At 59.2% G+C, this 56,706-nt stretch carries 57 protein-coding genes and 1 pseudogene (2 of these 58 only partly in view); 19 read left to right on the forward strand and 39 right to left on the reverse strand.

Going from position 1 to position 56,706, the window contains the following annotated elements:
• The 9 genes from NITMOv2_RS13335 to NITMOv2_RS13375 all read left to right on the forward strand — a co-directional run.
• Positions 1-898: the 3' portion of a ShlB/FhaC/HecB family hemolysin secretion/activation protein gene (locus NITMOv2_RS13335; RefSeq protein WP_053380335.1), read on the forward strand. The gene continues 809 nt to the left of window position 1, outside the view; the window shows 898 of its 1,707 coding nt (coding positions 810-1,707); its start codon lies off the left edge, out of view; its stop codon occupies positions 896-898.
• Between the two features lie 188 nt (positions 899-1,086).
• Positions 1,087-3,285, forward strand: a complete 2,199-nt coding sequence (locus tag NITMOv2_RS13340; protein WP_053380336.1) for a CHAT domain-containing protein — start codon at positions 1,087-1,089, stop codon at positions 3,283-3,285.
• A 58-nt stretch (positions 3,286-3,343) separates the two neighbouring features.
• Positions 3,344-4,108: a DUF928 domain-containing protein gene (locus NITMOv2_RS13345; protein ID WP_053380337.1), complete on the forward strand. Its 765-nt coding sequence runs from the start codon at positions 3,344-3,346 to the stop codon at positions 4,106-4,108.
• Positions 4,109-4,449: 341 nt separating this feature from the next.
• Positions 4,450-4,629 (forward strand): hypothetical protein, encoded by a 180-nt coding sequence (locus NITMOv2_RS13350; protein WP_053380338.1) that lies wholly within the window; start codon positions 4,450-4,452, stop codon positions 4,627-4,629.
• A complete protein-coding gene (locus NITMOv2_RS13355) occupies positions 4,626-4,973 on the forward strand; it encodes a hypothetical protein (RefSeq protein WP_053380339.1) in 348 nt (115 codons plus the stop codon). Before NITMOv2_RS13350 ends, NITMOv2_RS13355 begins: the two co-directional genes overlap by 4 nt.
• Positions 4,974-4,988: 15 nt before the next feature.
• Positions 4,989-7,082 (forward strand): PAS domain-containing response regulator, encoded by a 2,094-nt coding sequence (locus NITMOv2_RS13360; RefSeq protein ID WP_083448007.1) that lies wholly within the window; start codon positions 4,989-4,991, stop codon positions 7,080-7,082.
• A gap of 64 nt (positions 7,083-7,146) precedes the next feature.
• Entirely contained in the window at positions 7,147-8,109 is a 963-nt protein-coding gene (locus tag NITMOv2_RS13365; RefSeq protein WP_053380341.1) for an ABC transporter substrate-binding protein, read from the forward strand.
• A gap of 9 nt (positions 8,110-8,118) precedes the next feature.
• The gene (locus NITMOv2_RS13370; RefSeq protein ID WP_053380342.1) at positions 8,119-10,461 is read left to right on the forward strand and encodes an ATP-binding protein; all 2,343 of its coding nucleotides are present in this window, start codon (positions 8,119-8,121) and stop codon (positions 10,459-10,461) included.
• A gap of 51 nt (positions 10,462-10,512) precedes the next feature.
• Positions 10,513-11,949, forward strand: a complete 1,437-nt coding sequence (locus NITMOv2_RS13375; RefSeq protein WP_053380343.1) for a sigma-54-dependent transcriptional regulator — start codon at positions 10,513-10,515, stop codon at positions 11,947-11,949.
• 669 nt (positions 11,950-12,618) lie between these two features.
• Here the strand turns inward: NITMOv2_RS13375 and NITMOv2_RS13380 are convergent.
• The 8 genes from NITMOv2_RS13380 to NITMOv2_RS25050 all read right to left on the reverse strand — a co-directional run bounded on the left by NITMOv2_RS13380 (position 12,619) and on the right by NITMOv2_RS25050 (position 18,094).
• A complete protein-coding gene (locus tag NITMOv2_RS13380) occupies positions 12,619-12,927 on the reverse strand; it encodes a hypothetical protein (RefSeq protein WP_053380344.1) in 309 nt (102 codons plus the stop codon).
• A gap of 26 nt (positions 12,928-12,953) precedes the next feature.
• Positions 12,954-14,369 carry a vitamin K epoxide reductase family protein gene (locus NITMOv2_RS23970; protein WP_202967224.1) on the reverse strand — a complete coding sequence of 472 codons (1,416 nt, stop codon included), beginning with the start codon at positions 14,367-14,369 and terminating at the stop codon, positions 12,954-12,956.
• Entirely contained in the window at positions 14,363-15,442 is a 1,080-nt protein-coding gene (locus tag NITMOv2_RS23975) for an NAD-dependent epimerase/dehydratase family protein (RefSeq protein WP_053380345.1), read from the reverse strand. The genes NITMOv2_RS23970 and NITMOv2_RS23975 overlap by 7 nt, the downstream gene beginning before the upstream one ends.
• A gap of 70 nt (positions 15,443-15,512) precedes the next feature.
• A complete protein-coding gene (locus NITMOv2_RS13395) occupies positions 15,513-16,175 on the reverse strand; it encodes a DUF4396 domain-containing protein (RefSeq protein ID WP_202967225.1) in 663 nt (220 codons plus the stop codon).
• Between the two features lie 355 nt (positions 16,176-16,530).
• Entirely contained in the window at positions 16,531-16,821 is a 291-nt protein-coding gene (locus NITMOv2_RS13400; RefSeq protein WP_145976330.1) for a hypothetical protein, read from the reverse strand.
• A 179-nt stretch (positions 16,822-17,000) separates the two neighbouring features.
• Positions 17,001-17,330, reverse strand: coding sequence for a hypothetical protein (locus tag NITMOv2_RS13405; protein WP_053380347.1), 330 nt, complete (start codon positions 17,328-17,330; stop codon positions 17,001-17,003).
• Between the two features lie 9 nt (positions 17,331-17,339).
• On the reverse strand, positions 17,340-17,501 hold the full coding sequence (locus NITMOv2_RS23980; RefSeq protein WP_187299207.1) for a hypothetical protein: 162 nt from the start codon (positions 17,499-17,501) through the stop codon (positions 17,340-17,342).
• 242 nt (positions 17,502-17,743) lie between these two features.
• Complete coding sequence (locus tag NITMOv2_RS25050) at positions 17,744-18,094, reverse strand: four-helix bundle copper-binding protein (RefSeq protein ID WP_083448009.1); 351 nt, start codon at positions 18,092-18,094, stop codon at positions 17,744-17,746.
• A 97-nt stretch (positions 18,095-18,191) separates the two neighbouring features.
• Here NITMOv2_RS25050 and NITMOv2_RS22830 point away from each other — a divergent pair, with 97 nt between their 5' ends.
• Positions 18,192-18,956 carry an IS5 family transposase gene (locus NITMOv2_RS22830; protein WP_083448010.1) on the forward strand — a complete coding sequence of 255 codons (765 nt, stop codon included), beginning with the start codon at positions 18,192-18,194 and terminating at the stop codon, positions 18,954-18,956.
• 157 nt (positions 18,957-19,113) lie between these two features.
• On the opposite strand, the gene NITMOv2_RS23530 is transcribed toward NITMOv2_RS22830, so the two are convergent.
• The 16 genes from NITMOv2_RS23530 to NITMOv2_RS13480 all read right to left on the reverse strand — a co-directional run bounded on the left by NITMOv2_RS23530 (position 19,114) and on the right by NITMOv2_RS13480 (position 38,287).
• Positions 19,114-19,473 carry a hypothetical protein gene (locus NITMOv2_RS23530; protein WP_145976331.1) on the reverse strand — a complete coding sequence of 120 codons (360 nt, stop codon included), beginning with the start codon at positions 19,471-19,473 and terminating at the stop codon, positions 19,114-19,116.
• Positions 19,474-19,860: 387 nt separating this feature from the next.
• The gene (locus NITMOv2_RS13415) at positions 19,861-20,340 is read right to left on the reverse strand and encodes a DUF418 domain-containing protein (protein ID WP_053380348.1); all 480 of its coding nucleotides are present in this window, start codon (positions 20,338-20,340) and stop codon (positions 19,861-19,863) included.
• 35 nt (positions 20,341-20,375) lie between these two features.
• The gene (locus NITMOv2_RS13420) at positions 20,376-21,011 is read right to left on the reverse strand and encodes a class I SAM-dependent methyltransferase (RefSeq protein ID WP_053380349.1); all 636 of its coding nucleotides are present in this window, start codon (positions 21,009-21,011) and stop codon (positions 20,376-20,378) included.
• 100 nt (positions 21,012-21,111) lie between these two features.
• Entirely contained in the window at positions 21,112-21,600 is a 489-nt protein-coding gene (locus NITMOv2_RS13425; RefSeq protein WP_053380350.1) for a FixH family protein, read from the reverse strand.
• A gap of 249 nt (positions 21,601-21,849) precedes the next feature.
• Complete coding sequence (locus tag NITMOv2_RS13430; protein WP_053380351.1) at positions 21,850-23,124, reverse strand: TolC family protein; 1,275 nt, start codon at positions 23,122-23,124, stop codon at positions 21,850-21,852.
• Positions 23,125-23,294: 170 nt separating this feature from the next.
• Positions 23,295-26,426, reverse strand: a complete 3,132-nt coding sequence (locus NITMOv2_RS13435; RefSeq protein ID WP_053380352.1) for an efflux RND transporter permease subunit — start codon at positions 26,424-26,426, stop codon at positions 23,295-23,297.
• Between the two features lie 92 nt (positions 26,427-26,518).
• Positions 26,519-27,964: a FixH family protein gene (locus NITMOv2_RS13440; RefSeq protein WP_053380353.1), complete on the reverse strand. Its 1,446-nt coding sequence runs from the start codon at positions 27,962-27,964 to the stop codon at positions 26,519-26,521.
• A gap of 404 nt (positions 27,965-28,368) precedes the next feature.
• Positions 28,369-28,728, reverse strand: coding sequence for a hypothetical protein (locus NITMOv2_RS13445; RefSeq protein ID WP_053380354.1), 360 nt, complete (start codon positions 28,726-28,728; stop codon positions 28,369-28,371).
• 214 nt (positions 28,729-28,942) lie between these two features.
• A complete protein-coding gene (locus NITMOv2_RS24255; RefSeq protein WP_202967226.1) occupies positions 28,943-29,128 on the reverse strand; it encodes a hypothetical protein in 186 nt (61 codons plus the stop codon).
• A complete protein-coding gene (locus tag NITMOv2_RS24260) occupies positions 29,125-29,652 on the reverse strand; it encodes a cation diffusion facilitator family transporter (RefSeq protein WP_202967227.1) in 528 nt (175 codons plus the stop codon). Before NITMOv2_RS24260 ends, NITMOv2_RS24255 begins: the two co-directional genes overlap by 4 nt.
• 55 nt (positions 29,653-29,707) lie before the next feature.
• On the reverse strand, positions 29,708-30,634 hold the full coding sequence (locus tag NITMOv2_RS13455; protein WP_053380355.1) for a cation diffusion facilitator family transporter: 927 nt from the start codon (positions 30,632-30,634) through the stop codon (positions 29,708-29,710).
• Between the two features lie 173 nt (positions 30,635-30,807).
• Positions 30,808-31,146 carry a response regulator transcription factor gene (locus NITMOv2_RS13460; protein WP_053380356.1) on the reverse strand — a complete coding sequence of 113 codons (339 nt, stop codon included), beginning with the start codon at positions 31,144-31,146 and terminating at the stop codon, positions 30,808-30,810.
• A 291-nt stretch (positions 31,147-31,437) separates the two neighbouring features.
• Positions 31,438-34,584 carry an efflux RND transporter permease subunit gene (locus NITMOv2_RS13465; protein WP_053380357.1) on the reverse strand — a complete coding sequence of 1,049 codons (3,147 nt, stop codon included), beginning with the start codon at positions 34,582-34,584 and terminating at the stop codon, positions 31,438-31,440.
• A 26-nt stretch (positions 34,585-34,610) separates the two neighbouring features.
• Positions 34,611-35,750 (reverse strand): efflux RND transporter periplasmic adaptor subunit, encoded by a 1,140-nt coding sequence (locus NITMOv2_RS13470; RefSeq protein WP_053380358.1) that lies wholly within the window; start codon positions 35,748-35,750, stop codon positions 34,611-34,613.
• A gap of 164 nt (positions 35,751-35,914) precedes the next feature.
• On the reverse strand, positions 35,915-37,174 hold the full coding sequence (locus NITMOv2_RS13475; protein WP_053380359.1) for a TolC family protein: 1,260 nt from the start codon (positions 37,172-37,174) through the stop codon (positions 35,915-35,917).
• 465 nt (positions 37,175-37,639) lie between these two features.
• Positions 37,640-38,287: a hypothetical protein gene (locus NITMOv2_RS13480; RefSeq protein ID WP_053380360.1), complete on the reverse strand. Its 648-nt coding sequence runs from the start codon at positions 38,285-38,287 to the stop codon at positions 37,640-37,642.
• A 1,157-nt stretch (positions 38,288-39,444) separates the two neighbouring features.
• Between NITMOv2_RS13480 and NITMOv2_RS13490 the strand changes: the two genes are divergently transcribed.
• The gene (locus NITMOv2_RS13490) at positions 39,445-40,533 is read left to right on the forward strand and encodes a hypothetical protein (protein ID WP_145976333.1); all 1,089 of its coding nucleotides are present in this window, start codon (positions 39,445-39,447) and stop codon (positions 40,531-40,533) included.
• Between the two features lie 20 nt (positions 40,534-40,553).
• Positions 40,554-41,303 (forward strand): ZIP family metal transporter, encoded by a 750-nt coding sequence (locus NITMOv2_RS13495; protein ID WP_083448013.1) that lies wholly within the window; start codon positions 40,554-40,556, stop codon positions 41,301-41,303.
• Positions 41,304-41,321: 18 nt separating this feature from the next.
• Here the strand turns inward: NITMOv2_RS13495 and NITMOv2_RS13500 are convergent, their stop codons facing one another.
• Together NITMOv2_RS13500 and NITMOv2_RS25060 are read right to left on the reverse strand one after the other, a co-directional pair.
• On the reverse strand, positions 41,322-41,549 hold the full coding sequence (locus NITMOv2_RS13500; RefSeq protein WP_053380363.1) for a hypothetical protein: 228 nt from the start codon (positions 41,547-41,549) through the stop codon (positions 41,322-41,324).
• Positions 41,536-41,961, reverse strand: coding sequence for a glutamine--tRNA ligase (locus tag NITMOv2_RS25060; protein WP_420799900.1), 426 nt, complete (start codon positions 41,959-41,961; stop codon positions 41,536-41,538). Before NITMOv2_RS25060 ends, NITMOv2_RS13500 begins: the two co-directional genes overlap by 14 nt.
• Positions 41,962-42,198: 237 nt before the next feature.
• Between NITMOv2_RS25060 and NITMOv2_RS13505 the strand changes: the two genes are divergently transcribed.
• On the forward strand, positions 42,199-42,603 hold the full coding sequence (locus NITMOv2_RS13505) for a JAB domain-containing protein (protein ID WP_053380364.1): 405 nt from the start codon (positions 42,199-42,201) through the stop codon (positions 42,601-42,603).
• A 55-nt stretch (positions 42,604-42,658) separates the two neighbouring features.
• Here NITMOv2_RS13505 and NITMOv2_RS13510 read toward each other — a convergent pair whose 3' ends face one another.
• From NITMOv2_RS13510 to NITMOv2_RS13535, 6 genes are all read right to left on the reverse strand, one after another.
• Positions 42,659-43,024, reverse strand: coding sequence for a hypothetical protein (locus NITMOv2_RS13510; RefSeq protein WP_053380365.1), 366 nt, complete (start codon positions 43,022-43,024; stop codon positions 42,659-42,661).
• 85 nt (positions 43,025-43,109) lie between these two features.
• Complete coding sequence (locus tag NITMOv2_RS25065; RefSeq protein ID WP_053380366.1) at positions 43,110-43,358, reverse strand: helix-turn-helix domain-containing protein; 249 nt, start codon at positions 43,356-43,358, stop codon at positions 43,110-43,112.
• Entirely contained in the window at positions 43,339-43,605 is a 267-nt protein-coding gene (locus NITMOv2_RS13520) for a hypothetical protein (RefSeq protein WP_145976334.1), read from the reverse strand. Before NITMOv2_RS13520 ends, NITMOv2_RS25065 begins: the two co-directional genes overlap by 20 nt.
• A 528-nt stretch (positions 43,606-44,133) precedes the next feature.
• A complete protein-coding gene (locus NITMOv2_RS13525) occupies positions 44,134-44,823 on the reverse strand; it encodes a hypothetical protein (RefSeq protein ID WP_053380368.1) in 690 nt (229 codons plus the stop codon).
• A 202-nt stretch (positions 44,824-45,025) separates the two neighbouring features.
• A complete protein-coding gene (locus NITMOv2_RS13530; protein WP_053380369.1) occupies positions 45,026-45,607 on the reverse strand; it encodes an ImmA/IrrE family metallo-endopeptidase in 582 nt (193 codons plus the stop codon).
• Positions 45,594-45,959, reverse strand: a complete 366-nt coding sequence (locus NITMOv2_RS13535) for a helix-turn-helix domain-containing protein (protein ID WP_053380370.1) — start codon at positions 45,957-45,959, stop codon at positions 45,594-45,596. Before NITMOv2_RS13535 ends, NITMOv2_RS13530 begins: the two co-directional genes overlap by 14 nt.
• Before the next feature lie 104 nt (positions 45,960-46,063).
• On the opposite strand from NITMOv2_RS13535, the gene NITMOv2_RS13540 reads away from it, so the two are divergent.
• Genes NITMOv2_RS13540 through NITMOv2_RS13550 form a run of 3 tightly spaced genes read left to right on the forward strand, consistent with a single transcriptional unit; the run spans position 46,064 to position 48,014 of the window.
• Positions 46,064-46,690 (forward strand): multiubiquitin domain-containing protein, encoded by a 627-nt coding sequence (locus NITMOv2_RS13540; protein WP_053380371.1) that lies wholly within the window; start codon positions 46,064-46,066, stop codon positions 46,688-46,690.
• A complete protein-coding gene (locus NITMOv2_RS13545; RefSeq protein WP_053380372.1) occupies positions 46,691-47,224 on the forward strand; it encodes a hypothetical protein in 534 nt (177 codons plus the stop codon).
• Complete coding sequence (locus tag NITMOv2_RS13550) at positions 47,199-48,014, forward strand: ThiF family adenylyltransferase (RefSeq protein ID WP_053380373.1); 816 nt, start codon at positions 47,199-47,201, stop codon at positions 48,012-48,014. Before NITMOv2_RS13545 ends, NITMOv2_RS13550 begins: the two co-directional genes overlap by 26 nt.
• A 256-nt stretch (positions 48,015-48,270) precedes the next feature.
• Here NITMOv2_RS13550 and NITMOv2_RS25070 read toward each other — a convergent pair whose 3' ends face one another.
• The 6 genes and pseudogenes from NITMOv2_RS25070 to NITMOv2_RS25075 form a co-directional block, all read right to left on the reverse strand.
• Entirely contained in the window at positions 48,271-48,726 is a 456-nt protein-coding gene (locus tag NITMOv2_RS25070) for a gamma-glutamylcyclotransferase family protein (protein ID WP_083448015.1), read from the reverse strand.
• 4 nt (positions 48,727-48,730) lie between these two features.
• A complete protein-coding gene (locus tag NITMOv2_RS13560) occupies positions 48,731-49,360 on the reverse strand; it encodes a hypothetical protein (RefSeq protein ID WP_145976335.1) in 630 nt (209 codons plus the stop codon).
• Between the two features lie 120 nt (positions 49,361-49,480).
• Positions 49,481-50,041: a 3'-5' exonuclease gene (locus NITMOv2_RS13565; protein WP_053380375.1), complete on the reverse strand. Its 561-nt coding sequence runs from the start codon at positions 50,039-50,041 to the stop codon at positions 49,481-49,483.
• 5 nt (positions 50,042-50,046) lie between these two features.
• On the reverse strand, positions 50,047-51,207 hold the full coding sequence (locus NITMOv2_RS13570) for a hypothetical protein (protein WP_053380376.1): 1,161 nt from the start codon (positions 51,205-51,207) through the stop codon (positions 50,047-50,049).
• Positions 51,208-51,519: 312 nt separating this feature from the next.
• Positions 51,520-52,152 (reverse strand): annotated as a pseudogene (locus NITMOv2_RS22840) (DEAD/DEAH box helicase); the annotation flags it as partial.
• On the reverse strand, positions 52,149-52,376 hold the full coding sequence (locus tag NITMOv2_RS25075) for a helix-turn-helix domain-containing protein (RefSeq protein WP_053380379.1): 228 nt from the start codon (positions 52,374-52,376) through the stop codon (positions 52,149-52,151). The gene NITMOv2_RS25075 and the pseudogene NITMOv2_RS22840, both read right to left, overlap by 4 nt.
• Before the next feature lie 175 nt (positions 52,377-52,551).
• On the opposite strand from NITMOv2_RS25075, the gene NITMOv2_RS22845 reads away from it, so the two are divergent.
• On the forward strand, positions 52,552-53,322 hold the full coding sequence (locus NITMOv2_RS22845; RefSeq protein WP_083448018.1) for an IS5 family transposase: 771 nt from the start codon (positions 52,552-52,554) through the stop codon (positions 53,320-53,322).
• A 310-nt stretch (positions 53,323-53,632) separates the two neighbouring features.
• Positions 53,633-54,691, forward strand: a complete 1,059-nt coding sequence (locus NITMOv2_RS13595) for an IS630 family transposase (RefSeq protein WP_053380380.1) — start codon at positions 53,633-53,635, stop codon at positions 54,689-54,691.
• A 21-nt stretch (positions 54,692-54,712) separates the two neighbouring features.
• Here NITMOv2_RS13595 and NITMOv2_RS13600 read toward each other — a convergent pair whose 3' ends face one another.
• Positions 54,713-55,669, reverse strand: coding sequence for an IS5 family transposase (locus tag NITMOv2_RS13600; RefSeq protein WP_053380381.1), 957 nt, complete (start codon positions 55,667-55,669; stop codon positions 54,713-54,715).
• Between the two features lie 207 nt (positions 55,670-55,876).
• On the opposite strand from NITMOv2_RS13600, the gene NITMOv2_RS13605 reads away from it, so the two are divergent.
• A protein-coding gene (locus NITMOv2_RS13605) for an IS110 family RNA-guided transposase (protein ID WP_053380382.1) crosses the window boundary here: on the forward strand, positions 55,877-56,706 show its 5' portion. Its footprint extends 400 nt past the window's final position; 830 of the gene's 1,230 nt are visible here — the first part of the coding sequence; the start codon lies at positions 55,877-55,879; the stop codon falls past the right edge of the window.

The following is a 56,706-nucleotide window of genomic DNA, read 5'->3' on the forward strand; positions in this document are numbered from 1 at the left end:
GCTGCCGATCACCCGCTACGACACGACCGTCACCGGCTACTATCGGCGCAACGATTTCCTCGTCATCGACGACGCCTTCCGTTTTCTCGATCTGAAGGCCGACGCCGAGATCATCGGCGTCACCCTCCGGCAGCCGCTGTACCGCACGCTGACGGACGAATTTGCCGTCGCGATTACCGGCGAGCGGCTCTACAACAAGATCACCACGGCCGAGCCCGGGCTGGCCCAATTGTTCATTCCCGGCTCGTCCGACACCGGCGTCAACACCGTGAGCGCCCTGCGGTTCATCCAGGAATATGTGCACCGCACGTCCAATTCGGTCATCGCGGCGCGGTCCCGCTTTACCGTCGGCCTTAACGTGCTGGGCGCGACGAACAATTCGGGGCCCGTGCCCGACACGCAGTTCTTTGCCTGGTTGGGCCAAATCCAAGGCATCCGCCGCGTCGATGAATGGGGCGGCGTGCAGTTCATGGGACACATGAGCTTGCAGCTCGCCAACGACCGGCTGTTTCCCCTGGAACAGGTCCCGGTGGGCGGCCGGTTCAGCGTCCGCGGCTATCGGGAAAATACGCTGATCCGGGACAACGCCTTCCTCGCCACGGTCGAATCCCGCATTCCCCTCGTCACGTACCCGACGGGAGAACCGCGGGTGCAGTTCGCGCAATTCGTCGATCTGGGCCGCTCGTGGAACGCGAAGGGCGGAACGCCGGACCCCGAGACACTGGCGAGCGTCGGATTGGGCTTACGCTGGACCGTCCTGCCGCAGCAACGGGCCTGGATGGAAGTCTACTGGGGCCTGCCGCTCAACTACAACAACGTCCACCGGCCGGAGGGCGATGCGCGCGACCCTTTGCAGGATAACGGGTTGCACGTGCAGATCGTGGTGCAGGTGTTATGAAGAACGGTTGGGCTCGTCTATCTTGTCTATCTCGTCTGTCTGGTCTGTCTCGTCGGTGTCTGACTACACCAGATAGACCGAATAGACCAGACAGACGTCCTTTTCTTCCGCTTCTTCTCCTTCTCTCCCTCTGCTTCGCCAGCGACCGGCTCTCCGCCGAACCGCGCGTTGATGATCCCGCCGCGCTCATGGCGCAGGGGGAATCGGCCTTCCGTCATGGACGCTTTGCGGACGCACTGGCTTCATGGAAGGAAGCGGCGCGTCTCTATGGGCTGGGCGGTGACGCGGCGCAGCAGGGCCAGGCCTTGGTGTCCGCCGCGCAGGCGGCCCAGAGCATCGGCCAGACGAAACAGGCGCTGCAGTCACTCGAACTGGCCCTGACGCTCACGCAACAGCAGCCGGATGACCGCCGGCGCGTGTCGGTGCTGGCTCAGTTGGGCCGGACCTATCTCGCCGGGCGACAGCTGGAAGCGGCGCAGCAGTACTTGCACCAGGCGCTCGACCTGGCGCGCGCCCAACGCCATGAGCCTGCGCTCGCGACGGTCTTGAACGACGTCGGCGTCCTCCGCGCGTTGGAGGCGAACCACGCGGAGGCGCTCGGCTTCTTCGCCGAAAGTCTGGCGGCGGCCGAAGCCTCGGGCCAGCCGGTGCTGGCCGTGCGCACCCGCCTCAATGCCGCCCGCTCCTCCCTCCTGCTGCAACAGCCTTCGCGGAGTCGGGACTGGCTCGATGCGGCGCTGGATCGCGTGCAGGCGCTCGCGCCCTCCCAGGACAAGGCCTCGGCGCTGATTTCCGTCGGGCTCGGCTACCATCGGCTCCGCGCCGCGCTCCCCGAATACGCCGATCCCCTGCTCCTGCGGGCCGCCGGCTCGATGCAGGAGGCGGCGGCGCTGGCGGAGCGGCTGGGCGACGCCCGCACGCTGTCCTACGCGCTGGGCCACCTGGGCCGGTTTTACGAGAGCGAGCGGCGCTACGAGGAGGCGCTGCCGTTCACCCGCCGGGCGCTCTTCGCCGCGCAATCCGTCGACGCGCCGGAGTCGCTCTACCGCTGGCAATGGCAGCTGGGCCGGCAGCTCGCGGCGAGGGACGAGCTGGACGAGGCGATCGTCTCCTACCGGCAGGCGGTCGCGACGTTGCAGCCGATCAGGCAGGAGATCGCCGCCGCCCAGGCCGAGGGCGCGCTCTCCGATCAGGAGCCGGTCCGGCCCCTGTTCTTCGAGCTCGCCGATCTGCTGCTCCAGCGATCGTCCCGCACCGCGGACCCCACCGCGGCCGAGCGCTATCTGCTCGCCGCCCGCGACGCGATCGAGGCCTACAAGGCGGCGGAGCTGCGGGACTACTTCAAGGACGAATGCGTGGACGCCCTGCAGGCGCGCATCACGAAATCCGACACCCTGTCGCCGACCACCGCCGTCATCTATCCGATTGTGTTTCCGGCCCGGCTCGAGCTGCTGGTGAGCCTGCCCTCGGGATGGCGCCGCATCGCCGCGCCGGTTCCGGCCGAGCAGGTCACCAAAGAAATCCGGGCCTTTCGCCGCCTGATTGAAAAACGCACGACCCGCGAATATCTGCCGCACGCGCAGCAATTGTATGACTGGCTGGTGCGCCCGCTGGAGAGCGAGTTGCGGCGCGCGGGCATCACCACGCTCGTCTTTGTGCCGGACGGCTCGCTCCGCACCATCCCCATGGCGGCGCTGCACGACGGGAAGCGATTCCTCATCGCCGCCTATGCCGTGGCCGTGACGCCGGGCATCACCTTGACCGATCCGCACCCGCTCGACCGCGAGAAGATCCGGTTTCTGGCGACCGGCATCACCAAGGGCGTGCAGGGCTTCCCCCCGCTCCCCTACGTGGCGGAGGAGATGGACTCGATCCGCGCGCTGTACGCCGGCCATCAGCTCCTGGATCAGGAGTTCGTCGCCCGCCGGATGGAGCGGGAGCTGCGCGACGGCCGCTACGGCATCGTGCACATCGCGACGCACGGGAAATTCTCGACCGACGTGAACGAGTCGTTTCTCCTGACCTTCGACGGCAAACTGACGATGAATCAGCTGGACCGCCTGATCGGGCTGTATCGGTTCCGCGACCAGCCGATCGAGCTGTTGACCTTGAGCGCCTGCCAAACCGGCGTCGGGGACGACCGCGCGGCGCTCGGGCTGGCGGGCGTGGCGATCAAAGCGGGCGCCCGCAGCGCGTTGGCGACCTTGTGGTTCATCAACGACGAGGCCTCGGCCGCCCTGATCGGCGAATTTTACCGGCAGATCCGAAGCGGCGCCGGCTCGAAAGCCGAGGCCTTGCAGCGGGCGCAGCTCAAGCTGCTCGGCGACCGGGTGTACGAGCATCCGGCGTACTGGTCGCCGTTTTTGTTGCTGAACAACTGGCTGTAACGCCGGGTCGTTCTATGCTACAGTACGCCCCCGTTATCCGATTTCGATGGAATGCCGGATGATTTCGATGGAGCAGAACCCGCTGACAGGCCGCCCTCTCCTCTCGGCGATGCTCATGATGATCGTGACGGTCGCACTCGCCGCGCCGTCGGCCGGCGCCGACTCCCCGCCGGCCGAGGCGCTGACATCGGAGCCGTCCTTCCTCCTCTATACCCCCCCAAAAAAATTTACGCCGCGCGCGCGCATCGGCGGCCAGCTCCGCGGCACGGACGGCGCCGATCCCGAAGTGCAGGCGATCGTGCCGGATCATGTCGGCTTCACCGTGAAACAGACGCCGACGCTCACATGGTTTCTCTCGAAGCCCACCACCGACAAGGTCACCTTCACGCTGACCAACACCGAATCCATCAAACCGGTGTATGAAGCGCCCCTGCCCGTGCCGACGAAGGCCGGCTTTCAGTCGATCGATCTCAAGGCGCTGGGCCTCACGCTCGAACCCGACATCCAGTATCGCTGGCACGTGTCCGTGGAGCGGGATCCGGACTCGCACTCGAAAGACATCGTCGCCGGCGGCATCATCGAGCGCTGCGAATTCAGCGCCTGTGTCGCCGAGGTGCAGCCGAATCTGTCGTGCAGCCAGCAAAGCGTGGTCGACAACATGCGCGGCGGCTTCTGGTACGACGCGATGGGATGCCTGTGCCAACTGATCGACGCCAACCCGACCGACGGCCCCCTGCGCCGCCTGCGCGCGCAGCTGCTGAAACAAGTCGGCCTGCACGGCGTCGCCGAATGGGATTTGCGCTCCATCGAAGCCTCCCGTTAAGACGGCGGTCTATCTGGTCTGTCTGGTCTATCTGGTCTATTTGGTCTGTCTCGTCTATCTCGTCTGCCTCGCACCAGACAGACCCGATAGATCTCCTCGACTAGAGAGACCACGAAGCCGATTCCAATCTGATTCAGTAGCGGATCTATTTCGATTCAGCAGACCAACCTGGATGCGCTTCCGAGGCCGGCCGCCGCTGCGGATTTCCCTGTAAAATGCGCGCTGCGGGCATCGAGTCTCCTCCTCCGGCCCATCACGCTCGAATGGCACATACCTTGCTGAACTCAGGAGCAGCGGCTTGTTTCGAGCCGAAACCTGACGCCTCCGCAAGGGAGCATGCCATGACACCTGAACTTGCCGTGTGGGTCTTGATCGCCGGATTGATCGGGCTGGTCTGGGTCTTCACCTGCGCCATTCTCACCGAGGATCAGCCGGCGGCGGAGGTCTCCGGCCCCTCCGACGGCGACCGGGATTCCGATCAAGCCACGCCACAGGACTCGCAGAGGAGGGCCGCCGCGTGATCGACCAGGCCCGTGCTCCACAGTATCCCGACTTCAACTCGTTGGGCGGCCAGCCCGTCCCGGGCCCGTTCAACGGCGGTGCGACTCCGCATCCGCCCGTCTCGTTGCGCCGCCGGCACCGGCTGACGATCTTTCTGCCCGCGTCCCTGATCGAGCGCCTGCGCAATGCGGTCTACTGGACGGAACAGCGGACGATGGCGCAGATCATCGTCGATGCGGTCGAGCAGGCGGTGACGGAGCTGGAACAGGCCAACGGCGGCGCCTTTCCGACGAGGTTGACGCCGTTGAAACCGGGGCGGCCGCGGCGCCGGCGCAGTTCGGTCCACCCCTTCCCGCATCCCTGACCTCCGCTGATTCCCATGACGGTCCGGTGGCCGCCCGGCCGGCGGGCTCCGCCCCGGCCCTCGCTGTACGGCGGCGGATGTTTTTCGCTATGGTACGGGAGGGCCCCGTTCGGCTCGTGCCAAGCGGACGGCGCCGGCTCGGGGCAATCGCGTGAGGTCGCCATGGGCGGGGGCACCGCGGAGTACAGCGTCCTGATCGTCGAAGACAATCCGGACATCGTCATCGGGCTGGAAGATTTGCTGCGCCATGACGGCTACGACGTTCGCGCGGTCGCCACCTGCGCGGACGCGAGCGACGTGATTCGGCGGCAGCGGTTCAACGCCGTCCTGCTGGACCTCGGGCTGCCCGACGGTGACGGGCTGGAGGTGTTGAAAGACATCCAGCAGTTGGACCCGTCGCTCCCCGTCGTCATCCTCACGGCCCACGTCTCCGCCGAGCGCACCGTCGGCTCACTCACGAAGGGGGCGTTCGCCTGCGTGACGAAACCCTTCAACGGCGAAGAGCTGCGGCATACGCTGCGCCGCGCCATCGGCGTCAAGGATCTGGCCGCCCAGGCGCAGCGGGCGGAACGCCGCCTGACGGAAAGCGAAGACCGGTTCCGCTCCCTGGTGGAATCCGCCACCGATGCGATCGTCATCGCGGACGGGCGCGGCGTGATCGCGTCGTGGAACCGGGCGGCGTCGGCCATGTTCGGGTACGCCGCCGACGAGGTGGTGGGCCGGCCGCTGACGCTGCTCATGCCGGCGCGCTATCGCGAGCGCCACACACAGGCGTTGGCGCGCCTGAATGCGACGGGCCGGCCCCACGTGATCGGGTCGGTCGTGGAATTGCACGGACTCCGCAAAGACGGCGCCGAATTTCCCATCGAGCTGTCCCTCGCCACCTGGAGCACCGCGGGCGAGCGGTTTTTCAGCGGGATCATCCGGGACATCTCCGAACGGAAACGGACCGAACGGGCGTTGGAAGAGTTGCGGAACCGCCACACCCTCATCTTGACGCAGGCCGGCGAAGGCATCTACGGCGTCGATCTCGCCGGGCGGACCACCTTCGTCAATCCCAGCGCGGCCGCCATGCTCGGCTATCGGCCGGAGGAGCTGCTGGGCCGCCACATGCACAGCACGCTGCACCATTCGCGGCCGGACGGCAGCCCGTACCCCGTCGAGGCCTGTCCGATCTATGCTGCCATTCGCGACGGCCTGGTCCACCGCGTCGGCGACGAAGTCTTCTGGCGGAAGGACGGCACGAGCTTCCCGGTCGAATATGTCAGCACCCCGATCCGCGAAGACGGCCGGGTCACCGGCGCCGTGCTGGTCTTCCGCGACATCACCGAGCGGCGCCGCGCGGAAGACGCGCTCCAACAGAGCCGGCGGCTGCTGCGCGAAGTGGTGGATAACACCACCGCCGTCATCTACGTGAAGCAGCCCGACGGCCGGTACCTGCTGACGAACCGGCGGTTTGAAGAGTTGTTCGGGTTCACGGCCGACCGGATCGTGGGCCACACCGATCAGGAGCTCTTTCCGCCGGACATCGCCGCGGCCTTCCGCGCCAACGACCTGGCGGTGCTGGCTCAGGAGCGCGCGATGGAGTATGAAGAGCATGCGCCGCACGCCGACGGCCTCCACACCTACATTTCCATCAAATTCGCGCTCCGCGACGAACGGGGCGCGCCCTACGCCGTGTGCGGCATCTCCACCGACATCACCGACCGCGCGCGCGTCGAAACCGCCCTGCGGATTCACCAGGAACAGCTCCGTCTGGCCTTGACGTCGACGGACGCGGGCGCCTGGAGCTGGGATCTCCGGACCGACCGCTTCCTCTGGTGTCCGCAAATCGCCGTGCTGCTCGACCTGCCGCCGCCGTCCGGATCGTCCACATCGGCCGACCTCCTGGCGCTGGTGTACGAAGACGACCGGGCGCAGCTGGCCCGCGCGATGAAGGCGGTGCCGAGCGGGTCCGGCGATCATGTGGCGTTCGAGCATCGGGCCCGGCGATCGGACGGCCGGCTCCAGTGGTTCATCTGGACCGGTCACGTGCTGCGGGACCGCCGGGGGCAAGCCGTCCATGTGTTGGGCACCGTCCGCGCCGCCCCGGTCGCCTGCGGCGCGTGATCGACGGACCGAAAGGACCCTGCATGTTTCAGATCTGGGGAATCGGGGGGCGTTCACCGGAGCCATGACCATCGTCGCGCACATCGGCGGCCTCGTCCGCTCGCGCTTCTCGGCGGGCGCGGCGGCGGGGCTGTTCGTGCTGCTGAGTTACTGCCTGTCGGCGGCCGCCCCGGCGGGCGCCCCGGACATCGCCATCCTGTTGTCCTCCGACATCGACGCCTATCGCGACGCCGTGGCCGGCTTCAAAGCCGCCGGTCCCGGCGGGGCCATTTACAGCGAGTACGACCTTCAAGGAGATGTGGAACTCGGGCGGACGCTGGCGCGCAAGATCCGCGCGTCGGACGCGGCGCTCGTCGTGGCCGTCGGCTTGAAGGCCGCGCTCGCCGCCAAGCTGGAAATCGGAGACACGCCCATCGTCTACATGATGATCCTCGACCCCTTGAAACATCATCTGAATGCGCCCAATATGGCAGGCACGATGCTGGAGGTTCCGATGGATCGCCAGCTCAAGCTCATCAAGACCTTCCTTCCCGGGGCGCGCCGCTTGGGAGTGCTGTACGACCCCAAGAAAAGCGCCGCCAAGATCAAAGAAGCCGAGCAGCAGGCGGCCACCGCCGGCCTGGAGCTCAAACGATTCGCCGTGGAAAGCGACCGCGACGTGCCGTCGCAGCTGCGGGCGCTGATCGTAGCGTCCGATGCGTTGTGGCTCCTGCCCGATTCCACCGTGCTCAACAACGATTCCGTCAATTTTCTGCTGCAATCGACGCTGGCGCAGCACCTGCCGGTCATCGGATTCTCTCCGGAATTCACGCGCTTGGGCGCGCTGCTCGGCATCTCGGTGAGCTACGGGGAAGTCGGGCGGGAAACGGGGCAGCTCGCGCGCCGCCTGTTGAACGGAGACCGGCCGCATCCGCAGAAGCCGGTCCCCGTCGAGCGCCTCAAGATTTCCGTGAACCTGAAAACGGCGCGCTTCCTCGGCCTCTCCGTGCCGCCGGAGCTGCAGCCGCTGATCGACGAGACCTACTGAGGTGGCACCATGACCGCCGAGCGCCCGACCGCCGCCCCTCCGACGCCGCTTCCCGGTCCCGTCGCGCGCTTCGCCGGCCTGCGCACGAAGTTCATGGTCTTCTTCGGCCTCATTCTGGTCCTCACCTGCTCGACCCTCACCTGGTACTTCGTCGAGAGCCGGAGCGTCCTGTTGACCGAGAATCTGCACCGTCTCGGCGCCATTCTCCTCACCAGCGTGGTGAACAACGGACAGTTCCGGTATGGGGCGCTGATCGCCGAAGACCGGGCCACCCTGCTGCACTTCACCGAAAGCCTGATCGCCCTCGACGACGTGGCGTACGTCGTCATCCGAGGAGCGGACGGCATGATCCTCGCGCAGCAGAACAAGCTGGTGCGCGAATCCTCGGGCAGCCTCACCTTCACGCAGGAGCGGCGCTACTATCCCGACGAGGCGATCGCCCAGGCGTTGTATCGGGATCCGGTCGTGACTCCCCGCATCACGCCGGTGGTGTTGTCGGCGGACAAGATCCTGATTCCCCAGGCCGGGATGTCGAACCGGCTCAGCGCCTTCAGTCCCTTCGCCGCGCACCTCTATGACGTGGCCATGCCGGTCCTGCGGCGGCCGGCCGCGGACCCGTCCCTCTCCGCCCTGCCGCCGGAGCTGACGGAAGGCCTGCAATCGGGCGGCGCGGAACGGGCCGGGGTGCAGGGCGTCGTGCAGATCGGCATGAGCGACGCGCGGGCCAGACGGGAACTGCTGTCCACGATCCGCGACGCCCTCCTCCTCACCGGCCTGATCATCGGCGTCGGTATCCTGGGCGCGCATCTGCTCACGCTGCGGGTGACCACGCCCTTGCGGAGCCTGGCCGCAGTCGCGCGGCAATTGGCGGAAGGCGATATTCCCGCGCCGCTCGCGCCCACCACACGCGACGAGGTCGGCCAGCTGACGCTCTTGTTCAACATGATGACGCGGTCGCTCCACGAACGGAACGTCGCCATTCACACGAACCTGAACGTCATCCAGCGCCAGATCGGTCAGCTCTCGGCGGTGCACCAGACCAGCGCCGCCATCACCAGCACGCTGGATCTCCACGAGTTGCTCGACACGGTGCTGCAGCTGCTGATGAAGAACCTCGGATTCGCCCGCATGCTGCTCATGCTGCGGCGGGACGACCGCGATGCGGCCTATGTCGCCCAAATCGCCGGGGTCGGACCGGAGATCGTCGCCGCCGCCCGGGATCTGGAGATCCCCATCCGCGAGGGCGACACCTTCATCGCCGATCTCATGATCGATGCCAAGCCGGCCTTCGTGCGGGACCTCGACGCCGCGGCGCCCCGCATGCATCCGCGCATGCTGGACCTGGCCCGCCACGCCAACGTGACGTCGTTCGTCGCGGTCCCGCTCCAAAGCCACAGCCGCGTGCTGGGCTTCCTGGTGGGCGATCGCGCCGCCGCGCCCTGCACGGGGGAGGACCTGTCCATCCTCTCCACGATCGCCAGCCATGTGGCCTCCGCCATCGACAATGCCAGAGCCTACGCGGACCTGACCGAGCTGACCCAAACGCTGGAACAGCGCATCGAGGAGCGCACACGCGAGCTCTCCGCGGCCAACGAACGGCTTCAGGATCATGACCGGCGGCGGTCCATGTTCATCTCGGTGGCGTCGCACGAGCTGCGCACGCCCATGACCGCCATCCGCAGCTTCACGGACAACATGCTCGACGGCGTCGCCGGCTCGCTGACGGACCGCCAGCGCACCTACCTGACCCGCATCGGCCACAATTTGAACCGGCTGACGCGGATCATCAATCAACTGCTGGATTGGTCCCGCCTGGATCTGCACCAGGAGGTGCTGCGCCTGGAGCCGCTCTGTCTCAAACAGCTGAGCACCCTGGTCGTGGACAGTCTGCGAACGGTCGCCGACGAAAAACGCATCAGCATCGACTTGCGCGCGCCCGACGACCTGCCGCCGGTGCGCGGCGACCACGACAAGGTGGAACAAATCTTATGGAATCTCATCGGGAACGCCGTGAAGTTCACACCGGCGCAGGGCACGGTCACGGTGACCGCCGAACGAGCCCACGACGGGCTCGTGCAAGTCTGCGTCGCCGACACCGGCTGCGGCATCGCGCCCGAACACCTGCCGCGGATCTTCAATGAGTTTTCCAAGGTGCCTTCGGCGATGGCGACGGCCCAGGGCGCGCAACTCGGCCTCTACATCACCAAGAGCCTGGTCACGATGCACCGGGGCCGCATCTGGATCGACAGCACGCCGGGAGCCGGCACGCAGGTCTGGTTCACGCTCCCGATCATCACCGACGGCGAGGCGCTCCGCGGCGCGGAGCCGGAAAGGCCGGGCTGTCCGGCGTAAGGGGAACGACCGTCGCGGCGCAGTCCCGGCCGCAATGAGAGGCACGAACGTATGCGCGCAAAAATCCTGATCATCGACGACGATCCCGACATCGTTCTGGCGCTCGAAAACCGGGTGACGTGGATGGGCCATGAGCCGGTCACCGCGGGGAACGGCAAAGACGGCTTGCGCCTGCTGCAGCAGGAGCAGCCGGATTTGGTGCTCCTGGACATCCAGCTTCCGGGACTGAGCGGTCTCGACGTGCTGCAACACCTGGCGGGCCTCGCGCGCCATGAGGACGCCCCGTCGCGCTGGCTGTCGGGCTCCATCATGCCGCCGGTCATCATGCTGACGGCCTTCGGGACGATCGAGTTGGCGGTGAAGGCGATGCAGCTGGGCGCGGCGGACTTCGTGACGAAACCGTTCACGGGCGACCACATTTCCGTCGTCATCAACAAAACCCTGGCCGCGCTGTCCCTGCGGCGGCAAGTCGACGCGCTCCAGCGGGAAGTCGCCGACCGCTACGGGCCGATCGTCGGCGACAACAAGAAGCTCCTGGAGCAGCTGGGCCTCGCGCGCCAGGCGGCGGCGTCCACCGTCACCGTCCTCGTGCTGGGCGAAACCGGCACCGGCAAGGAGGTCGTGGCCCGCGCCATCCATGGATGGAGCCCGCGGAAGGACAAACCGTTCGTGGCGGTGAATTGCGCGGCCATTCCGAAAGATCTGCTCGAGAACGAGCTCTTCGGCCATGAAAAGGGCGCCTTCACCGGCGCGGTCAAGCGCGAAGCGGGCAAGATCGAAATCGCCGAAGGCGGCACGGTGTTTCTCGACGAAATCGGCGACATGTCGCTGTCTCTGCAAAGCCACCTTCTGCGCGTGCTCCAAGACCAGACGTTCTATCGCGTCGGCGGCACCCAGCCGGTCCACACCGACGTGCGGTTTCTGGCGGCCACGAACAAAGACCTGAAGCAGGCCATCAAACAGGGGGCGTTCCGGGAGGATCTCTACTATCGGCTGGAAGTGATCTCGATCACCTTGCCGCCGCTCCGCGAGCGGATGGACGACGTACCCGCCCTGGCCCGGCATTTCCTCGGACAATCGGCCAAATTCGGCATCGCAGGAAAGCCGACGCTCAGCGAGGCGGCGCTCGGGGTGCTCACGCGGTACCACTGGCCCGGCAACATCCGCGAGCTGGAAAACGTGTTGACGCGGGCGGTGATCTTATCGGCCGGCGGGGTGATCGAGCCCCACCACCTCCATCTCTCCAGCTCCGCATCTCCGGCCCAAGAACCCGACCACACGGAGGAACCGCGGTTCTACCACGAGAAAATGGAAGCCTACAGCCGCAAGGTCCTCCTGGAGGCATTGCACCGGAACGACTGGAACCAGACCCGCGCGGCCGAAGACCTGGGCCTCCAGCGGACCTATTTCACCAAGATGCTGCGGCAGAAGAACATCTCCGGCCGCCCGCCGCGACCCGGCTCGTCCGATTCCTGGACGAATTCTTAGCAGCAGCCAGGACGGTCGCTCCTGTGATGCCGCTGTAGACAGGTCCCGCCGGCCTCGGGTATTATCGAACTTCTTCAGCGCACCAGTGGCGGTGTAGCTCAGTTGGCAGAGCAGCGGACTCATAAGCCGCTTCTCGTTTCCTCCCCTTCACACATAAAACTCCAAAACTCCAAGGGAATCGCGGCATCCACCGCGGTTCCCCGTTTTCCGACATCCGATCTCTTCCCGCCTAAACCGACCAGTTCCGGCCTCTTGGTGAACACCTGGTGAACATATCAGAGCACCGAAGTCCACTCAGACCTCTCCGTGGAACGAGGGCGTACGATCGCGCAGGAAGTCCGACAACAACTCCTCCATCACGTGCACTATCTGTCCAATGCGGTCATCCACGTCGATCCTGTGACTGAGTCAGGACAAGCCCATTATCGGATCAGCGAGCATGAGCACGACGATTTTAAGTCATAGCCCATCCGGCATTGCTGCTCCCCCACGAAAACCGCGACGCAAACCCTGGCTCGGGCGAGCCTGCGCTGTATTCGGCGATCCTGGTATAGCGATCTCGCCATTCACCGCTCAACGGATCGGCTTGGGAACCCAACTGACATTGGATATGCACCCGCTGCAAGATTATCGTATGCCCGATCGTCTAGCGTATGGGTTCACGGCACGTCACATGCATGAGCAAGACATGCTACTGAGTTCGATGCGTTCCAGGCCTTCTCGATACAGAGCACAGCTTTCTTTGGCCGTTGTCATATCTCCCTCGTGCTTTTGGATACACTGCCGATAGCCTTTCAGCAGTTCGGCTGCTTCGTGGCTGATCTCTGCGTTGGCTTTCCGCTGGCGATAATCTACACATCTCAATGCATCCTTGCCGGACAGCGTCGAGCAATCGGCCTTTTCATATTGAGTGTTCATCCCGCAACTCGTGAACAGAGGTAGGACGGCAGTCATGAGAACAATCCGTAATTGCTTCATCGTCACACTCCTTCAATTCTGATGTCCTAGATAATGTACCGACTCCAGCCTGCATACCGCTCACGTATGGTCCCTAGGGGGAGGCTTGTGAGCACAAGCAGGAGACCAACGACAAGATCATTCAAAGTTGCCATGGAGATTCCACCTGCCAAAAGCCACGGTGCGGCGATAAGCCAAAGACCGAGGACTGCGTTGAACCATCGCACGCTGCGAGTCACTTCTGCCCAGGCAATCACCGCAAAGGTCACGACGAGCGCCCCGACCAGATGATCGGAGTCCGCGATCGCCGCATCGGTTCCTAATACGGATGGCGCCACCATGAGCCACATTCCTAAAGCCGTGCCCACAGCCAACGTCCACGGAAGGGATACTCCCCAGATCATTGAAGGACCGACGGCCGAAGCCGGTGAGCCGAATTCCGGGGAGCGCGTATCCGGCCCGCCCCCTTCGATGCTCCCGCCTTTCCAGAACGTCTGCCAGAACGGTTTGCCGGCACGGGAACTCGCAACCATGAACTGGCCCATCGCCACTACTTCATCCACGGCCAATGGCACCATAATTAACATTGCCACGGCGGCAACCAGACAGAGCGTACACCACATGCCAATTGACACCGGCTGCAGAATAACGAGGATGATACTCGTCGCGCCCAGTGGCACCACAAGGAGCGCAAACATCAGGACCATCCAGGGCATCGTGCGCCAGCGGCGACTGTCACCCATGTATCCAGACAGGGCTTCCAAGAGATAGGACAGCGCTCCAAGCCCGGCGTCAGAGATTGGCCAGGCTTTCGAGACTTTGGAAGTCAGGACCTGTTGAGTGCTGTCGCCGAAGAACGGATCCCAGGCAGAAGGGATGTGACCCAACTGATAGGCTGCTAAGTACCGAGCAATAAAGAAGCCGACAAAGGCCAAGGCGATGATAGGGCCGCGCTGAAGCCATGTCGAAGGATTGTAGGTCCAGCCCGGGGGAATCTCCGGACCCGGCATGTCCATCCAGCCCATGCCCGGCATGCCGGGAATGAGGATGGACAACGCGATCAGCATGCCGCCGACGATCGTGTCGTTGAGATAGGCGGTAGCGGATGGAGCCCAGAACACGAGGGGTGCGAACAGCAGCCAGATACCTGTAAAGCAAACTGCCCATGCTGCCCAAACCCGACGAAACAGCGCCAGTGTGCCAAAAGCTAATACGAGTCCCCCGCTGGCGATATCGCTCCACGTCATGCCAGTGCTCTGATAACCGAAGGTCACGGGACTGGTCAGCAGCCAGATACCGAGCAATAAATTGGTGTGGTAGGTCCAGAGAAATTTCTTATGATTCTCCGCGAGCATGGATCCATGCTCGGCGACTGACATGCCTTCGTGTGTTGTTTCCATCGCCGCCGGATGCCTGGAATGCTGATGTTCCTGGTGAGTTGCTTGACGACTTGCCATCACCATTCTCCTATCCTGCTCTGTGGAGCCTGTGTGCTCCATGACGGAGGCTCCAGTTTGTGCTCGCGATACCACGCAAGCGGATCGGCTTTGAGCGCACGGATCATGAGAGGCAGTCTGTTCCGCAATGCACGCTTCGGTTCCCAATCCAGGAGGGTACGCGCCTGCGTGATATCCAAAGCGTAATGATCATCCGCATGGTCGATCATCCACGGTTTTATGAACGGCCTTCCCCCGAATGGCAGAGCGTCCTGAAGCCACGCCACGCCTCGCGCCAGCGTCTTAGGGATTTCCCACGTTTGCCACTCTTCGCTGTGGATTAAGCGACCGAACTGATGTTGTAGTTCATCATAGCTCAGGACCTCGGCTTCGCCGACGAGCAGTGGAAGTGTAGGAGGCAATTGCTGGCGATGGTGCACAAGTCGTACGAACATATCGACCAGATCATCGAGATGCAGGAACGCCTGACCGTGGGCAATGTGACCAGGAAAGACATGACTGACGAACTTTCGTTCATAGATCCGCTGGATCTGATGCGCCAAGGGAATCGAACGACACCGGTCGGTATACACGCCCGCGATTCTGACCAGCACGACCGGCGTGGATCCCCGCTCGGCGAGAATGAGGTTTTCGGTCTTGACCTTGGATTCCGGATAGGCCCATGTCGGTTCAAGCGGCCACTTTTCATTGATGCGCTGACCTGGCTGGCACGGCGCGTGAACCAGCATCGTGCTGGAAAAGGTGAACTGCTTGACTTGAAATGCCTTGAGGCCCTTCAACAACCGCGCAGTTCCCTTCACCGTAATGTCGTCATATTTTGGGCTCGGCTTCCCGGAAAAATCATAATAGGCAGCAAGATGCACAACCGAGGCGAGCGTCTCCCCATAGCGTTCCCGCACATAGGTGAGCGCCTGCCCTACACTTTCCTCGCACGTGAGATCCACCGACACGCCGTCTACATTCGGCGGCGGGTGTGGGACGGCGGCTTGACGATCGAACCCAATAACTGAGAACTGTTCCGTTAGGCGAAAGATCAGGGAGGTGCCGATGAGTCCGCTGCTGCCCGTGACGAGAATCACACCTCGCCTGGAATCCCTGTTTTCCCTTTCCATTGAAGCATCCACGTCAGAGAGTCATGATTACTGTGTGTCATGCCATGCCATGTTTCCAGCCAATTCTTACCATCCACCAATTCATGGGATACGTCAGTACCGCGCCCACCATAAGACCCAGGGCGCCGAAGCCCCAAAAGGCCGCACTGTTCGGAGGCGGCGGGGCCCCGACCACATTGGGCGTGACAAAGCGCATTACTAAGCCCATCCCAAGCATCACCGTGATCATGGAAAAGAATTCGGCTCGGCCTCCTTTCCACAATGCCAGGAGCGGGGGATTCCCCATCTGTCGCATAGCACCGTACTGGAACAAAAACCAGCCAAAGGCAAAGCCAACAACATATTCAATCCAAAATTCCGACCAGAAAGGCATCCGCAACCATCGCGTGATGACCATGGCACTCATGATGCCTAATCCGTCCCCACTGACACAGTGAATCACCGACCCGATAATTTTTTTCCACTCATCAGAGACAAACAACGAATGCATTTGCTTGGCAGCCCGGCCTTGCTTGCTTCCGATGCCCCGCGGGCGGCAGGTCCAGAGGTACAACAGCAGGCCAATTACCGAGAAGAAAATGACGACAATGGGCCAGCCGACCTTTAAGGCAGGCATGACATAGCGGTTTACCACCAGCGAGTCATAGAGGACCCAGCCGGCCGCAACAATCCCAAAGCCATACCACAGGATGACAAACATAGGGACGCTTAAAACATGAAGAGAGCTCAATGGTGGTACGCTACACATGGAACCGCTAGCCTGACTTCCGCCTTACAAGATTCTTGTCACAGAAGGAATCTCAACGACGAGATCCTTTGGATCGCCTTGGCACCCTCACCGCGAGGGCAGCCAAATTTCAAGGATCCTTCTTGGTCAAGTTCAGCGTCCGACGCTTCATGAGTCCAGCCTTCCCTTGAGTTTCACGTCACAGGTAGAGCAACCAGTTACCCCGGCAGCCGTTGTTCCAACTCAATTCCACATCGATCCCAAACGCGATATCCAGGGTACTCCCCGGCAACCCGGTCCCGCCGTATGGGATTCTGGCGGGATCGTGCTATCGGCTTTTCCGCTCCATCATGCCTTCCATGCCTTCTCGCATGCCGCCCATCTCGTCCATATGGCCGCCCATTCCGCTATCCATCTTGTCCATCATGCTCATCATGTTCATGCAGGTGGCCATATCTTGTTTCAGGTCGGCCAGGCCGTTCTGGCTCGCTTCGAGCGTCGCCCGCATCTTGGTTGCGTCATTCGACCGTTGCCCCTCTTCCATCCTTATCATCATCTGATCGATCGCCTTGGACGCCTTGTCATGGTGTTCCCGGCACTCCCCCATCATCTTCTTCATGGACCTCATGTCTCCGCTTCCCTGTTGCGACTCCGGCGCTTTCATCTCGGCCAGTGTTTGCCAGGGCATGAAGAACATTAAGACTAGCAGTCCCACTCCGATGGCAATGTGTAACCGAGTCCTTCTTCTGTGTGTCATGGCATTCTCCTTCTTTCTTGCCAAGACAACGTTGGCAACACTTATTCGGCCTTCTTCACGTTCGCTTCTTCCGTAACCACAGCACCATCCGGCTGCACAGCAGTCTGCCGATTGATAAAACGTCCGGCAGAGTGGCCATACTTTGTTGCAGCCTCTCGTTGTACCTCTTCAAAGGTGGCTGAGATATCGGCCGTGAGCAACTCGTATTGAGGAACATCCAGATCATGGTCAGGACTGACCTTGACCCAGGATCCTTCCGCCCAGCAGCCGGTTTGGTCAGGACCGACGTTGCGCAGAATGTCACCCGTCTCCAGGTTATAGTAATAGCCTTCACAATTCTGAATGTCCCGGAACGTTAGCATGTCAATCATCTCCCCTGATCATGGCTTCTTCAATTTTCTGACTTCTCCCAGAATCTTCGACAGTAGGACCGGCTGAATAATGACGGCGACAGCGACAATGAATGCGAACAGCGTCGAGGCGACCATGCAGAGCATCATGGTCCCGTCCATCATCGTGCCTTGCATCATTTGCCCTTCCATTGGAATACCCTTTCTTCTAAAGGGGCGAACGTCAATTGCCGGCGCACTCAACTCTTCAACAGTTTGGCGATGAGCAGGACGAGCAGTACGATCAGGAGAATCCCGACGATTCCCCAGATCAGCATCCCGGCGCCCATTCCCATCATTCCATCCATCATGATGCGGCCACTCTTATCTTCTGTACGTCTTACCTAGTGGGGCAAGGCTCGATGAACCTCGCCCCACTTGTGTTTCGAATGACTTTATCGGCGAGTTCCGGCCGGCTGTTGCCGTGCCCCAGCGGTGGCGGCGACTTTCCGACACTCTTCTGCACATCGCCGACAAGCTTCGGCACACCGTCGGCAATGTTCGTTCTGATGCTTCTCGCATTCGCCAGCACACGCGTCACATGCGGTGGCACAGACGCCGCACAGCTCTGCAATAAAAGGGGAGTCCCGGCTGATAAATGCCGCACAGGACCAGCATAGGTCCGCGCAATCGATGCAAAGCCGGGCGCATTCGGGCATTTCGCCTAGACACTGGTTCCCGCACGATTCGCACTCTTCGGCACATCTCACACAGGCTTCCATACACGTTTGATATTGATGAGCCATGTAGAATCCTCCTTTCGGTCCTGGTGACAATGCTGCGAGACTAGAACCTATCTCAAAATGGTTGCATCGATAAGCGCATCACTTATAATGCGCCGCCATGCTGCGGCTGCGCGATGACCAATGGGAACGGATTCGCGAACATTTGCCCGAGGAGCACATCGCTGATGGGCGCGTTGGTCGCAAGCCCGTGCCGGCGCGGGCAGTCTTGGAGGCCGTGCTGTGGATTTTGAACACGGGCGCACAGTGGCACATGCTGCCGCAGTGTTATCCCAACTACAAGACGGTGCATCGCCGCTTTCAGCAGTGGTGCGAACGCAAGGTGCTGCGCGACATTCTCATGGCCAACACACTGCGCGAAGAAGGCGACATCGATGAGCGCGAGAGTTTCATCGATGCCACGTTTGCGTCGGCCAAGGGCGGTGGCGACGGCATCGGCAAAACCCGCCGGGGCAAAGGCGTCACGATTCTGGCGATCGTGGACCGCCATGGCTTGCCACTCTCCGTCAGCACCCACGCGGCCCATCATCATGAAGTCACGTTGGTGCAACTCAGTTTCGACTTCTACATGCTGGAGGCGAAGCCCGAGCATCTCATTGGCGACCGCGCCTATGACAGTGATGGTCTCGATGACGACCTCAAGCAGGACGGGGTCAACATGATTGCGCCGCATCGGTCGACCCGGAAACTCAAGACGCAAGATGGCCGCCATCTGCGGCGGTACCAACGCCGCTGGCTCGTCGAACGCTTCTTTGCCTGGCTGCAATGGAAGCGGCGGCTGCTTGTTCGCTGGGAATATTACGCCTCCAATTTCCTCGGCTTTGTGCAGCTCGCGTCCATTACGATGCTGCTGAAGCAATTTTGAGATAGGTTCTAGTTCTCTCACAAGCGATAAAGGTCCATGGGAATGGATGACCGACACAATCTCGGCGTTACGGTAAGGAGATCAAGATTAGGACCGCACTCCAGAAGGCGTGCGTGTCAGCTCCGCATTCCAGAAGATGCGGGTGGAGGCAGGCAGATCACAATCGAAGAACAGTCAGTTTCGCGAGGACTTCGTCGACCGGTGGGGCTAAGAAATCGTAGAAACGAGGCGGCGCTATACCCGGCGGATCGATGAGGCTTACTACAATCGCTTGTTCTAAAGAGCTAGTCTGAATATCGAGCCAAGGATGAGACTGATCGGCATGCTCGACGCTGAAGGTTTTAAAGACGTCGCAATACTCACGCACCGGCTGATCAGTTGAGGATCCGCACCCCATTGGAGTTTGCCCGGCACTGAACAACGGAAGCAGACACGCGTAGGCGTTAAATGTCAGCCCGAAAAGAATCAGCACTAATGAAACGGAGATAATTCGAGGTATCAACGCAATACAACCCATCGTATGATTTCAGCATGCCTTCAGGCGAGACAGTCAGTATCAGCAGATTTTGACCCGCTGATCTTGGGCATCGCAGACGCGGGTACTGAGTCTGCAAAATGCAGACCTATAGGCATAATGGGGTTATCCCAGCACGCACAGCGAGAGAAGTGAGAGAGTTATGGCGTCAGAGTTGAAACTTGGGATAAAGCGTCGGAAGTTTTGACCAGCTCTAAAATCGAAGACGATTAGGAAAACCATCACCTTGATGCCCTACCTGTATGGACAGCATGTCTTCGATCGGACAACTCGTCCCTTCATTGGAGACGAAATGACGACCCGTGATCACGCCGTGCACCTCGGTTGGTGGTATGAAACCCTTTTGTTTGAATAGGGAGCGATGTTTCTTCAAGATGCCCGCTCTTTCGTCTTCCTCCGACGCCCCATCGCAACGACCCGGAAGATCAACGGCGGGAGCAGCAGCATCTGCGCCACCGAGGTGACGCCCACTGCAACTCCCGGAATGAGGGGCATCTGTGTGGTATAGCTCCACCACTCCACGCCATAAATCATGATCCCTTCAAGCGGAATGATCATGACAAGCCCGGTCACGGCCATGAGCGCATACTCGCGAAGCCCAGGATGCTCAAACCATCCTGGCTGACCAAACCACATCCACCCGATCCAGAAAATGAGCAGGACGAGCAGGCCGTCGCCGAGACTCATCGAGAAGCACTGCCACCAGGGAATAGGGGTTCCGTCCCTTCCAACGTACAGCGTGGACTGCGCGCGTTCCCAGGGATAATTGAAGACAACCGCCGCAATAAAGATGCGGGCGAGAGTCGTGGCCAATGGGGTCCTTGAAGCGGCATCATAGAAGCGGCTCATCGTCCTCCGGCGCCTATCACGGTCGCTCGCTTCGTTTACCTTCCTCGATAGGAGAAGAGCAGGAACACTTGGTTCGGAAGGAATGTGAGTTCTTGCTGAAGCGAGTAGTCAGCTTGCTGCAACTCTTGCAGGATGACTTCTCGGGGCGTCCAGTGGCCTATCAGTCTCGTGAACCATCCTTCACCGTTGAAATCGATGACCGTTATCCTCCCGCCGGGACGGAGGTACTTGCTGGCGTTCTTAAAGTACGATACCCGGTCTTCCAGGTGGTGATAGGTGATACAGGTAAAGATCAAATCGACGCCGGACTCCGGTAATAAGGGGTCATCAGGCTTGGCAAGAATCACATCGATGTTTGCATAGCGTTCTTCCCGGGCACGTGCTGCCACATAGTCATTCATTCCTGGATCGGCGTCCACCGCGTACACCTTTCCCGTCGGACGAACAGCTTCTGCAAGTCGGAATGTGAAATACCCGCTTCCCGAGCCAAGGTCCGCGACGAATTGCCCGTCCTTCAGGTTGAGCGCCTGGAGAACTTCTTCGGGGTGCTGCCATCCGTCGCGCCCGAATCCTTCATTGAGCCAGCGCTTGAAACTCGTGCAGCCCGTACAAGCAGCGGCGATCAGCAAGATCAGGATGATGTGAAGCGGCTTGCATTGTCTCAAAGTCATGATTTCCCCTCTCGATGGGGATTCCTAACAGTCGCGCCTCTGAATGCCGCCACGCCCGCCAGCGCCTCTGTCAAAGACTTGTTCTGAGAGCCTCTGCTTCTCAGCTCACGGTGACAGTGAAGTGTTCACGCCGTTCAGCTGCCCCTGCCCGCTGGATCTTGACGGTGATTTGCCATTCTCCTGCCATACCAAAGTTCGCGTTGGCCTGATACATGTCTCTAGTCATGGCCGCTGTCTCTTCCATCGCGGTCATCCCTGGCATCGTCATGGTCACATCGAATGTCACCACGGCGTCTCTGACGGTTCCTCCGGCAGCATCGGTCAGCTTCACGCGCAACACATTCTCGCCCACTGTCGGTTTCGCAGGAATGGTCGAGAAGGCCACGATCAGGTCCCCCACCCGTTTTTCGCTTTTCGTTGTTTCGATCCTCCTTCCAGCCATCTCATGGGTCTGGCCTTTATTGCCCATGTCCATCTGTCCCATCTTCTCCTTCTCCATATCCATCTTCTCCATCGGCATCATGCACATACAGCCCGACACCACAGCGGGCATCAGGGACACTGCAACAAACTGGCTTATGGATTTCATGCCATTCCCTCCTTGCTGTTTCCTTGTTCAAGCATCCTCTAATCCAATGGACCTCCGATGCTCTCGTCACGTTTCATCTTCTCCCATCCATGACTTACTGTTCGCCTGCTCCCACGGCAATCATCGCGCCATGATTGGCAGCCATTTACCCGATTCGTCTGGATCGGCGAGTTCCTGTATTTCAATGAAGTACAGGCCTTATCTTCCGGTCTTATATGCATTCATGCCTCAGGACGACGCTATGTGGGCTTAGAGTAATGTGCCCACGACTTGCTCCAGGACAGCAAACTGACTCTCCCGTTCAGTCAACGCCCGGTAGTACGCCAGTCGAAACTCCAACCACGCGCGCTCCGCCTCTAAGAAGTCGAGAAAACTATTTCGCCCGGTCCGGTACCCGGCGCGTGCCGCCTCCATGTTTTGTTCCGCTTGGGGCAGGATCGTCGTCCGATAGAGATCGACGACCTGTTGCTGTGCGTGGACCTTCGCGAGCAGTTCACTGATCTGAAACCGCGTCACATTCTGCCAAGTCTGCAATTCCGCACGGGCGGCCGCTTCCGTCGCCTTGGCTTCCCGTACCCCCGCGTCATATTTGCTCTTCGTCCAGAAGGAAAAGGGAATGCTCATGATGCCAATCGCGCCAAAACCATCTACTGCCTGGTAGTTTTGAAACCGCTGAACCGCAACTTCAAAGTCGGGATAGTATTGCCGCTTGGCATACGCGACCGCCTGTCGGCTCCGTTCGATGCTGAGCGAGGCTGCCTTTAGTTCGGGCCGTGTTGTCTCGGCCACCTGTTCCAGAGCCTCGATCGGCTTCTCAGGAACGGCCACGGCTGGCTCGCGCGGCCGGCCCAGCGGTGTGCGCGGATCCCGGTTCAAAATCGTATTGACCTTGGCGGCCGCCGTCTCCCGCCGTTGCTCGAGAACCGGCAATCGCTGATAGAGGTCCGACAACTCAACCTGGGCTTTCAGCACATCGACCTGCGTGCCCTGCCCGGCACGGAATTTCGCCGTCGCCGCGTCGAACAACTGCCGGACGATGTCAATCTGGTCGTGATGCACCTCAATCTCTTTGTGCGCTAGATACAATTCATAGTAGGCCTGCTTTAATCGCGCCAGAATTTCACGCTCCTTGGCGCGGATCGCCTGTTCACGGATGCCCGCCGCGCGGTTGGCCACTTCGGCATTCAACGGCAGTTTTCCGGGGAACGGGAACTTTTGGGCTAGGGTCAAGATGGTATTCTGGGTCCGTCCTGGACTGGTCAGGAGATTCCCGTTCTCTGGGAAGTTCCAGAGCTGCACCCCGAACGTTGGATCGGGCAGGGTACCGGCCTGAGGCACCCGCTCCTTTGACGCCTCCCATTGTTGATGGGCCGCCTGAATTTCAGGATTGCGCGCTAAGGCTTCTTGCATCAGGTCGGCTAACTCTAAGGGGATATCGAGCGGTGGGGCGGCTTGTGCCGTCCCGGCCAGTGCACCAATGAGAACGAGCGACAGGCACCCACGTAGGAGATGGTCGGCCTTCATCACAATCCTCCAGTGTTAGAGATCCAGTGTTAGCGCTTACCGCTCCGGATAGATCATCAGAGCTTCGCTCGCTGTTCCGCCTGGGCTGCCCTTTTTCATGCGACGGCTGGTCCTCGCGAAGAACCGATGCCGGTGATCAGCGGGCGAAGGGCAGCACTCACCGCTCCGGTTCATTGACGCAGTGCTCGGCTTCGCCATACGGCGTAGATGGCCGGAATGACAAGCAGCGTGAGCACTGTCGAGGACACCATCCCGCCGATCATCGGGGCGGCGATCCGTCTCATGACATCCCCTCCCGCGCCGTGGCCCCACATGATCGGCAAGAGCCCAATGAGAATCGCGGAAGCCGTCATCACTTTGGGGCGGACCCGCTGCGCGGCGCCTTCGATAATGGCGCTGCGGAGATCGGACATCGATCGCAGCCGGCCCTCTCGCTGCCAGCGGTCGTAGGCCTCATCGAGAAAGATGATCATGACCACGCCAGTCTCCGCCGCGACACCCGCGAGTGCAATAATCCCGACCCACACGGCCACGCTCAAGTTGTAGTTCAGGAGATGGAGGAAGACGATTGCGCCGACCACAGCAAAGGGGACCGAGAGCAGCACGATGAGGCTCCGGGCCACCGAACGAAAGTTGAGATAGAGCAGGATGAAGATCAGGAAGACCGTGAGGGGGACGGCGATCATGAGGCGGGCTTTGGCCCGTTCCATGTACTGGTACTGCCCGCCCCAGACCAACCGATAGCCGGGCTCGACCTTGACACGTTCGCCGACCAATCGTTTCGCCTCAGCCACATAGCCACCGAGGTCACGTCCGGCCACATCCACGAAGACGATCCCCGCCAGCGAGCCTTGCTCATCACGGACGGAGGGAGGTCCCGTCACCATCTTGATCTCGGCCAATTGCACGAGGGGCACCTGTGCCCCGCGCGGTGTCGACACCAAGACCCTTCGTAACGATTCAACATCGTCCCGTAGCTCGCGCGCATACCGCACATTGATCGGATAGCGCTCCCGACCTTCGACAGTCTGGGTGATATTCTTTCCGCCGATCGCGGTTTCGACGATATCCTCGACATCCTCCACCGTCAGCCCATAGCGCGCTACCTCCCCGCGGTTCACGCGGACGTCCAGATAGTAGCCGCCGGTGACCCGCTCCGCATAGGCGCTCCGGGTGCCAGGCAGTCCGGACAGGAGGCTCTCGATCTGCAAACCGATCCGCTCGATCTCGCCCAGGTCGGACCCGAGAATTTTGATCCCGAGATTACTCCGGATCCCTGTCGCCAGCATTTCGGTCCGCGTCTGGATCGGCATCCACCAGATATTCGGCATCCCCGGAAATTTCACCTTCTTATCCAACTCCGCGATCAGGGAATCCCAGGTGACACCGGGCCGCCACTCCTCTTCCGGCTTCAGCGTCACGACGGTCTCGACCATGCTCAGATGCGCCGGATCAGTCGGTGTTCGGGCTCGGCCTACCTTGCCGAAGACATGATCCACCTCGGGGAATTGCTTGATGAGCTGATCTTGCTGCTGGAGGATCTGCGTGGCTTCCGTGATGGAGATGCCCGGCAGGGCGGTGGGCATGTAGAGGATACTGCCTTCGTTGAGCGGCGGCATGAATTCCGACCCCAATTTCTGATAGAGGGGCACGATCCCCGCCACGGCGAGCACGGCCAGAAGGATGATCACCCACCGGGCCCGTATGGCACCGGCCACGAGCGGGCGATAGAGCCGGATCAGCCAGCGATTGAGGGGATTTGTCTCTTCAGGTCGGATCTTTCCACGGAGTAGCCAGACCATCAGCAGCGGAGCCAGCGTGATTGAGACCAATGACGCGAAGAACATGGAGGCGGTCTTCGTCCAGGCGAGTGGCTTGAACAGCCGTCCTTCTTGCGCCTCGAGGCTGAAGACGGGCAGGAAGGAGACGGTGATGATGAGGAGCGAGAAGAACAGCGGTTTTCCCACTTCCTGCGCCGCCCGTATGATGACCGCCGCCCGGGACTCCTGCGGTGCGTGTCCCTCCCGCTGCTGCGCCTCCCATTGCTCCACGCGCTTGTGCGCGTTTTCGATCATGACGATGACCGCATCGACCATCGCGCCGATGGCAATAGCGATGCCGGCCAGCGACATCACATTGGAACTGATTCCGAGGTAGTACATGCCGAGGAAGGCGAGCAGAATCGCGACCGGTAAGGTCAGGATGGCGACGAGCGCCGAGCGCACGTGGAACAGAAAGACCAAGCTGATCAGACTGACGACGAGGCTCACCTCGATCAGCTTCTCTTTGAGCGTGGCAATGGCGCGGAGAATGAAGTCGGAGCGATCGTACACCGGCAGGATCTCCATGCCCTCGGGGATCGAGGCCTTGATCTCCTCGAGCTTCCGTTTGACGCGATCGATGACGGCGAGCGCGTTTTCGCCATAGCGCATGACGATAATGCCCCCGACCGCCTCCCCTTGCCCATCCAGCTCCGCCGCACCGCGTCGGATGTCCGGGCCCAACGTGACATGGGCGACATCGCGGACCAGGATCGGGGTTCCTTCAGCGTCCGCCCCGATCGCCACTTGCCGGATGTCATCCAGCGTTCGGATGTAGCCTAGTCCGCGCACCATGTACTCTCGCTCACTCACCTCCACGACACGACCGCCGACGTCGTTGTTGCTGCGCCGGATCGCCTCAATGACCTTCTTGATCGGAATGCGGTAGCCGAGTAGCTTCGTGGGATCGATGTTCACTTGATACTGCTTGACGAAACCGCCGACAGACGCCACTTCCGCTACGCCGGGCACGCTCCACAGCCAGTACCGCAGATACCAGTCCTGAAAGCTCCGCAGGGCGGCGAGATCGTAGCGTCCTGACCGATCGACCAGGGCATACTGGTACACCCAGCCCACGCCGGTCGCGTCCGGGCCTATCGTTGGTGTGATGCCCTCCGGCAATTTCCCGAGCGCGGACTGTAAGTATTCGAGGACCCGGCTGCGGGCCCAATACATATCCGTGCCGTCTTCGAAAATGACGTACACGAACGAGAGCCCGAGAAAGGACTGCCCGCGAACAGATTTGATGTTGGGTGCGCCCAGCATCGAGGTGATGATGGGATAAGTAATCTGATCCTCGACGAGATCAGGGCTGCGGCCTTGCCATTCGGTGAAGACGATCACCTGAACATCCGAGAGGTCCGGGATGGCATCCAGCGGCGTGTGATAGACGGCCCAGACACCCCAGCCCACTACGAGCACGAGGGCCAGCATGACCAGAAAACCGTTTTGGGCGCTCCACGCGATGATGCGCTCGATCATGTCTCACCCACCTTGTGCTGGAAGCCCCACCTGGCGCTGAAGGCTAACGCTCTTCTGACCGCTGTCATCACGGACTCGGCGAACTATTCGTCTCACATTCCCTGCATGCCGGACATCCCGCCGCCGGCCGTCACCGAAAATGTTTCCTTCAGATTAGTCTGGCCAGGACGCTCCACTGTGATCGTGAGATCCCACTGGCCCGCCATGCCGAGATTCACAGTCGCCTCATACGTCCCGTCCTTCCCACGTTTCATCGGTACCGTCGCCGGCATCATGCCCGGCATCGGCATGGTGTAGGTGAGCTGGACGTTGGCGTTGGAGACTGGCTTGCCGTCCTTATTGATCACGGTCACTCGAATGACGTTCTGCCCAATCCTCGGCGAAGCGGGCTGTGTCGAAAGGCTGATCGACAGCCCATCCGCCTGCTTGTGCTGCTCGAATTCAGATCGTTTGCTCGTTGTCTTCTGACTGCCCTCCATGTTCATCTCGCCCATGTCCATCTTGCCCATCTGGGCCTGCTCCATCTTGACGCCGCCCATGCCGAGCGAACCCATCATGTTCGTGGCCGCCATGAGCTTGCTCTCCGAATCAATGAGGAAGTTGCCTGAAGTCACAACGCGCTCGCCGGCTTGCACGCCCTTTTGCACCTCGTAGTAGGCCCCGATCTTCGGCCCGACCGTGACCTCCCGTGGTTCAAACAGCCCTTCGCCTCGTGTGACAAACACCAATTTGCGGGTCCCGGAATCCAGCAGCGCGCCCTCGGGTAGCGCGAGCTGCACCCCGCGATGCACCGCGATCTGAACAGTACCGTACATCTCGGGCTTCAGCAGGAGCGTGGGATTCGGCATCTCCAAGCGAACTTTCACGGTCCGCGCCTCCTGGTTCAGATAGGGGTAGATGTAGGACACGCGTCCGTGAAACTGCTCGCCCGGATACGCGGTGAACGTCGCCGTTCCCAGCTGGCCTACTGTGACGAATGGCACCTCGAATTCATAGATCTCCGCGTTCATCCACACCTGACTGAGATCGGCGATCGAGTACACCCGCGTCTCCGGCTGGACAAACATCCCTTTGAACACCGGCTTCTCAATGACGTAGCCCGTGACCGGAGCATAAATCGTCAAGTAGGTGTTGGCCTTGCCTCGGCGGACGATCTCATCAATCTGTTGATTCGTCAGCGTCCACAAGCGCAGCCGGTCCCGGGCCGCGTCGACCAGTTGATCGGCCTGCTGGTGTACTTCACTCAGTGGACTATTTTTGACTTTCTCCCGGGCCCGTAAGGCGAGAAGGAGCTCATCTTGGCTCGCCACGAGATCCGGGCTGTACAAGGTGAAGAGCGGCTCCCCTTTGCGTACCACTTGTCCTGTGTAATCCACGAAGAGATCTTCCACCCATCCTGAGATGCGAAGATTGACATGGGTAATCCGCTGCTCGTCATACTCGATTCGCCCCACGGCCCGTACGGTTGTCTCCAGCGACCGCTTCTCAACGACGGCCGTGGTCACCCCAATCAGCTGCTGCTTACGAGGCGACACCATCGCGTACGCTTGCGTGGAAGTAATGGCAGCAGGGATTTCGGTGGGAGCTGGTGGTTTTCCTCCTTGCTCAGCCTCATTGGTTGACACCTCATGCTGTCCCTTCGGCTCCCGGTGTCCTTTGGGCTCCATTAGCAGGACCAACCCTCCAATAACAACGAGGATTCCGAAGCTAATAAGAACCCAGCGTGTCGGCTTTGCCTTCAGCATCACGCACCTCCAGTTACGAGTCACTTCATAGCAAAGAAGATCGGCGTTTCTTCCGTTCCTTGATTATCGACCACCCCAAGTCGAAAGCAGTCGAGCGTCAACAAGAGAATCGGCAAAAGAGCCAATGAAACAGGCGTCTAAAATCGAGACGTACGAAACTATCTACGTAGATCTAACGGAAGAAAGAGAGGAAAGAATCAGATGCGAAGGACCGTGGTTCTCACCACGGCGTCCTGTGGAGGTCGTTGTGCGGGATATCCCTCGGGGCTAGGGGTCCAGGGAGACAAGCTGATCAGCGAAGTCAGCGGGGCAGCCTCGGCCGGACTTACCGCATGCGCATCAACCGAGAGATGGAAGTCTGAAGCAGCGTGGAGGCCAAGTGTAGTGAAGGTGTCGCAGAACTGGCGGACCGGCTGGTCCTCCGGGTCCGCGCAGCTGCCACCCATCGCCGCCTGCGGAACACCAAACAGTGGCAACAGGCAAGCGTAGGCGTTGAAGCTGAAGATCAACAACAGCAGAACCAACGCCCCAGCGATAACAAAACGCACACGCGGCATATGCCACTCCTCATCCGTAATTACGATACGCTTTGATTTGACCGGTGTCAATCAGGAGCAGAGAGCCTGGTAAAGAGGCCGGCTGGTCTCCTGCAAGGGGTCAGGCTGATTATGTGAGCCCCGTCAAAGCGAACAGGGAATTGGTCCAGACATGTCCCTGAAAGAGGAAGAACGCTTTCTACCCGCCATAATGGAAATGGTCAGAGCCGCACACTTACTCAACGCAGCACGTTTCCCCTCTTAATGCTTCGAGCCCTTCTTTTCCAATAATGGGAACCATGATCAGTGCAGCAACCGGATCAGCCCACCACCATCCTAAGAGCGCGTTGAGGACCAAACCGCCGAGTAGGATCGCCGAGAGGTAGACGCAAAATTCGGTCTGCTTCGCATCGGCGGTCATCGCCGCGCTGCCAATTCCCGAGCGACCTGTCGTTTCGCGCGAGTGAGCAAGGGCATGACAATCAAGGAAGCGATAGCCAGCATGATGCCCAAGACGCTTGTTTCGGGCGCTTCTCGATTGAGAAGAGAAGCCACGGCTTCATAACCGACGTAGGCTGCCAAGACCAGAAAGCAGACACCCACGATTTGAAGAGTGATTCTTTCCTTGCGTTCACTCCGTGCGTCGTCTTTGTCTCCATGTAGCCGCCAGAGCAAGGCTGCGCCTGATGTGACCTCGATCCCGCTATCAATGCCGAACCCGACCAAGGCTATGCTACCCGCCATCACTCCCAGCATGACGGATATCAACCCTTCTAGGCTGTTATAGGCGATCGTAAAGTATTCCAGCCGTCGGCCGCGTCTGAGGATACTCGCGCGGCGCTCCTCCAAGTCAGTGATCAAAGTTGTTTGCCGGAAGACTCCTCGTTCTCTACCAGGTGTCGATTGTGAGAACATTTCTGCTCTTTCACTCCTCTTGCCGTGCATTTCTCTCCTTACCTTTTTCGAATCCTTCCTCTTACCCGAATTCCTGAGAAGACCTTCACGATCTACCTTCCAACGTGGGGAGGATCTTGAGCAGCGGCGACCGATCACTTTCCAATTGAACCGTCGTGTGCTCAATACCGAACCGCTGACGCAAGAGTTCCTGAAGATCCTTGAGGACATGCTGGCCATCGGACAGATCATCCACCAGGATATGAGCACTCATCGCCTCCTTCCCCGAGGTCAGCGTCCAAACATGGAGATCGTGGACATCTCGGACACCATGAGACGCGCGCATGGCTGTCTCGATCTCTCGGACGTCCAGATGCGGTGGAACGCCTTCCATTAAAATCTGTACCGTCTGTTTGATCAGATTCCAGGTCCGCGGCAGGATGAACAAGCCGATCGCTCCGCTGATGAGCGGATCGGCAAGTGTCCATCCTTTCCATAGAATGATCAGCGCGGCCACGATGACGCCCAGCGAGGCAATGGCATCGCCCAGCACTTCGAGGTAGGCGCCGCGAAGATTCAAGCTCTCATCGGCTCCCTTGTGAAGCAGCCACATGCTTACGAGATTGACTCCCAACCCGATGATCGCGATGGTCAACATGGGGCCGGCTAAGATTTCCGGAGGCGACCAGATACGTCGATACGCTTCATAAAGAATGAAGGCCGCCATGCTGAACAGCAGCACGCCGTTCGCGAGCGCGGCCAGAATTTCCAGGCGCACGTATCCGTAGGTATTCATCGGCGTGGGCGGCTTGGAAGCGAACCAGATGGCGAGCAGACTGAGACTGATGCCCGCCACGTCAGTCAGCATATGGCCGGCGTCAGCCAACAATGCGAGACTCGCCGTCCAGATTGCTCCGGTCACTTCTAGGATTAGAAAGGCGACGGTCAGTCCGAGCGCCCAGCTTAGCCTGGCGCTGTGACGCTTTCCCGATGTTGTCCCGGGAGTCCTCAGCTGTTCAGTGGACAAATCCATCTCTCTCATCCACGGTTCCCCTTGCCTTTCAATTATTCCGCACTGGATGTCGCGTGAAAAGCACAGTCGAACATATCTCAGTGACCAAAGCCAGCAGCACGGACCTGATGATCGAACAGGCTGAGAGTACTAGGCCAAGTACGCCCCTCCCTATGGTGATCCCAACCATTGGGTCACCCACCGATCGAACTCTCATTCGCGAACGGTTTGGCAAGAAAACCTTGCGCCCCTCGTACAGTCAGCAATTCGTCAACCTGTCCGGAGTGAGAAGCGCTGATCAACAGAATCGGTAACGTGAGACCTTGCGCTCTGATCAGTCGGAGCACCTCGGCTCCTTCCAGCCCTGGGAGGTGCAGATCCAGAAGCATGGCATGAATCTCCTGCGTAGAGAGCAAGGTTAAAGCCTGCTCCCCACTGGCCGCGCTGTGAACGACATAGCCCCAGCGCTCAAGCCGATCTCGACAGGCGAGTCGGACATCCGGATCATTATCGACCACCAGAATGGCTTTCACTCTTCCTCACCCCCTGCGCCGTGGTGCGAACAGACATGAGATAACGACCGGAAGCCCTTCACGTTCGCACGATGCCCTGACGATCACAGATCCCTCATCGTTTAGTGGCTGTGTCCATGCCCATCAGACGCAGCAGGGCCAGAGAAAGTCTTGCTGGGGCCACCATTCCGCTGAGCGCAAGGCAACTCCAAATCACGTCATTTCCAGGAGGTATTCTTTGCTTCCTTTCATGAACCGCCTTCCTTGATTTTGAATGTCTTTTCCTCACTCGGCCTTGAGCATGTTCGGGCCCTACACTTCCTGCCCGTACGGCGCTGATACTTCTTTGGCTTCCCCTCTTCGTTGGGCCCATGCTTCTCGTAGGCGCTCTTCCCAAACATACAGGGTTGGCAGCACGAGAAGGGTCAGGGCCGTGGAAGTCACGAGTCCACCGATGACCACGGTGGCTAGCGGCTGTTGCACTTCCGCGCCAGCGGACGTCGAAAGAGCCATCGGCACAAACCCGAGACTGGCCACCAAGGCCGTCATCAGCACCGGACGCAGACGAATCATAGCTCCTTGTGAAGCAGCTTCCACACGCGACAGACCCTGTTTCTGCAAATCGAGGATATAGGCCATCAGGACGACACCGTTGAGCACAGCAACTCCGAACAGCGCAATAAAGCCGACAGCGGCCGAAATCGAAAAGGGCATGCCGCGGAGCGCCAGCGCGATGACGCCGCCGGTGGCGGCCAGCGGCACATTCAGAAAAATCAGGATCGCCGGCCCGACCGCGTTAAAGGTTGTGTAGAGGAGCACGAAGATGAGAAACAAGGCGAGCGGGACGACAATCGCGAGCCGTGTGGACGCCTCCTGTAATTGTTGGAACTGTCCCCCCCACTCGATCCAATAGCCTTTTGGTAAGGTGATCTGAGCTTGCACGGCTCGCTGAGCGTCGGCCACGAAAGTTGCCAGGTCGCGGCCCCGCACATTCGTTTCCACCGCCAAGCGGCGGTGAATATTTTCCCGGCTGATCTGCGCCAAACCGGTCTCCGTCCGAATGTCCGCAAGCTGACTGAGAGGGATCTGCCGACCTGCGGGGTCAGCTACCCGAATGTCCTTGATCCGGTCAAAATTGCTACGATCTTCTGGCCTAAAGCGGACCTGAATGAAAAAGCGCTGATTGCCTTTGACGACCTGCCCCGCAACACGTCCACCGATCGCTTCGACGGTTCCGAGAATCTCCGAGGCATTGATCCCATATCGAGCGATCGCCTCGCGGTTGATGATGACTCGCAGGTACGGCATCCCCGCGACTTGCTCGGCTTTGGTGTCGGCGGCCCCCTGGACCCCCGAGACGACCTGCACCACCTGATCGCCCAGCCGTTTGAGGATGTCCATGTCTTCGCCGAAAATCGTGATGGCAATATCGGAACGCACCCCGGCGATGAGCTCCTGCACCCGCAACTCAATGGGCTGAGAGTAACTGAAAATGGTGCCGGGCACCGCCGCCTTTAATGCCCGATCGAAGGCCTCAATCAGGTCAGCTTTCGTGTGAGCCGTCCTCCATTCCGACTTGGGCTTCAAGATGATATACACGTCACTGACCTCGACCCCCATTGGATCGGTGGCAATCTCTGGACGACCGGTTCGCGGGACAACGGTGGCGACCTCCGGAAACTGCCCCAAAATTTGTCCGATCCGGTTCGTACTCTTGACGGATTCCTCTAAGGCCACACTGGGAAAGCGCCAGGCTTGCAACGCGATCGCTCCCTCATCCAACTTGGGAATAAATTCCGCCCCCAGCACCGAAGCGATCGCCAGGCTGCCGGCAAAGATGACGGCGGCAGCGGCGGCAGTGATCGCTGGATGCTGGAGGGTCTGGAACAGGAGCGGCTGGTAGATCCGTTTGGCCCAGCGCACCACCCACGTTTCTTCTTCACTGACTTCGCGGCGGAGGACCAGGCTGACGAAGACCGGGGCCACCGTAAACGCGAGGAGGAGCGCAGCCACGAGCGCAAAGATGACGGTCAGCGCCATCGGGCGGAACATCTTCCCCTCGACGCCTTGCAGGGTCAAAATCGGCAGGTAGACGATGATGATGATGCCGACCGCGAAGAAGATCGGGCGGAGAACTTCGTGGCCGGATCGCAGAATCAACTGCCGGATCTCCGTGGGGCTTGCCCGGCGTCGCACTTCTTTTTGCCGCTCAGCCAAATGTCGCATGATGTTTTCAATCATCACGACCGATCCGTCGACGATGAGCCCGAAATCGATCGCCCCGAGACTCATGAGGTTGCCGGAAATGCCGGCGGCCAGCATGCCGGTGAGCGCGACCAACATGGACAACGGGATCACCGAGGCCACGATGAGGCCGGCCCGAAGGTTGCCGAGCAGGAGAAACAGCACCGCGATCACGAGGAGGGCGCCTTCAGTCAGGTTCGTGGTGACCGTCTTGATGGTGTTGCGCACCAGATCCGTTCGATCGTAGTAGGGGTCAACCGTCACGCCGGGGGGCAGGGATTTCTTGATCTCATCGAGTTTGGCTTTGATACGGTTCACGACGACCCGGGAGTTTTCCCCGATGAGCATGAGGACCACACCCGTCACGACTTCACCGCCCTCGTCCCGGGTAACGGCTCCCTGCCGTATCATGGGTTCAAAGCGCGTGTGCGCGATGTTGCGTATCGTGATCGGCGTCCCATCGTGCCCCGTTGCCACCACGATATTGTTGAGATCCTCCAGCGTCTGCACGAGCCCCTCGCCGCGGACCAGGTACTGCTCTTGCGCGTGCACGATGTATCCGCCGCCGGCATTGGCATTATTGCGCTCGATCGCCTCGAAGACCCGGCCGATGGGGATGTTGTAAGCCACCAGCTTCGCGGCATCGAGCACCACCTCGTACGTTTGGAGTTCCCCTCCGTAGCTGTTCACCTCCACGACGCCCGGAACCGACCGCAGCTTAAAGGCAATGTCCCAGTCAAGAATCGTCCGCAACTGCATCAAGGAGTAGCCTTGGCCCTTGACCTCGAACTGGAAAACCTCCCCTAAGCCGGTCGAAATCGGTCCCATCTCGGGGCTGCCGAGTCCCTGAGGAATCGCCTGCCGCGCCCGCGGTAAACGTTCCATGACGAGCCGTCTGCAGAAATAAATGTCCATCCCTTCCTCGAAATAGACGGTGACGGCCGACAGCCCAAAGCGGGACACGGAACGGATCAGGGTGATGCCCGGCAGGCCTGACATCGCAGTTTCGACCGGAAAGGTAATGAATTTCTCGACCTCAACGGGACCCAGGCCGGGCGAGTCGGTGAGGATCTGCACCTGATTGGGCGTCACGTCCGGCACGGCGTCGATCGGCAACTTCCGCATGGCATAGATGCCGGCCGCGACAATAAGCCCGACAAAGACCAGGACGAGAAATCGGTTGCGCAGCGAAAATTCAAAGAGCGCGTTCAACATGATGGGCTCCTCTGACGTCTCTGGTGCTAGCCTCCCGCGATCCGTTCCTTTAACAGAATGGATTTGAGGTAGAAAGATCCTTGGGTGACGGTCCGCTCACCTTCAGTCAAGCCGGACAGCACCTCAGCGTCGTTTCCCGACCGGCGACCGATGAGAACCGGCCGGACCGTATAGGTGCCTGGGCGTTCCTGCACGAATGCCACCGACTTCTCATCAACCTGTTGAATGGCGTCCTGGGGGACGACCAACACTTGTTGGTCTCCTTGAGGACTGGGCAGAATGAGGGCCGCTCGGGCGAACATGCCGGGTCGGAGGCGGCGATCCGGGTTCGCAATCTCCACTCGAGCATCGACAGTTCGCGTATCAGGATTCAGCAGATAGCTCAGATAGACAATCTTCCCCCGAAACCTCTCCTTCGGATACGCGTCCACCGTGATCTCCACTTCGCTGCCGACTTTAACCGCGCCCAGATGCTGTTCGTAGATATCGAGAAGGATCCAGACGGTGGAAAGATCCGCGATCGTAAAGGCCTTATCCTTGGGCGTGATGAGCTCCCCAGGAGTAATCGTCCGCTCGATTACCGTCCCGGCTTGGGGCGAGACAAGCGGGAAGTGGGAGAGAGGTTCTCGCTTGTCACTCCAACTGATGTGCTTGATTTGCTCATCTGGCAGTCCAATGAGCCGAAGCGCCTCGTAGGTGGCTCGATAGGCGGCCAAGCTTTTCTCATATTTGCCTTTGGCGTCGAGGTATTCTTTCTCAGAGGTGATGCGCTGCTTGAACAGCCCTTCCTCACGGAGATAGTTCCGCTCGTCCACATCTCGATTGGTCTTGGCCTGCAGGTAGTCCGCCTTCTTTCTTCCCAGCTCAATGCTGTCGAGAAGGGCGAGCGGCTGATCGGCTTTGACACGATCACCCAGTTCGGCCATGACCTTGATGATGCGACCTTCAATGCGGGGGCTAAGATGGATCAGCCGGTACTCATTAGGCTTGATGTTTGCGGTGGCCTGAATTGCCTCCCGGAAGCCTCGCCGTTCAACGACGGCGGTCTGGAACGTTTGTCCTTCAAGCGCCTGAGGCGGGACTGTTAGTTGATGTGGCTCGCTCGTCTCATGACCAGCCTGTCCTTTCTCTTGCTCGGCCGTTGCCTTCGGCGCCGGCTGTTCCACGCGACCCTCGTTACAGCCCACGATAAGAGAGACGAGTAGGCTCCCAAGGAGAACCGGAATATTCCCGCTCCTACGAGACTTCTTGAAATCACCAGGGTCACGTGGCGGATCTCCCCGCGTGAGGACTGCTTCAATGCGTGTTCGCAACAGAACGGTACGCCAGCTCATCGAAGCTCCCCCGTCCAGCGTTCTAACCGCGCCAGCTCGACGGAGAGATTCGCCCGCGCCTGTGTGTACTCTAACAACATTTGCCGATGCACTCGTTGCGCGTCGATTAATTCGAGAAGGCTAGCCGCGCCCTGCTGAAAACTGATCCTCGCGATCCTCAGCGTCTCTTCCGCCTGTTTCAACAAGCCCTTCTCAAACACCTCAATCCGATCCTGTGCGGCGTGGGCTTCCTCTGCAGACTCGGTAATCGCTGCCACGAGTTCATTTTGGGTCCTCACGTGTTCTGCTTCAGCACGTTCCTTCGCTGACAAGGCCGCTGTGATTTCTCCTTGCCGCCGATACCACAGGGGTATAGGAACACTCAATCGAGCCAAGTAGGCCGTCTCGGCCGCTTCCTGATGAAAGAGGCCGGAGACCGTGACAAAGGGAATCAGTGATTGGCGTTCCTGCACAAGGCTGTGCCCTGCTCGTTCGATCTCTTTTCGGACCCGACGGACCGTCGGGTGATGTTCCATGGCGCTTCCGACCAAGTCCTCAAGGTTCAGTCCAAGTCGAGGTGATACGAAATCACCGAGAACACCGAAGTTTTTGCCGAGCGCCCCGCCGGTTAGCCTATTCAGTCGAGACCGGGCGACAACCAAAGAGTGTTGAGCGTGATTCAGATCATTGCTGACCTTTTGAACTTCCACATTTGCTTTCAGGGCTTCAAAAGGTCTCGCCTGCCCAGCATCCACCCGAGCCTTGACGCTGCGGTAGAAGTCCTGCACGATGGCAACGGCTTCCGTGATGAGTTCTACATTGCGCTGAGCGAGAAGTAGTTGGTAGAAGGCAATCTTGACATCAGCAAGGACGTTCAACCGAGTCCCATCAACAGCGGCCTGGGATCCGGCAAGCGCGGCCTCCGCCGCCCGCAGACGGGCTTGGCGCATACCGGGCCACTCCAGAGGTTGACTCACTATTACGCCGCGCTCGAAGAAGGCCACATCCCCAAGAGCCTCGCGAGTTCTACCCGGTCCGACGGTTCCGGTAATGGATGGATTGGGATATGCCGCCGCGGTCGTTTGAAGCCCTCTGCCTTGCTTGACCAGACTGGCGGCTTCCTGTAAAGCCGGATTGTGCTGTAGGGCCACCTCGATCATTTCATCCAATCGATAGGAACGACTCTCCTGAACTTCAGCCAGGACAACTGTACCGGTCAGGTGAACCGACAAGACGACTCCGACCAAAAGCCTAGTTCGCAGGGATAGATGTGCCATTACAACTCCTCCTTACGTGTGAGGCCCAGTGAGTGTATCTGAGGAAAACGTCTACCGAACGAGGACGAACAAGCCTAGAGGATCACAGGAGGATGGAACAGAGACTGAACAAACGTGGGAGTGTAGGTTGCGGGGCTTGGAGTGTCCGCACTCGTCAATAAGGACGTCGGCTGCCAAGTAGAGAACGGGACAGATTGAAACACAAGATGACAGGGGCATCCATCCCCGGGTTTATCTGGAATCGCGCTGGTTCCGTCCAGTGATCGATCGTCAGCAGAAATAAGACTGAGAGCAGAGGAAGAGGATCCGGATTTCCAATCATTGATGCAACTTAACCCTGTGAGTTGAATTCCCAGAAGCAGGATGAGCCCTGTTACAATCAGGCGCTCTGAGGGGATGCTGAATTGCAAGAGCCTCGTCATGATCGCCCTTTGAATCTCAATCTACCATCCGGCATTATTGTGATCACACGGACCCATCTTGCTTGCGCATCAACCAGCCGACAAGCGGCGGCAGCCAACAGAGATTCGCCGCAATCGTTTCAACCGCCGTTGAGATTTGTGTGGTGGGACTAAACCCCACGAGCCGAGCGGTCAGCAAGCCAATCGGAACCACGAGAACAATCGCAGCACTGGCCAGCATGACGGGATGACCGACGTATTCGTGCAGTGCTCTTCCCCATGCCCCCGCCTTTCGCCGAAGGAAGATGACTCCAGCGATATTGGCCCCAAGCTGGTCACTCAAGGCGTAAAAGAACGGGATGTAAAATCCTTCCACTCCGTAGACATCGATTCCGGCCATTCGGCTGCCCCAATCGATGATCCACGGCAGCAACATCCCAGAGAACTTTCCCCAGCCATACGCCTCGGCCATTGAGCCGAATGAACCGCGAACGCGTTGCCGGAGAGCATAGATGCCTTCAAACAGGCTTTCTCCTTCTCCGGAAAGGGTGCGAACGAGCCATTGACCGAGCGCGCTTTGGTGGAATCCAAAATGATCGAGCGCTGCGCCAGTAATGAGTCCCCCTGCGAATCCAGCCCCGGTATATTTGAGCAACTCACCGAATTCTTCCTGCTCATCCTCTTCTTGATGCTTCGGCTTCTCTTCGGTCATCGCTCCTCCAACTGTCGGGGATTAATCTCGGTTACAGGCAGATACAAAGGGCCAAAAAGACTTTAGCAAACCGGGTTGCTCGACTGTCGTTTCGCTCGATAACTGACACGCGGGTCGCCGGATCGAATGGTGCCCCGCCCACCCGATCCGTTGATCGAAGGATTCAGAAACGCGCCAGCCACTACTCTTTCCCGTTGACTCTGCTGGACCTCTCCCTTCGCTGCACCCATTCCCGGGTTCCGTTTCAACACCAGCTCAATGACTTCCTCGAGCTTGAATACACCCGAGCCAGTGTTGGCGGACTCTGACTTCCCACACCAGATACTTCCCAGAAGCGAGGTAATGCCAAAAAGACACATGGTTCGGTATTGCATGAGACCCTTCCTCATTGCTCGCATGACTGGGCAATGCTTCGACTGCTGCTGCGTGGTGTGAACGGTTATCGTGACGCGTCAGACGTTGACGGGAGGATGGAACAGGACCACGACGAAGGTCGGCACGGACGAGGTAGGACTTACACGCACAGCCTGTGCAAGGAGGGACAGGATGTCAGGACCAGCAAGCGGCACAGACTGGAACACGAAATGGCATGGGCACCCATCATCCGTCACGCCGCCATTGGGGAACGGAGCATGATCGATCGTTTCCGAGAGGATGGAGCCAGGTACGAGTTCCCACTCCCCAAGACAAGTAAGACCGGTGAGCTGGATTCCGAGGAGGAGGATCAGCCCTATGAGGAGCAGTTGTGAGTTTCGCGGCTGTAACATCAGTCTTTAGCAAGCTTCTTCGCCAATATAGCACAAATCTTGAGCCATAACTCTACTGCGCTGAACGGCTTTCTGATTGAGAACGCAGGATGCATAGAGCGTTCACTACTGTGGCCACCTCTCGTCATGATGTTCGACATCCGCCGGGAGCATCATACGACCGGAGCGCGTAACAGCTCAGAACCTTTGGGCATATTCTAAAAGCTGGTTCTCAGTTTTATATGAGCCCGTAGGAATCTAGGGATTGCTCTTAGCTACTTGGCTGGGACAAGTTGTCCGACACGGCACCTATTTTGCGCAATGAAATCATCCGGTCCAACCGAGCTGCCCACCTCACACATGCTCCCTTGGTTGCTTGCATGGAGCAGCCTCATTCTGTGGCCCGGTTGCGTGTCGCCTGTCGCGCTGCATCGCGCAGTGTTGGCGTACGATGAACAAGTCGCGCGGGTTACTCGAGAACAACTGTTGCTCAATATTGTCCGAGCGAGCGACTCGCATCCGATTCACTTCACCTCAGTCCCGAGTGTGGCCGCCACGTTCCTCTTTCAGGCGAGTGCCGGCATCACTCCGCCCGAAGGCGACGCCCGCGGCCTCGTTGCGCCGTTGATCAACGCCACGGTGGCGGAGAATCCAACGATTACCATTGTTCCGATTGAAGGTGAAGAGTTTACGCAACGGCTGCTCACACCGATCGAGGAATCGCGCTTGCTTTCTCTGGTCAGTGTGGGGACCGACTTCAACATGCTGCTGCGGTTGACGGCAGCAAGCCTCCGATTGTTCGAGGCCGGCGAGGATCGCCGGATCAGCAATGATCCTTCCCGACCCATTGGGTATCAGGAGTTTCGCCGGCTCGTCGCGCATCTGGCCGCGCTCCACCAGGAGCAACACCTGCATATACAACGGGTCATGGCGCAACCGGTATGGGAAGGATTGGTGCGCGGGCCTCTCGAACCCCATGATATCCTCCAAGCCATCGAAAAAACATACCAATGGCAATCGCTACCCCAATCAGGGGCCTACCAGCTCACGCGATCTCGGCTTCTTGTCAGCAACTATCCGGCAGGGGCGGTGGATCTTGCACAACTAACGCAGCTTGGCAAGCGAGCAAAAGAATGGCCGCCGAACGAGATCCTCGTCGATATACGCCCGGGGTTTCCCGGCGGCGAATCCCCAATTCAGGGCACCATCCAGCTGAGAAGCTTCGACTCGATACTTCGATTCCTTGGGGTAGAGATGATCAACAATGATGGTAACGTGCGGCGCGGCCATGAGCTTTCCACTAATCCGGCGAGACTTCTCACTATCGAAAAGGTCGATACACGATCTCACGCAACCGTCGCCGTTCAGTACCAGGGACAGCTCTATGCCGTCTCGGCAAACACCTGGGACCTGGAAGTCTTTCGTCTGCTCTATCAACTGTTTCAAATGACGGTGAAGCCCATCCAAGCGCCCGTTCCTGGTATTACGATCGCCAAGTAACCGGTGCGAGGATATCACCCATGCAAGACTCAGCTTGGCGAGAGTATTTAACGATTCTTGGGTTTGTTGCTCTGCCCGCGATGGGAAATTTTGTTGGTGGTTTACTCGCTGAGATCGTCCCAATTTCAGGCCGCCTCCTCAGCCTCGCCTTACATGCTGCCGTCGGCGTTGTCATCGGCGTGGTGGCGGTGGAACTCATACCGACCGCGCTTGAGACCGAAGTCCCATGGGTGGTGATCCTAGCGTTTTTTTGCGGCGGCCTCATCTTCATAGTATTGGATCGGTCGATTGAATACGTGCAATCCCGCTTTAGCCGGACAAAGGGCTCCGCCACGGCATGGATGATCTTTGCGGGTGTCTGCATCGACCTCTTTAGCGACGGGGTGATGATTGGAACAGGCTCCACGATCGAGTTCGAACTGGGTCTGCTCCTCGCCTTAGGGCAAGTGCCGGCGGACATCCCAGAAGGGTTTGCTACAATCGCCACATTCCGGCGGCAAGGGCTCTCGCTCCGTTCGCGGCTCTGGCTCGCAGGGGCCTTCACGCTCCCAATTGTGCTGGGGGCCACGATCGGATTCTGGGGCCTCCGTACTGCTTCAAATCTCGCCAAGCTGATTGTACTTGGGTTCACGGCAGGGCTCCTTACCACAGTAGTCGTGGAAGAAATGGTCCCAGAAGCGCATCGGGACGGTGAATCGCGGCTGGCAGCAATCGTGCTCGTCAGTGGGTTCACACTCTTTGCTCTATTGGCTACCTCCCTTAAATCATGATAGCGACTCGCTCGAGCATCAGGGCCGGGGCTTCTGGATCTCGGGCCCAAGTGTCTTGAGCGATACGGTGCGGTTGAAGATGAGCCGGCCTAAAGTGGTGTCGGGATAAACGCAGAAATATCCTTGGCCCTTGAACTCAAAGCGGGCGCCGGTGGGCGCATGACGCAAGCCCGGCTCGGTGAGGCATCCGGGTAGGTGATCGAGCCAGTCGGGATTCAGATGGAGCCCACCGTCAACGTCGCGCATAACTTCTGCGCGGTCCGTTATACAGACGGACCTCGGCTTCCACCGCATGTGCGTCCGAAACCCAGTGAATGGTCGCCCTCACATTTCGTCGCTCCTTTGCCGATTGTCCCTCGTGGTGGGATCCTAGGTGCACTGTAATTCCGCCACGATGCCCGTACGGGAATCCTTCGTTACCTCGACACATTTCTGATGCAGGTATATCGCACTCTACCTCGCGCCCCAGCGCGAGACGAAAGTACCGCGTCGGTGCGCCTTCACTGAAATCGTCGTGCTCAATATAGAGCATCCTTGAAAAAGGTACCGTTCGCGTTCCGGCCGACGCGTCTTCCGGGTTGTTCACCGCGTCCACCTCTTCAATCTGGCTCTCGATGCAATTCTGAAGAACGACCTCCAAGGGCCTTAAGACCACCATGGCACGCGGAGCACGCTTATTCAAATCCTCACGGAAGTGCTCTAACAGCTGTAGTTCAACCACGCCATCGCGTTTCGCTCCTCGCTCTGTGGGAGTGGTGGCAGCGCAGGCCGCCCACAAGACTCTTACCCTTCTACCCTGCTAAACACCATCGCGGCCCTAGCGACAACCGGGACGATCCTCTTGGGAACAAAACACGTGCGCTTATACTCGCCTCCTCGTTATCGAGTGACGCTGGTGAAGGAGAGTCTGGCATACCCCTCGTCCGTCACGATCAGGGATTCCCAGAGCGCGTACCGGCTGCTTGTGCCGCTCTTCGATGGACTCGACCGCGAGCATTTCATGATCGTCGGTCTTGACGCGAAACATGCTGTCATCGGCATCAACACCGTGAGTATCGGATCAGTCACCATGAGCATCGTCCATCCGCGCGAAGTCTTCAAACCACTCATCCTCATGAACGCGAGCGCGGTCCTCTTGGCGCACAACCATCCCAGTGGAGACTCGACTCCCAGTCAAGAAGATCGCGCCTTGACTCGGCGACTCAAAGACTCCGGTGAGCTTCTCGGCATCACCGTCCTTGACCATGTTGTGATGGGCGAGGACCGCTACTACAGCTTTGCCGACCACCAAGAACTATAGTCAGAATGACTGACTCCGCTAGAGTTCCCATCCTGTCCTGATACTGCCAGGCAGACTAGCGTTGACTGTCGGGAAAAGTGTTGAGAGGTCCGAAAGGCGTATTCGGGTTGTACCGGTTGATGGGGTTCAGCGGATTGTTCGGGTTGACCTCGTTGATCGGATTAAAGGGATTGTTGGGATTGTAACGATTGATCGGATTGGCGGGATTCCCCGGATCGACACTGTTGATCGGGTTGAACGGATTCTTGGGGTCAACTGAGTTGATGGGATTCAGCGGATTGTCTGGCCGATATTGGTTGATCGGGTTAAAGATGTTGTAGTAGCGCTCGTACTTGGGATCGAAGCCCTGATCCGATAGCGCGTTTGCCGCGATGAGCAGCAGCGCGCATCCAACGAGAAGAAACCGCATGAAGATACGCATCTGATTCCTCTTCTCAGACTGTCCCCATTCTACACCCCCTGAATCGAATGTTCACATCCGCCGTATCGGCCTCCCATGAGCGGGCTCACGACAGCGGTCTCACCGAGTGCCGCTCGATCCAGGCGTCAATCGCCTTGAGATCAAACTTGACCAGGCGCCCTGTCTTCACGAATGGGATTCGGCGCTGGCTGGTCATGGTGTATAAAGTGTGCACGGAGAGGCCTGTGTACTCGGCGACTTCACGGATCGTGAACAGTCGACGGGTAATCGGTAGAGAGCGTGTTCCTGTGGCTGCGCGAATCTGACTCGCCCGGTCAGTGCCCACCGTAGACATGGAATCCCTCCTTCGTGAGCTTCTTCGCTAGCACCTGCTCCATCTGACACGCCTCGTCATAGGACATGGGATTCAGATGCTGATAGAGTTCCGGAAGGAGACGAACCCCATACTTCATCACCTTGGAGTTTTTCTTATACCCCTTCTTCTGGTTCGCAAACCGCTCCTCAGGTGTGAGGCCGGTCATGCCCACATAGACATCCTTCCCGCTCCCACCCGGCACGCCCTCCAGAAGGACAACATACACCGAATGATGCTCGGCCCGCCTCGCGCTCGTGTGTCGTCCTTTTAGGCGATTCAAGATGTGAGTCAGGAACTTCATCCGTCTCGCATCGACGCCTGTTCGAAGTACCCCTTGACTGCCACCATCGCTCGGCAATCATCTTCGTTGTAGGCGATGATGCGCTGAAGTACAGATTCTTTGGATGGATCAGCCAGGGTATTCGGTATACCAGGCAATCGACTTCGCTCCCGAAGGGTCGGGGTCGCGCGGAGGCTCAATGGGCGAGCAACTTCCTGCACTGTGAGGCCAACCCGCGATGAGTGGTTGGATGACGGGGAAGTGAGGGTGAAGGGGCCACCAAAACGGGCACACCCCGGCACCAAAACAATCCAGGTCGTGCCTTCGCGATAGAACCAATTTTGGCGTGACGATAAGTTTCGATGCAGTGAAGTGTTTAGCACTAACCTATCGTGTTGTGGCCCGCTGATGGTCACACAGCCCGACCCGCCGTGAGGGTGTTGTCGCGTTCCTTGTAATCCGTCGTCACTGACGTTAGTCCTCGGCGCCCACGCCGATCACAATTAGAACCGCATAGTCCTGCTTCGTGCAGCCCTCGACCGGAGGCATCGCTCCCCCTGGCGCAACTGGAAACGCAGTCTTCGGCACGTTTGCCGGCGAGCACAAACCCCCACCCGCTGCTGGTGTATAGCGCGCGGAGCGGCAGGCCAGGTGCGTTACGTCGTAGAGCGTCGCGCCTTTATCGATCTCCCAGCGCCTGTCGCCATTCCTGTCGGCGGGATGAATGGTCAGCACAGCCGTCACATCGCGGGCGCCCGTGGCCACGTACTTGCCGGGAGGGAGCGGAAAGGTCGGCTGCTCCATGATCAAGCCGTGTTCCTCCAGCCACCAGTCCGTGCCGTCGAATTTCCAGCGCGCCGGGGCAACGCCACCTGCATCCTTCAACCGTTTATAGCTGTTCAACTCGACGCCCCGAGGACCCGGGTCCAGAGGCCACAGACCCCACGATTGCGCGCCGCTCCCGGAGGTCGCACCTGGATCGCCCAACGCCGCGATGAACTGTGTCGATATACGCTGGAACTTCGTCTGACCTCCGCCTGCGGCGTGGGCTTGGCCTCGACTCAGATTAAATGAGGGGAGCACGAACGAACCGAGCAGAAAGAGAACCAGGATGAGCAGAACAAACGTAGAACGGGTCGAAGAACCACCCTCTTTTCTTGTCATCTTTGCTCCTGCGTCTCGTCGCCATTACGCGCGGGTTCCACACCAGGGCATGAACGCTTCGCAGGGAAGCTAATTTTAGGCTGCATGGCGTCGGATTCGCAACAGGGAGGAGGCGCCCATTGCCGCCAGCGAAGCCGCGTTCAAGGAAATCGCTCACCGACCTAAACCTGACCCAGTTAGATAGTTTTCTGGGCTCCAGCCATTAGTTATTCCTTCGCATCCTCGCCAACTGAACGGCAACTCCAGTCACACCCATCCTGTAATTCACAAGTTGCGTTGAAACGCCGTAGAAAGCAGCGATTGCCTCGATCGACATTCGTTGGCGTACCGCCTTTATCAATGCCTCGCGGGGCAGTAAGAGACTCCATCCAAGCCAGTTAGCCTCGTCCTCGTGCTTCTGATCATAGGTCCGCATGGCGAAGCTTCCGTCCTGTGAGAGAATAACTGTACTTGGCTTGTGATCCTGAATGATGTGGGCGAGTTCATGAACGATGTCACTCGCCTTTCTGCCGACCGACTTTCGAGGGTTATAGATGAGGAGTGTTCGTCCTCCCGGGACAATAACGCTGACGGCATGCCATCCGAAGCGATCCCTATTTTCCAATTGATCCAGGACTTGCTTGGGCAGGCCGGGGATGTGACGAGGAGTCATCACAGTCACATCTAAAAACTCGGCCAACTTGAGCACGTCGAGACTGTCGTAAGGCGCAAGTCCGAGCTCGCGTCGGATGTTGGCTGAAGTCCGTTCAGCAAAGGTTTTGAAACCTCGATCAAACGTCGCCATTGTCTATTGTGACTCCTGGATGCGGCTGCATTCTCATCGCGAAAAGAATCATTTGACCGAGGGCGTTGGCGGTTTCATGGTTTGGTGTAGCATCACCCTTAAAGTGGGCGGATATAGAGATGCATTCTGAAGTGTTGGGGGTCTTCCCATCGAATCCTAAGAATTCGCCCGGATCCACTCCCAGCCAATGACAGACCTTCCCAAACGTCGCAACATCTGGAATCCGCCCTCCCTCGATTCGCATCAACGTTGCCGGTGATATTCCGATTTCCTTCGCTGTTTCGCGCAGTTTCTTGTCCCCCCTCCGTTCTTTGACCATTTTCCCGAGGCTGCTCAAGGCTCGCCGTGTCATCCGCACCTCCTTTCGTGAAACACATATTGACGAACGAAACAGCAATGTGATTTAATCATATCACATTGGGCAACACAACTTCACCTGCAAAACGGAGGGACCAAATGGGTGATCACAATGGACAGAAGTTTCAAGTGAACATTGAGGGTGCGCTGTACGACTGGAACGGAGACACCATCACGGTTCCGGAGATACGGCAGCTGGGCAATCTACCAAGCAACATGCCTGTCATAGAGGTCGATCTCAAGGACAACACGGAGCGAACTCTGGCCGAAACGGAAACGGTCGAGATTAAGCCGGGCATGGGGTTCGGAAAGAAGGTGGGATTCAAGCGTGGGAGCGAGGATCGAATTCGTCAGGAACTGGCCATGCTACGTGGAGGCTGGCCTGACCTACAGTACGTGCCGGAGGGACATTGGGTTCGGATACCGCGCTATGTCACCAGCAAAGACATATGGATGTTTACCGAACCGGAAGTGTGCTTTCAAATCCCGGCCGGATTGCCGGGTCAAAACCCATATGCTTTCTATGTGCGTCCACATATGCTGCTGACTGGCGGCGGAATACCAGGCTCCTATACGTTCCCTGCTGACTCTACGCCTTTCGGCACGGGCTGGGGAAGATTTTCCTGGCAGCTTGAGCCCTGGCAACCCCATGCCGACGTTGCCAAGGGCAGCAATATGGTGAACTTCGTCCTGTCGTTTGCGGACCGCTTTCGGCAGGGACAATAAATGAAAATCGCCCTGTCACAAGAAATTTACAGCAGGTTGATCAAGCATCTGTTTTCGGGCAAGACGGAACAAGTGGCCTTTCTCCTCGGTATGCCGACCGACACCAGTCCTCGTATACGCCTTGAACAGTTGCTGTGTATACCACCGGAAGGGTTTACCATTCAGTCCGAGTACCATGTCAGTCTCACAGATGAAACGCGCGCGCACGTAATCAAATGGGCGTGGGATCACCAAGCATGCCTTGTGGAGGCTCATTCACACCGCGGGTATGCGACGGCCGCCTTCTCTCCGTCCGACATCGCCGGCTTTCGAGAGTTTGTTCCGCATGTATGGTGGCGGCTTCAGGGGCGGCCATATGCCGCCTTTGTATTCACTCAAAACGAGTTCGATGCGTTAGCATGGACGAAATCACCTCACGTCGCGCAGCAGGTGACGACGCTTGAGGTCGACGGCAGGCAAGACAGGCTCCCGACCGCGGAAAGTCTGCACTCATATATGAGGCGAGCACATGATGCAGGAAAGCGAACGCTTTAGTCGAAACATCGCTCTATTTGGACAGCAAGGACAGCGCCGGATTACCGAATGCACTATAGGCGTTGTGGGACTAGGCGGCTTAGGTAGTCATGTGGCTCAGCAGACAGCGTTCCTTGGAGTTCGCAGATTCCTATTTGTTGATAATGACCTTGTCACTCTGTCCAGCCTGAACCGTCTTATCGGAGCCACCGAGGACGATGTTGATAAAACGCCGAAAGTGAAGGTCGCAGAGCGCGTAGTTCTCTCCATACAACCGACGGCTCGGGTGACGGCATTAACATCGGCCATCGGAGACGAGGCAATGAAAACGGCACTCCAATCTGTGAATCTTATATTTGGTTGTGTAGATAACGACGTGGCACTGCTAGCTCTTACCGAGTTCGCGGCCTCCCACCGGAGGCCATACCTCGACGTGGCCTCGGACATAAACGACGATGGTGGTCTTTGGTACGGCGGGCGGGTGCTGTTTGCCTACGACGGCAGTAAATGTTTATCGTGCGCTGGCGAACTTGACCAACGAGAGATCACCCGAGCTGGTATGACAGCAGAACAACGAGCAGAAGATGACGGGATCTACGGGGTATCACGAAGCTTGCTTAATGGGACCGGACCTGCCGTGGTGTCGATAAACGGCGTGGTAGCCTCGCTGGCGGTTACGGAGTTCATGGCTTGGGCTACGGGCCTGAGGAATCCGTATTTTCACTTATCCTATCGAGGTGACCTGGCGAGAGTAACTATGAACAAGGAAGTTACTGGCACAAGCTGCTATTACTGTTCGAAATATAAATAATGGAGACGACGTGTCGATCGCAATACATCTCCCGACTGCCGACGTTTGATCTTCCGGTAGACCCACGGCGTCACGGGATCAGGATCCGCCCACAGCCCAAGCCCTGATCGTTGTGCTCTTCGTTGCAACTCTGCTACCACTAACACCAGCCCTCTTTGACCATCTTGCGATCGACATTGGTTCCTTCAGGCAAGAGCACATGAAGGCTCCCAGGCGATGCCCTCATCTTAAGCCTACCAATCCCCGTGTGTTATCTTCAGTCATCCACTGCAGTGAGTGACTGCAACCATTCGATGTATGCGGGTGATAGGTTGTGGCCCTTTGCGCCGTTGATTATCAGATCGAGGTAGACTCGGCGGGGACGCAGTCCAGAAGATGGGCTGACCGCGAAATAGCACTCAGCCGAGATCGAATCCCCCTCATGGGTAGTGACGGTGATCGTTCGTCGCACGTACTGTCTCTTGTGCGCGCCCTCATGTTTATCGAGCTTCTCTAATTCATGGTCTTGCAGGGTGTACAACACCCCATGCACAGTGTGGCCTTTCTCAGGAACTACCATCGCGTAGCCAGAGCCGTCATTAGCAGGTTTATCAAATGAAAGCCTGTATCCGTCCAGGCGAGCGAGTCGCCACTCGATGTTCCTCCTCCCGACTCGGTCTTCCAAGCGTCCGGTATCAAGATTTGATCCGTACGCGAAATACCAATGTAGCATACGATCAAAGGAACCCTTCCGTTTCTCTTCGGGCACCGTGGGACAGTCTTTTCAGCCTCGACAGCTCCGAAGCGTAGATACACAGGCAATCTTCTATCTCGTGAGGCCTTAGCTTGGTGAATTCTGCTGGCAGTTCGCTGACCTTCAGGTATTTGCCTCCTGAGGCAAGACCGAGAGCTTTGGCGCCCTTCCGCGTCCCACGATGCAGGTAGACGAATTCGGGTTCCATCCCGAGCCGAGCTCCAATGCGGACCGCGGTATCGTATATCGCCAGCTCTCCAAATCCCCTGATCGACCCGGCCGTTGTTTCCACCAGTTCGATTAAGCTGTCAAAGCCGGTGCATTTGCTGATCTGAGCGCGTTTCGCCAGCAGCTCTTTGCCCGCCCTGGCTAATACCGCCTCCGGGATCCGCCACTGGTGGTCGTGCTTCTTCCCACCTTCTACCTCCGCCCTGGCAGCCCTTTCTATGGCTTCTTCGAGAGAATTCAACATCTCGAAGGAGGCAAGCTCATTGTTAGCCCTGTCTCTGTACCTAGCGATGTAATCCTGGACGACATCCTTAAAGGAGCGAAGGACAATTCGGCTGCCACTAGCGGGTGAACAGGCTCGGGCCTTCGTTTTTGTGCTGGGCATGAATCCCCTGCGTTTAGCAATCCCCGTCATTGACAGCGGCTTCGCATTCCTCAGGATGGACCCACGCCGCACCGCCGCTGTTCAGTTCTCCACGTAGGTCGATTCATAATAATCGTAACCTCACTCACTCTCCTCCCGGCGCCCCTGGACATATTTGAGCATCTTCTCGAGCATCTGGGATTGCGACTTGGCGTCATCAAGGGCGTTATGGGTCTGCACAGCTGGACCCTTGAACATGTCTGGAATCCGACTCGATCTCCTATCCTCCCAGCTCACGCCCATCAATCCCATGAAGTACGATTTGATATCCAAAGGGCCAATGCCGAACGGGTTTCTCCCGAGGTACGTGTGGAAGTACCAGTTTACGAATGCCCAGTCGAATGCCGCGTTGAAGCCCACGAACACTGGACTCCGTCCACGAGAGACCGACTTGATCCATTCCTCGAATTCTCCCACCACAGCCTTCGCCTCACGCCCGTTCTTCGTGAAGTACTCAAGCGGTTTTCCAACAACTCTAATTGCTTCGGCGACGACTTGCTCGCTGATCGGCCGCAGCTCGGCGTAGAAGGACGCTTCAGAGTTTCCCACCAGGCACGCCCCGATGCTGAGCATGCTGTAGGCAGGCGGACATGGGCCCGAGGCCTCAACGTCCACTGAAATGTAGACTTCGGTGTTCAACATCACCGTCAGGGAACTAGAGGCGACCGGTCGATGTATTGGGACCAGAACGCCCGAAACCCTTCCTTTCGGTCTTCCTCTGGCTCACCATCCTTCCAGAAGTGGCACGGGATAGCGCTTTGGTCGAACGGTAGCTTTGTACCTTGCTCCGCCGTGCAGAGAACACGCAGTGGCCGCGCAAGAGCATATCCGAGCTCGATGAAGCAGTTCAGTCGTTCACCCGTCACGTCCACGACGGCGACCATTGAGTGGTGCAATCGCTTGAAGACTTCGACATTGAGGAATCCCGATTCCACCTGGTCCTTCCCGAGGTCGACTCGCGCGAGCCCGCGTTCCTCGATTACCGGATCAACCACGTTGCGGAAATACTTCTCTACCCGTTCATAGGCTTCGTGTTTAGGATTCAGCAGGCGCACGTAGAACGCCGTCGGTGGTGCGAGGACCGCGAGTATCTCGATGATGCCCGCCGACACAACGCTGATCGGAGCTCTCCCTTGATCTGTAGCGATCTTTGCCAGCTTCGCGCCTTCCGTACCTAACTCGCCTCCTCGGAGCCGGATGAAGTTCAGCGGATTCACTCTGGATTCCCGGGCAAGCCGCTCTGCACCTCCTGTGCCGTCCTCCCTGCTTGCCCCTAACGGCAGATCAAGAGGGATGACCCCCTTGCAGGACTTCTTATATCCATCCGCCAAGTGTTCCACCCCGGTTCCACCTCCAAGTATGAAGAGCGCATCTCCGTATCCCATTTGTAGCTCCCGGATCATGGTCGCGGAGCGTGCGCCGGCCATAATTCTCTTCACCTCGACCTTGCCGGTTCCCAGAAGCTCGGTCCAAAGGCCCCTTCTGGAAGCAGGAATCTCCGTCTCTCCCTTCTCCGACACGACAACAACGACCGGACACCGTGTGCCCATCGCTTCAGGGCAGATTCCAGACCGAATGGCCTCCGCGATTACTTCCAAGACCGACCAGTCGAAGACTTGTGCCGGCCCTTCTTCCAGTGTGGGCTCCTTCCCTGCGCCAACGACGATTCCTCCCCCTCCTTCAATCACTCCATGCACCACTTGCCGCACAAGCTCGTGAGCATAGACGGCCAGCGCACTGGGCGTTCTTGGCCCAACGCTTCCAGCAATATGGAGCCGTTTTCCGGCAAGAGGCCGCTCCGTTGTCATAGGCTCTTCACCCTTGAGCAAGATTGTTCACGTGAGTCGGCGAACATCATCAGGTAATCCGAGAAAAGTGTCGCGTATCTCCACAACACCACATCGACTACCTGAACAGGCTCACCAAGGTGGTCAGATATCAGCTGGCACAATTCCTGTGGGGAACTGAATCCGGCCACGGTGGCAATGCGTTGAAGGTGCCGATCTGGCTTCACCACGGGAAGGCCGAGGTTCTTGGCAAGATGGAAGGCGGTGATTGATCCTATGTAGGGCAAGGTCTGGAGAAAACGCATGTCTTCGTATTCGATTTGGCGGCGTACACTCGATGATGGTGGAAATCCCATAGAGCTCCACTAGGGAATTCTGTAACGGTGTTGCTGTGAGAAGGACCTTGCGCCGGTTTTCGAGGGCCCACCGGATGTTCTGTCCCATGCGATTCGACGGCCGGTAGGCATTCCGCAGCTTGTGCGCCTCGTCGACGACTACCAGATCCCATTGGACCGGGCGAACATCAGTTGCGCGGGCACTGGCGAAGTGTGTCGATGTGATGACGATCCCGTCTGCCTCAAAGGGATTGGGCACGCCTCGAGCCTGTCTATCCCGATACTCCTTCACGTCCAGGATGACCGTTGGCAGGTTGAACTTCTCCGCCAGCTCAAGCGCCCATTGCTTACGGATGGATGCGGGGCAGATGACGAGGATCCGTCGCCGCCTTTCTGCCCAGAACTGGCAGAGGACCAGGCCAGCCTCGATGGTCTTCCCAAGGCCGACCTCGTCCGCAAGAAGAACGCCCTTGGAGACTGGGGATCGGAAGGCGAAGAGGGCCGCCTCGATTTGGTGCGGATTTAAATCAACGCATGCATCGAACAGGGACCTAGAAAGACGCCCCACCCCGGCTCCGCCAATGCGGGTCAACTCGCACGCAAAGTACTTCGCATGATACGCTGTGCTCATCGTGCGGTCTTCCTCCTCGGGCGCTTGCTCTGGTTCTCTTCAAGCTCATGCTTCATCTCCCAGAGTCGCTTTATGAGGAAAGGGAGGGGCACGCGCTTGCCGTTCTCCCAATGGTTCACCGTGCTATAGGTGACCCCTACCGTATGAGCAAACTGCTCCTGGGTAAGATCGAGCCGTCGGCGAAGTTCTCTGACAAGGGCCGGGATATCTTCGTTGTTCCTCATGTCCGTACTCCGAAGCCCTGTAATCGTCTCCGGGTCTCCATTAAGGGCGCCATGTTATGCTACATAGCGATTCTTCGCAAGCGCGATGAGCGACGGAGAGGCGTAAATTGTCTTATGACTAGAACCTATCTCAAAATGGTTGTGTCGCTAGAAAAAATCCCTATAATGCGCCCGCATGTTGCGCCTGCGCGACGACCAATGGGAACGGATTCGGGAGTATTTTCCCGAGGAGCACATTCCCGAAGGCCGCCCGGGCCGCAAGCCGGTGCCGGCCCGCGCCGTCTTGGATGCCGTCCTGTGGATTCTGAACACGGGCGCGCAGTGGCACATGCTGCCCCAGTGCTATCCCAACTACAAAACGGTGCATCGCCGCTTTCAGCAGTGGTGCGAGCGCGAGGTGCTGCGCGAGATTCTCACGCAGCTGGCGAATACCCTGCGGGAAGAAGGGGCGATTGATGAACGTGAGAGCTTCATCGATGCCACGTTTGCCTCGGCCAAGGGCGGCGGTGAGGGCATCGGGCCAACCCGCCGGGGCAAGGGCGTCAAGATCCTCGCGATCGTGGATCGCCATGGGCTGCCGCTCTCGGTCAGTACACATGCGGCCAATCATCATGAGGTCACGTTAGTGCAACTCAGCTTCAACTTCTACATGCTGGAGGCCAAGCCGGAACATCTCATTGGCGATCGCGCGTACGACAGCGATGGGCTGGACGCTGACCTCAAGCACGACGGCGTGAACATGATCGCACCCCACCGGTCCACGCGAAAGCTGAAAACCCAAGATGGCCGTCATCTGCGCCGCTATCAACGCCGCTGGCTCGTTGAACGGTTCTTCGCCTGGCTCCAATGGAAGCGGCGCTTACTGATTCGCTGGGAATATTACCCCACCAACTTCCTGGGTTTTGTGCAGCTCGCATCGATCACCATGCTGCTCAAGCAATTTTGAGATAGTCTTCATGAGCGAAGCGCTCACCCTGCACCAGAAAAATGCGCTATCGTACAGTGGGCCGTGGCCTGGGCCAACGTCGGTGAACCTAGGGAAGGTCTGATTAATTCACGTTTGCACTGAGAAATCTGTTCATAGGGTGGTCAATGAGGGCGATCTGCCTTGGACCGCGCTGGTCCGGGAGCATCTTTATCGGTGGGCGCCCGCCGTCAGGCGGCCCGCGCCCCCGGTTACGCACACGCCCGCTAGTGTATCGTAACTTAAATCATGTTAACATGCCATCCGGGTACACTCTGTCCCTGGAGGGTGCATGGCCAACCATTCGCGTCCGATCGTTCTCGGGGAAGCCAACCGTATCGAACTCGAACGCCTTCAGCGATCCCCCAGCGTGCCGGCCGGAGTCAGCCGGCGGGCTCACGTGGTGCTGCTGCTGGCTGACAAGGTCTTCGGCGCAGAGGTGGCGAGGATGACGGGCTACACGGTTGTCCAGGTCAGTCGCCTCCGACGACGTTTCGTTGAAGAAGGGATCGCGGGCCTCGGGGACAAACCGCGATCGGGACGTCCGCCGTCCATCACCGCCCGCAAGCGGGCCCAGGTTGTTGCCAAAACTCTGAAGCCACCGGGGGATGGTCTGACTCATTGGAGCTCCCGCGAGTTGGCCACTGAGGTCGGGGTGTCGCACAGCACGGTCCACCGGATATGGAAGGCTCACGACCTGCAGCCCCATCGGGTCGAGACGTTCAAGTTCAGCACGGATCCCGACGCCGAAGAGAAGATCCACGATGTGGTCGGCCTCTACTTGAACCCGCCGGCCAACGCCGTCGTCCTGAGCGTCGACGAGAAGACCCAGATCCAGGCTCTGAACCGGACGCAGCCGATTCTGCCGCTCCGCCCGGGCCTTCCGGCCCGGCAGACTCATGACTACCAGCGCAATGGATTGACCAGTTTGTACGCCGCTCTGGAAGTCGCTTCCGGAGCGATCGTCGGCGAGTGCAGCAAACGACACACCGGGGCCGACTTCCTTCGGTTCCTGAACGTGCTCAGCCGGCATTATCGGAAGCGCTCCCTGCATGTCATCCTCGACAACTCGTCCACGCACAAGACCCCGGAGATACAGGCGTGGCTGGAGGCGCACCCTCGCGTGCACTTCCACTTCACGCCGACCGGGGCATCGTGGTTGAACATGGTGGAGGCCTGGTTCAGCATCCTGACCCGGAAATCCGTTCGCCGGGGATCCTTCGACACAGTCAGGGCCCTCGTGAAACACATCCAGCGCTACATCGACCGCTGGAACGAGAATCCGACACCGTTTGTCTGGACCCGCGAGCCCGCCGACATCATCAAGAAAGCCATCCGGAGGACTCGTTAACATGACTTCTAGGACGGAACACTAGGCTGCCGCCAGCAGGTGCCGGCGAGCCACATACAGATTCGCCAAGCCGCAGCTGATGAACAGCCAGTGGGTATTCTTCGCCAACCCACGGTACCGGACTTTGGACCATCCAAAGATCCGCTTGATCACCAAGAACACATGTTCGACTTTGGCGCGGACCTTCGACTTCGTGCGGTTGCGGGCACGCTCCGCCTCGCTCAAGGGCCGATGCCGATGGGCTTTGGCCTGGATGAAGCTCTTCGCACCCGGGGCGTGGTGCCGGATCACGTCGCAGTGCCCGCTGTAGGCGGCATCGCCCCACACGCGGGTCTCCTGCCCATGCAGCAGCTTGGGCAACACCTGGCTGTCATGCACATTCGCGGCGGTGGCGGCCACCGAATGAATCAGCTTGGTCCGGCTATCCACTCCGATATGAGCCTTCATGCCGAAATACCACTGGTTCCCCTTCTTCGTCTGATGCATCTCCGGATCCCGCTCCTGCTGGCGATTCTTCGTCGAACTGGGCGCCGCAATAATGGTCGCGTCCACGATGGTCCCTCGGCTGACCTGCAAGCCCTGCGCGGCCAAATACTCCCGGATCCGCGCAAAGAGGTGTTCGCCCAACTGGTGGGCTTCCAGCAGATGACGAAACTTGCAGATCGTGGTTTCATCGGGCACGGGCTCACGGCCCAGATCAATGCCCACGAATTGCCGCAGGGCCCGCGAGTCGTACAGCGCCTCCTCCACCGCCGGATCCGACAGATTGAACCACTGTTGCAGGCAATGGAGACGCAGCAGACGCTCGACGCCCACCGGCGGACGCCCCGGGCCTTCGGCTTTGGGATAAAACGGGGCAATCGCAGCAGCCAGTTCCGCCCACGGCACCACGCGGTTCATCTCGTCAAGAAACCGCTCCCGGCGGGTGGGCTTGCGATACTGTTCGAACGTGACCTCGGCAAATGTCGATTGCTGCATGGGGGCGCCTCCTCATCAGGACTGCGCTTCCCTTTAGCACATCGCGAGCGGAGAATAAATCAGACCTTCCCTAGGTACTCGTGAGTCCGAGAGATAGTCTGATGTAGGAGCGTTCGGCACCCCGCACTGTTGCCATGAGCACGAGAAACAGAGTCGTAACCCAGAAGGCTCCTCCGGGCCGCGGCCCCTCACCGGAAGGAGGTCGCCATGGATGCCTTGATTGAGCGGTGCGCTGGATTGGATGTCCACAAGAAGACCGTAGCGGTGTGTGTACGCTTGCCGAACCTAGCCGGGGGCCAACTGCAACACGTCCGCACGTTTGGCACAATGACCGCTGATCTGCTGGTTCTGCGTGACTGGCTCACGGCACATGGCGTGACACATATCGCCCTCGAGAGCACGGGCGTCTACTGGAAGCCGGTGTATTACGTGCTCGAGGAGGCGTTCACCTGCCTGCTGGTCAATGCGGCACACATGAACAACGTTCCAGGCCGCAAGACGGATGTGCAGGACTGTGTCTGGATCGCGCAATTGTTGGAGTGCGGGCTCTTGCGGGGGAGCTTTGTGCCGCCGGCACCGATCCGAGAGTTGCGTGACCTGGTCCACTATCGCAAGGTACTGACCCAAGAGCGTGCCCGCGAAGCGCAGCGGCTGCACAAAGTGCTGGAAGATACGGGGGTGAAGCTCGCCTCGGTCGCCACGGACATTCTTGGCGTCTCCGGCCGCGCGATGCTCGAGGCTTTGGTGGCTGGTACCACGGACCCCGACGTGCTGGCCGAGTTAGCCAAAGGTCGCCTGCGTGTCAAGTTGCCAATGTTGCGGCAGGCTCTGGTCGGACGCTTCCGACGGCACCATGCGTTGCTGGTCAGTGAACTGCTCGCGCATCTGGATTATTTGGAAGAGGCCATCGACCGACTCAGTGAGCCGATCGCAGAGCACCTGCGCCCTTTCGCATCGAGGCTGATTCCCTTGGATGCGATCCCGGGGGTGAATCAGCGGACGATTGAAGGGGTGGTGGCAGAAATTGGCGTGGACCT

It is taken from the genome of Nitrospira moscoviensis (genome assembly GCF_001273775.1).
GTDB classification, from domain to species: domain Bacteria; phylum Nitrospirota; class Nitrospiria; order Nitrospirales; family Nitrospiraceae; genus Nitrospira_D; species Nitrospira_D moscoviensis.

Coding starts and splice junctions, on each gene's coding strand:
- NITMOv2_RS13340 (WP_053380336.1), top strand. CDS start 1,087: ATGGCGCAGGGGGAATCGGCCTTCCGTCATGGACGCTTTGCGGACGCA.
- NITMOv2_RS13380 (WP_053380344.1), bottom strand. CDS start 12,927: ATGAAGCAATTACGGATTGTTCTCATGACTGCCGTCCTACCTCTGTTC.
- NITMOv2_RS13495 (WP_083448013.1), top strand. CDS start 40,554: ATGCAAGACTCAGCTTGGCGAGAGTATTTAACGATTCTTGGGTTTGTT.
- NITMOv2_RS13440 (WP_053380353.1), bottom strand. CDS start 27,964: ATGGTGTCGCCTCGTAAGCAGCAGCTGATTGGGGTGACCACGGCCGTC.
- NITMOv2_RS13550 (WP_053380373.1), top strand. CDS start 47,199: ATGATGCAGGAAAGCGAACGCTTTAGTCGAAACATCGCTCTATTTGGA.
- NITMOv2_RS13370 (WP_053380342.1), top strand. CDS start 8,119: ATGACCGCCGAGCGCCCGACCGCCGCCCCTCCGACGCCGCTTCCCGGT.
- NITMOv2_RS13375 (WP_053380343.1), top strand. CDS start 10,513: ATGCGCGCAAAAATCCTGATCATCGACGACGATCCCGACATCGTTCTG.
- NITMOv2_RS13350 (WP_053380338.1), top strand. CDS start 4,450: ATGACACCTGAACTTGCCGTGTGGGTCTTGATCGCCGGATTGATCGGG.
- NITMOv2_RS13465 (WP_053380357.1), bottom strand. CDS start 34,584: ATGTTGAACGCGCTCTTTGAATTTTCGCTGCGCAACCGATTTCTCGTC.
- NITMOv2_RS13560 (WP_145976335.1), bottom strand. CDS start 49,360: ATGCCCAGCACAAAAACGAAGGCCCGAGCCTGTTCACCCGCTAGTGGC.
- NITMOv2_RS13345 (WP_053380337.1), top strand. CDS start 3,344: ATGATTTCGATGGAGCAGAACCCGCTGACAGGCCGCCCTCTCCTCTCG.
- NITMOv2_RS22830 (WP_083448010.1), top strand. CDS start 18,192: ATGCTGCGGCTGCGCGATGACCAATGGGAACGGATTCGCGAACATTTG.
- NITMOv2_RS13420 (WP_053380349.1), bottom strand. CDS start 21,011: ATGACTTTGAGACAATGCAAGCCGCTTCACATCATCCTGATCTTGCTG.
- NITMOv2_RS25060 (WP_420799900.1), bottom strand. CDS start 41,961: ATGGTGGTCTTAAGGCCCTTGGAGGTCGTTCTTCAGAATTGCATCGAG.
- NITMOv2_RS13365 (WP_053380341.1), top strand. CDS start 7,147: ATGACCATCGTCGCGCACATCGGCGGCCTCGTCCGCTCGCGCTTCTCG.
- NITMOv2_RS13435 (WP_053380352.1), bottom strand. CDS start 26,426: ATGATCGAGCGCATCATCGCGTGGAGCGCCCAAAACGGTTTTCTGGTC.
- NITMOv2_RS24255 (WP_202967226.1), bottom strand. CDS start 29,128: ATGACCGCCGATGCGAAGCAGACCGAATTTTGCGTCTACCTCTCGGCG.
- NITMOv2_RS13595 (WP_053380380.1), top strand. CDS start 53,633: ATGGCCAACCATTCGCGTCCGATCGTTCTCGGGGAAGCCAACCGTATC.
- NITMOv2_RS13535 (WP_053380370.1), bottom strand. CDS start 45,959: ATGACACGGCGAGCCTTGAGCAGCCTCGGGAAAATGGTCAAAGAACGG.
- NITMOv2_RS13405 (WP_053380347.1), bottom strand. CDS start 17,330: ATGATTGACATGCTAACGTTCCGGGACATTCAGAATTGTGAAGGCTAT.
- NITMOv2_RS13455 (WP_053380355.1), bottom strand. CDS start 30,634: ATGGATTTGTCCACTGAACAGCTGAGGACTCCCGGGACAACATCGGGA.
- NITMOv2_RS13360 (WP_083448007.1), top strand. CDS start 4,989: ATGACGGTCCGGTGGCCGCCCGGCCGGCGGGCTCCGCCCCGGCCCTCG.
- NITMOv2_RS13500 (WP_053380363.1), bottom strand. CDS start 41,549: ATGCGCGACGTTGACGGTGGGCTCCATCTGAATCCCGACTGGCTCGAT.
- NITMOv2_RS25070 (WP_083448015.1), bottom strand. CDS start 48,726: ATGCTACATTGGTATTTCGCGTACGGATCAAATCTTGATACCGGACGC.
- NITMOv2_RS13545 (WP_053380372.1), top strand. CDS start 46,691: ATGAAAATCGCCCTGTCACAAGAAATTTACAGCAGGTTGATCAAGCAT.
- NITMOv2_RS25050 (WP_083448009.1), bottom strand. CDS start 18,094: ATGGCTCATCAATATCAAACGTGTATGGAAGCCTGTGTGAGATGTGCC.
- NITMOv2_RS13510 (WP_053380365.1), bottom strand. CDS start 43,024: ATGCGTATCTTCATGCGGTTTCTTCTCGTTGGATGCGCGCTGCTGCTC.
- NITMOv2_RS24260 (WP_202967227.1), bottom strand. CDS start 29,652: ATGCACGGCAAGAGGAGTGAAAGAGCAGAAATGTTCTCACAATCGACA.
- NITMOv2_RS13430 (WP_053380351.1), bottom strand. CDS start 23,124: ATGAAGGCCGACCATCTCCTACGTGGGTGCCTGTCGCTCGTTCTCATT.
- NITMOv2_RS23970 (WP_202967224.1), bottom strand. CDS start 14,369: ATGGTGATGGCAAGTCGTCAAGCAACTCACCAGGAACATCAGCATTCC.
- NITMOv2_RS13570 (WP_053380376.1), bottom strand. CDS start 51,207: ATGACAACGGAGCGGCCTCTTGCCGGAAAACGGCTCCATATTGCTGGA.
- NITMOv2_RS13530 (WP_053380369.1), bottom strand. CDS start 45,607: ATGGCGACGTTTGATCGAGGTTTCAAAACCTTTGCTGAACGGACTTCA.
- NITMOv2_RS13565 (WP_053380375.1), bottom strand. CDS start 50,041: ATGTTGAACACCGAAGTCTACATTTCAGTGGACGTTGAGGCCTCGGGC.
- NITMOv2_RS13445 (WP_053380354.1), bottom strand. CDS start 28,728: ATGCCGCGTGTGCGTTTTGTTATCGCTGGGGCGTTGGTTCTGCTGTTG.
- NITMOv2_RS13425 (WP_053380350.1), bottom strand. CDS start 21,600: ATGAAATCCATAAGCCAGTTTGTTGCAGTGTCCCTGATGCCCGCTGTG.
- NITMOv2_RS23980 (WP_187299207.1), bottom strand. CDS start 17,501: ATGGAAGGGCAAATGATGCAAGGCACGATGATGGACGGGACCATGATG.
- NITMOv2_RS22845 (WP_083448018.1), top strand. CDS start 52,552: ATGTTGCGCCTGCGCGACGACCAATGGGAACGGATTCGGGAGTATTTT.
- NITMOv2_RS13475 (WP_053380359.1), bottom strand. CDS start 37,174: ATGGCACATCTATCCCTGCGAACTAGGCTTTTGGTCGGAGTCGTCTTG.
- NITMOv2_RS13600 (WP_053380381.1), bottom strand. CDS start 55,669: ATGCAGCAATCGACATTTGCCGAGGTCACGTTCGAACAGTATCGCAAG.
- NITMOv2_RS13525 (WP_053380368.1), bottom strand. CDS start 44,823: ATGACAAGAAAAGAGGGTGGTTCTTCGACCCGTTCTACGTTTGTTCTG.
- NITMOv2_RS13415 (WP_053380348.1), bottom strand. CDS start 20,340: ATGAGCCGCTTCTATGATGCCGCTTCAAGGACCCCATTGGCCACGACT.
- NITMOv2_RS25065 (WP_053380366.1), bottom strand. CDS start 43,358: ATGTCTACGGTGGGCACTGACCGGGCGAGTCAGATTCGCGCAGCCACA.
- NITMOv2_RS13480 (WP_053380360.1), bottom strand. CDS start 38,287: ATGACCGAAGAGAAGCCGAAGCATCAAGAAGAGGATGAGCAGGAAGAA.
- NITMOv2_RS13400 (WP_145976330.1), bottom strand. CDS start 16,821: ATGAAGAAGATGATGGGGGAGTGCCGGGAACACCATGACAAGGCGTCC.
- NITMOv2_RS23530 (WP_145976331.1), bottom strand. CDS start 19,473: ATGGGTTGTATTGCGTTGATACCTCGAATTATCTCCGTTTCATTAGTG.
- NITMOv2_RS13395 (WP_202967225.1), bottom strand. CDS start 16,175: ATGTTTGTCATCCTGTGGTATGGCTTTGGGATTGTTGCGGCCGGCTGG.
- NITMOv2_RS25075 (WP_053380379.1), bottom strand. CDS start 52,376: ATGAGGAACAACGAAGATATCCCGGCCCTTGTCAGAGAACTTCGCCGA.
- NITMOv2_RS13540 (WP_053380371.1), top strand. CDS start 46,064: ATGGGTGATCACAATGGACAGAAGTTTCAAGTGAACATTGAGGGTGCG.